The following is a 57,671-nucleotide window of genomic DNA, read 5'->3' as shown; positions in this document are numbered from 1 at the left end:
ATGCGTACCTTATCTTTTGCCTCTGCCCCGTTATCGAAGCTGCCGGGTATTACTTTTTACCACGAACTAAAGGCAGGTTCGCTTCGTTCCATGCAATCAAGCCGTTCTTTAGTAGGCTTACTTTTTCAAAGCCTGCTTTTACTAATAGGTTCGCGCTTTCTTGAGCGTTTTGCCCTGTCTTGCATACCACAATGATTGGGTCTGATTTGTGGTTTTCAAGGCTACCAAAGTTACCCGCTTTGATATCTGACGGTAAAATGTGAAGTGAGTCGGTGATATGACCTTTTTTGAACTCGTCCTTTGTGCGGATATCCACTACAACGCCGTTTTCACGGTTCATAAGATGAGTCAGTTGGTTTACGTTGATTTCTTTGTATGCGGCCGTCGCTGACTTCACGATGTTCATGATAAAGGCGACAAGAAGACCTACCCAAACCAAAGATAGAATCATGTTCTGTTGGAAAAATTCAATGTACTCTTGCATGTCTTGAGCTCTTACGCTGTTGGCGGAAAAATAAAGCAGGAGTATAGCGGGGTTAAGCCTCTTAGGCGAGAGGGTTAAAATTTTCTAACGAATAATTGAGATCTCTATAAACCCTTTATGTTATTGCCATCCGTGCATTGGACTATGGTAGCTTGATTGTTTTTGCCTATTGGATTTATCGACTTAAGTGACTTTTGTTTTACCGAAAAAAGCGAACAATAGGTACTAACCAATCTTGTTCGATAATGCGTTAAATAAACGCTGTTTCAGGTGCAAAAACAAGAATCAGAAGCGTAAGAAAACCGAACCTAGACTGGGGTGTACAAAGCGTATTAGGAATGACTATGCTTGTGGAACACGTTTGTCGGCACTGACTCGTTGTTCGCTTAACTTGTAAGATAGCAACAATAAATCGCAAACATTATTTGATCTTAACCTACAGTTTTGGTTAAAAAGTGTAGTAAAATTACGCTAGTTTTGTTTCAAGGTTAGATAGGGCAGCGAGGCCCTACGCCAAAAGTTACTTAAATTTGATGAGGTCATCACTATGTCAGCTAAGAAGCCACTGGCTCTAGTTATCCTTGACGGTTACGGTTACCGTGAAGACACAGCAAGTAACGCAATTGCGAATGCGAAAACACCAGTAATGGATGCTCTGATTGCGAATAACCCACACACTCTAATCTCTGCTTCAGGCATGGATGTTGGCCTTCCTGATGGTCAAATGGGTAACTCAGAAGTTGGTCACACTAACATTGGCGCAGGTCGCGTTGTATACCAAGATCTAACTCGTATCACTAAATCGATCGCTGACGGTGAGTTCGCTGAAACGCCAGCGCTTGTTGAAGCAGTTGATGCTGCTGTTAAAGCAGAGAAAGCGGTACACATCATGGGTCTGATGTCTCCAGGTGGCGTACACTCTCATGAAGACCATATCTACGCAGCGGTTGAAATGGCAGCGGCTCGTGGCGCTGAGAAAATCTACCTACACTGTTTCCTAGACGGTCGTGACACGCCACCACGTAGTGCAGAAAACTCGCTACAACGTTTCCAAGATCTATTCGCGAAACTAGGTAAAGGTCGTGTTGCTTCTCTAGTAGGTCGCTACTACGCTATGGACCGTGACAACAACTGGGATCGCGTTCAAGTTGCTTACGATCTTCTGACTCAAGCGAAAGCTGAGTTCACAGCAGAAACCGCCGTTGCTGGTCTAGAAGCCGCTTACGCTCGTGAAGAGAACGATGAATTCGTGAAAGCGACAGCCATCAAAGCGGAAGGCGAAGAAGACGCAATCATGCAAGACGGTGATGCGGTTATCTTCATGAACTACCGTGCTGACCGAGCTCGTCAAATCACTCGCGCATTCGTGCCTGACTTTGATGGTTTTGAGCGTGCGGTATTCCCGGCAGTTAACTTCGTTATGTTGACTCAATACGCGGCAGATATCCCTCTAGCAATCGCATTCCCACCAGCGTCTCTAGAAAACACGTACGGTGAGTGGCTGTCTAAGCAAGGTCAAACTCAGCTACGTATCTCTGAAACAGAGAAATACGCGCACGTAACGTTTTTCTTCAACGGCGGTGTTGAAAACGAATTTGAAGGCGAAGAGCGTCAGCTTGTTGCTTCTCCAAAAGTAGCCACTTACGACCTTCAGCCAGAAATGAGCTCCCCTGAGCTTACAGAGAAACTGGTTGCGGCGATCAAGTCTGGTAAGTTCGACACTATCATCTGTAACTACCCGAACGCAGATATGGTTGGTCACACTGGCGTTTACGAAGCAGCTGAGAAAGCAATCGAAGCGCTAGATGAAAGTGTTGGCAAAGTAGTTGAAGCAATCAAAGAAGTTGGCGGTCAGCTACTGATCACTGCGGACCACGGTAACGCAGAAATGATGGTTGACCCAGAGACGGGTGGTACTCACACAGCGCACACTAACCTACCGGTTCCTCTTATTTACGTAGGTGACAAAGCGGTTGAGTTCAAAGAAGGCGGCAAACTGTCTGACCTTGCACCAACCATGCTTTCTCTAGCGGGTCTAGAAATCCCAGCAGAAATGACGGGTGAAGTGCTAGTTAAATAATTAACTGACAACTCAGAATGACAAAAGCCCGAGTTTAAACTCGGGCTTTTTTGTATCTGGCAACAAGGGCTGGTCTGTAAGGTTATTGAACCAAAATGCCTGCACCAATCACGGCTAGGGCTGCGCCCAACCATGCAAATCGGTTTGGTCGGCGTTTAGTGTAAATCCAGAGCAGCGGTAGCAACATAATTGGCGTGGTTGAAGATAGCAGTGCAACCATACCTACATTTCCTTCTTGCAGTGCGTATAAGATCAGCGTCATGCCGACGGCCATCGCCAAGAAACCGTTAAGCGCAGTAATACCAAATACTCGCCAAGTAATGTGTTGTGTCGAGCGAGCGACTTTGCCCCCTAGAACTAACAACATGCTGTGGGCGAAAAATGCACTGATCATTCGAATAGCAGAAGCCGCAACGGGGTCAATACTGGTTTGCATTACTGGCTTGGCGATGATGCCGCCCAATGCTTGGCACATTGCTGCGGTTAAGCCAAGTCCAATACCCACCCAGATGTTACCTTTAATGTCTTCCAAGACGTTATTCACTTGACCTCTTCGGCCAAAGAATATCGCCATCACCACGCCGCTAAATACCAATGATGCGCCCAGTAGTTCTATTGTGGTCATGACTTCGCTAAATAAGAAGTAGCCCAAAATGGCCGAGAATACCGCATGGCAGGAAAACAGTAGTCCGGCTTGTCTTGGTCCCATACGATTCAAGCACGCAAACAGAGCGGTATCACCGATGAAAATTCCAATCAGACCCGACGCCATCATTGGCGTTACATGTTCCCAAGAAACCGTTAACCAGCCGCCAGTTATCCAGGCCATTGTTGATAAGATCACGGCCGTACAGCCCATGCGCCAGCGGCTGTAAGAAAATGCGCCTAGGTGTTGTGCAGGAATGACAGAAATAAGGCTAGAAACTGCCCACAGAAAAGCGGCACATAAAGCAAGCCATTCGTAACCCATGATGTGTCGACGTCCTTGTAGAGTAGAGGAGTCTTAATATGCACGAAATTTAATGGATGTAAAAGCTGCTCTGTGAGGGCAATAGCTGGCGAACAGCTCCATGACAACAAGCTCTGTCACGGAGCTTATCGATTAAAACAGCACCAGAACTGCGCCATACACGATAAATAGACCAATCAAACCAAGAATCAGCCCCACTTTCGCCATGTCTTTGCTCTCGATTAGGCCTGTTGAATAAGCCAAAGAGTTTGGTGGCGTGGAAACCGGTAAGATCATGCCAAGTGATGCGGAGAATGCGACGACAACTAGTAAACCTTGTAGGCCACCAACCGCAATAAGGCTTGGCATGGATGTACCAATAGCGGCAGCAATAGGCATTAATAAGTTTGCCGTTGCGGTATTAGACATAAAGTTCGCCATTAACCAACATACGACCGATAGGGCAAAGACAACGGCAAATGGTGATAGTAAGCTGTAATCAATGGCGTGTGCCAATGCTTCGGCTAAACCCGTTTTGTCTAAGGCAATACCAATTGCGATACCACCGGCAACCAGCCATAGCACGTCCCAGTTAATCAGCTTGAGTTCTTCTTTGCCCATAATGCCCGTTAAGGTGAACACCGCAAGCGGGATAATCGCAACAACATACGTGTTCATGCCGTGCACTTTTGTCGTCATCCAAAGCACAATGGTTAGTGCAAAAGTGATGTAGACGACGATCGCGCGCCAGCTATTTTTGAACGTACCATCCAGCTTTAGTTTCATTTCTGGTTCGCTGGACGGAAACAGCTTCTGCAACAAAAACCAAGCAACAGTGAGTTGTATCAGCACAAATGGTAGGCCCATTGTCATCCAGGATAAGAAGTCTATGGCGTTTTCTCCGGTGAGGTATTGGAGCGCTATTGCGTTAGGTGGCGTACCTATCGGAGTTGCAATGCCGCCAGTATTCGCGGCAATTGGAATGCACAGCACCAGCGCTTTAATCCCTAGATCCCCTTTAGGTGCAGAAGCGACGATTGGACCGAGCAGCGCCAACATCATGACCGTCGTGGCAGTGTTGGACATGAACATTGAAAAAACGGCGGTAATGAGCATCAAACCCAGCATGATGAACTTAGGTTGTGTGCCGAATGGTTTTAGTAGCACTCGGGCGAGATTGTTGTCGAGTTCGTATTTGGAAGCCGCGATGGCGAGGGCAAACCCACCCATAAAAAGAATAATGATCGGTGAAGAGAAGGCAGAGAAAATATCTGTGTAAGCAATTAACTCTCCCAAATCATGCCCCGCTGGTGGATTGCGAAATAGATGCAAACCTTTATCCGATATCATGATCAGTTCAAGAGCGATAATAAGAATGGACGTAGCAAAAACGGGTACCGGCTCAAGAACCCAAAGTAGGGCAGCAAGAAGAAAAATAGCCAACAGGCGATGCTGAATTAAAGTGAGATCATCAATAGGAATAGCATCAATCGGCATCATCAAAACACCGAGCGGAACTAAAAAGCACACCAGCAATTTCGCCAGCGTGTTTACACTCATCTTTGGCATTGGCTGCCCCTCTAAATATTCATCCTAAGCGCAGGATAATTGATTGTGGAATGAAGGTCTTAGAGGCAGGTATGAGTTTGAGAAATAGAGGCTAAATTTTGAACGGAATTTTGCTTTTTATCAATAAAAAGAGCCCTTGAGAAAGGGCTCTTTTAACGGGGTTTTGCTTATTTTTTCAAGGCGTAAGGTGTGCCCATTACGGTTGGCTTACCGTTTTCCATGCTTGCGTCAAACTCAATCGCGTCTTTGGCAAACAGGTTAATAACAGTAGAACCCAGTTTGAAGCGGCCCATCTCTTCGCCTTTTTTCAAGATCACGGCCTTGTCACCCTCAGCTGGGTAATCCCATTTGTAGACAGTATTGCCACGAGGCGGAGTGATCGTGCCAGCCCACACTTGCTCAATGCTGCCAACAATTGTCGCACCAACAAGCACTTGTGCCATTGGACCAAACTCAGTGTCAAAGATACACACCACACGCTCGTTACGTGCGAATAGATTTGGAACGTTTTCTGCCGTAAGTGGGTTTACCGAGAACAGGTCACCAGGCACGTAAATCATTTGGCGCAGTGTGCCGTCACACGGCATGTGTACACGATGGTAATCGCGCGGAGACAGGTACAGCGTGGCAAAAGATCCATCTTTAAATTCGTTTGCTAAATTCGCGTCACCGCCCAGCAGTTCTTGCGCTGAGAAGTGATGACCTTTTGCTTGGATAAGTTGACCATCTTCAATAGGGCCAAATTGGCTAACACAAGCGTCGGCTGGGTGAGTGATGACGTTTTCGCCTTCAGAAATTGGGCGTGCGCCCTCTTTTAGCTCACGAACGAAAAACTCGTTGAACGTTTTAAAATGCTTAGGATCTGAGTGCTTCGCCTCATCCATGTTCACATTGTATTGTTTGATAAACCAACGAATAACTGCTGTTGTTAGACCGCCAGCTTTTGCTGAAGCCAGTTTACCCATTAGGCGAGTGAGGCCGTGTTGTGGGATCCAGTACTGCAGTCCAACTTTAAACTTGTCCATCTTTAATTCCGATACTTCTGTTAGATTCGCGCTTTAGGGCGCGTGATGTTACTGAAATTTAATTTGCTTGTCAGTATTAGGTGAAGACTTTTTACACAGTTACAGTCTTAACTTAATTACAGATCGGCTTTCTTATTGCGTGAATACTGACGGTTTGCTTTGTTTTCAACCATGCTTTCCAAAATGCGATGGTAGTTTTCAAAGCGAGTTTCGTTGATTTCCCCTTTCTCAACAGCTTCACGTAGAAGGCAGCCAGGGTCGTCATTGTGCTTACAATCTCTGAACTTACAACCGCCTAAGTATGGTCGGAATTCAACGAATGCTTTCGTTACTTCTTCTGCTTCCAAATGCCAAAGCCCAAATTCACGCACTCCAGGCGAGTCGATCAAGTCGCCACCCGTCGGAATATGATACAAGCGCGCTGCTGTCGTGGTGTGTTGGCCTAAACCTGAGTTCTCGGAAACTTCGCCTTCTTCCACTTCGCTCTCTAGTTCCGGCATTAACGCGTTGACTAAGCTAGATTTCCCTACGCCTGATTGACCAACAAAGATATTAATTCGGTCACGCAGCAGGGTTTCTAGTTCAGCAATGCCTTCTCCAGACTTCTTGCTGACCAGAAGCACTTTATAGCCAATGCGTTCATATTCTTTGAGCCATTCTTCATACATTGCACGATCATCGGCTTCTAGAAGATCGACTTTGTTTAAGACCAGCAATGGTGCGATATTCAGTGTTTCTGATGCTACGAGGTAACGGTCAATAATATTCAGTGATAGCTCGGGCAGTACCGAGGAGACAATGACCATTTGATCAATATTGGCAGCTACGGGCTTTAGGCCATCGTAGTAATCTGGACGAGTGAGCACTGAAGAACGAGGTTCTACCGCTTCAACAACGCCAGAAATGCCAGCCATAGACTCCAAGCCTTCGCGCCATAAAACTCGATCGCCAGATACTAAAGATTCGATACCACGGCGAAGGTTACAGCGTTGAATCTCGCCTGTTTCAAGGTCTTCAATATCCGCGTGCTGGCCAAAACGAGTGATCACTAGACCTTGTTTGCTTGCGCCTAGCATGTTTTCATCCCACTGGATGGACTCTTCTTGCTTTTTTAAACGCTTTTGTTGGTTGCTGCGTACGCGTCGCACTTGACCTTTGGTTAACTTTTTCTTCTTTGCCACAATTCTGTACTTTATGTGAATTTACTCAAATGGTTGAGCCGTGATCTTGGCTCTGAGTGAGTATCGTGTTTCCCGTATTTTGAGGTATAGTACCTCTTTTATCGATAAACAAATAGGCGGCGTAACCATGTCCTTTAGCGATCAAAACCTAATTTGGGTTGATTTAGAGATGACAGGGCTTGATCCTGAAACGCACAAAATCATTGAAATTGCTTCTATTGTCACGGATAGCGAGCTAAATATTTTGGCTGAAGGTCCAGTATTAGCGATTCATCAGCCGGAAGAAGAGCTAGCGAAAATGGACGATTGGTGCACCAATACGCATACGGCAAGCGGCTTGGTGGAACGCGTTCGCAACAGTAAAATCTCAGAACAAGATGCGGTCGCACAAACCATTGAATTCTTAGAAAAATGGGTGCCGAAAGGGGCGTCGCCAATATGTGGTAACAGCATTGGGCAGGATCGTCGCTTCTTGTACAAACACATGCCGGAATTAGAAGAGTTCTTTCATTACCGATATGTTGACGTCAGCACTCTTAAAGAATTGGCGCGTCGTTGGCAACCTGAAGTATTAAATGGGTTCACAAAACAGGGAACACATTTGGCCTTGGACGACATTCGCGAGTCGATTGCAGAACTTAAGTACTATCGTGGTACTATTTTCAAGATTTAACTGTTAAGGTTGCGATCCAAATTGTTGTAATTTATATCGCTTTTGATTGCTTTTTCATCGTTCAGTAAAAAAATAAAGTTTTTTTGAAGGAAGGACTTGCATCACAAAAAAATGCTCTTATAATTCGCAGCCCTAAACAGCGGAAACGTTGTTGATGCGACACTAGCTCAGTTGGTAGAGCGCAACCTTGCCAAGGTTGAGGTCACGAGTTCGAACCTCGTGTGTCGCTCCAGTTTCATAGTTCTCACGGTACTTAACGGTGACACAATACGGACGCGGGGTGGAGCAGCTTGGTAGCTCGTCGGGCTCATAACCCGAAGGTCGTCGGTTCAAATCCGGCCCCCGCAACCAAATTCTATTAATAGCGACTGCTGTTAATATGCGACACTAGCTCAGTTGGTAGAGCGCAACCTTGCCAAGGTTGAGGTCACGAGTTCGAACCTCGTGTGTCGCTCCAATATATAGCCCTCATCGTGCTTAACGGTGACGAAATGCGACACTAGCTCAGTTGGTAGAGCGCAACCTTGCCAAGGTTGAGGTCACGAGTTCGAACCTCGTGTGTCGCTCCAATATATAGCCTTCATCGTGCTTAACGGTGACAAAAGCGACACTAGCTCAGTTGGTAGAGCGCAACCTTGCCAAGGTTGAGGTCACGAGTTCGAACCTCGTGTGTCGCTCCAGTTTCTTTTTTATAAATGAAAGCAAAGCCTTCATCATCAACAAAGATGAAGCACTCGGACGCGGGGTGGAGCAGCTTGGTAGCTCGTCGGGCTCATAACCCGAAGGTCGTCGGTTCAAATCCGGCCCCCGCAACCAAATACAAGACGATAGATTGAATGCTTATTTATTAGCACAATCCTAAGTCGTCGCCGGATGCGCCGCTTGATTCAATTCCTGCTTCTCGCAACCAATCACATCGCTCTTTTCATAATGCTGCGAAGCATGAATCCCCAAAAACTAAATTTTATCCGCATCATATGATGTCGGACGATTTCGTTTGTGTTTAAAACACGATATGAATCGGCTGGCGTACAAGCATGATGAGGTTCTGCATGTTTTATCTACTTTAATTAACAGAGTTATCCACATACGTCGTTCTGTGGATAAGTTAGTTGATAAAGTGTTTTTAGCTTGACTTTTTGCGATGGAGAAGAAAGATCTTTTCGCTGAAGGAAAGTCGAAATAATAACGAAATATTGATTAAGTCTTTGTTAAACAAGAGAAAAATAAGTTTTTTGACGGATCGGATACGTTAAAATACGATCATTAACTGGTATTTTTTTGATCCTAGTCATTTCTCCAAGCTGTGTTTAACTTTTTTCTGCTAGCTTGTTTTTCTTGAATCTCAAATTTTTTTCCACATTACAAAATTGAGAACAAGGTCATGAATTGAACATGTAAAAGTGCTTTCAATCTCTTGCATATAGACTACGCACTATGCGTCTCTTGGTAGCCCCTTCTCGACGATTCTTATTAAGCGCTGCTTTTTCGTCTCTGTAGATGCTTTATTCTCAATGGGGAGTTGATTCAGTTGCTCGGCCAAAGCCCATTTGATGTGTTCATCAAGTAATTTATTTTCACCTTGTCGACTTTCTAACGCATCAATGACTCGTTGACTGTATTCTGCATTACCAAGTGCGACAGCAATATTACGCAGCCACTGTATATGACCAATGCGACGAATAGCGGAGCCTTCCATATTTTTTAGAAAAGTCGCTTCATCCCAGTTAAACATGTCAACGAGATCCGGGTTTTTGAAACTATCACGACGATGGAAATCACTCTGCTCCGTTATGTCGGCGTAGCGATTCCATGGGCAAACCAATTGGCAGTCATCACAGCCATAAATGCGGTTACCCATTGGCTTGCGAAACTCTTCAGGGATCACGCCATCGAACTCGATGGTGAGGTAAGAGATACAGCGTCTGGCATCGACAACTTTGTCTTCAACGATGGCTTGTGTTGGGCATGAGGTAATGCATGCTTTGCATTTACCGCACTGATCAACGCTTGGCTCGTCAGCGGGAAGTGGCAAGTCGATAAGTAATTCGCCTAAAAAGAACCACGAGCCACAGTCTTGATCTAAAATCAGGGAATGTTTCCCTGTCCAGCCTAAGCCTGCTTTTTGGGCGAGTGGTCGCTCCAATATTGGTGCGGAGTCGACGAAAGGTCGGTAACCATACTGACCAACTTCTTGTTCAATAAGTTTGCCAAGTTTATTCAGTTGTTTTCTGACGAGCTTGTGATAATCACGCCCTAATGCATAGCGACTAATATAGGCATGATTTTTATTCGCTAGGTTCGAAGCGAATTGTGCTTCTGGTGGTAGGTAGTCCATCCGAACGCTGATCACACGAACGGTTCCCGGGAGTAGCTCATTGGGTCTAGCTCGCATCATACCGTGACGAGCCATCCAGTCCATTGAGCCGTGATAACCTGCATCGAGCCATTTTTGCAGTGCGGCTTCATGCTCACTCAGATCAACGTCGCAGATCCCAACTTTTTGGAAGCCGAGCTCTTTTCCCCAAATTTTGATTTGTTGTGCGAGTTGTTCGTAGTTCATGCTAACCACCGGAATAAAAGGGGGGCGGATCTTAACGGATCTCTGGCTTTGGTGCTACCCAGTTAGGGACGTTTTTGATGCTGTGAATACTGCTTATTGAAGTCATTTGCATATATTCTAAATCTAGGTCGATACTAAGGTGATTAAGATACCGTTCCTTGGATACTTTTTTCGCACATATGACATTTGAAAGCTTGTCTCTCAAAACCAACACGGTTTACTATTCCTGTTCTTTTGATTTTTATATAGTCAACGATCATTAGTTAGAGAAGCATCAATGAGCACGAAACAATTCAATTTAAAAGATGAGCACGAAACGGTTGCACTAGGTACCGCTCTGGCTCAGCTTTGTTCGCAACAAACCACAATTTATCTGCATGGTGATTTGGGTGCAGGTAAAACAACCTTTAGTCGTGGTTTTGTCCGTGCTCTTGGCCATCAAGGTAACGTGAAAAGCCCAACTTATACTCTAGTCGAACCGTATCAGTTGGATCAGTGGCAAGTGTACCATTTCGATCTTTATCGTCTTGCGGATCCTGAAGAGCTTGAGTTCATGGGGATTCGAGATTACTTCACAGATGATGCAATTTGCTTGGTTGAATGGCCTGAAAAAGGGCATGGTTTGTTGCCACAACCGGATCTTGATGTGAACATTCGCTACCAAGGTGAGCAGCGTGTAGCCGAACTAACAGCTAATAATGATTATGGTGTGCAGTTACTCAGTCGATTGGAGCTATGTTGAGTTTTTCAAATTTTAGAGTAGTGGCGACGTTTGTCGCCACTTTTCTCCTTCTCATCCCCAATTTAGCATTTGCTAACGTCGTTAAGAGTTTTCGAGTTTGGCCTTCTCCTGATGAAACGCGTGTTGTCATCGATTTAGGCTCGGAAGCTGACTATTCCTATTTCTCTTTATCCGGACCGGATCGTCTTGTCGTGGATTTAAAAAGCACGACCATGCAGGCCAAACTGCCTGTTACTGTTACGGACAGCCCGGTTTTAAAGCTAGTTCGAAAAAGCTCTCCGCCAGAGAAGGGCACCTATCGTTTGGTGTTTGAACTGAAAAAGAGCGTTCAAGCGGAATTGTTTAAATTAAGCCCAACACCTGGCGGGCAATATGGTCACCGTTTGGTGATTGACCTGCCGCACGGTAAGAAAGCATCGACTTCAGCTTCTAAACCGAGCAAGCCAGCGGCGACCAGTAAAGACATGAGTTCAGTTCAACGAGCTCAAGAAGTCTTGATCGTTATCGACCCTGGTCACGGTGGTGAAGATCCTGGCTCTATTGGCCCTTCACGCCGTAAGTACGAGAAAGACGCGGTATTGAGTATCTCAAGAAAAATTGCTGCTCAGCTCGATGCTACGCCTGGGATTAAAACGCGTATGACACGTACCGGAGATTACTTTGTGAATCTAAACCGTCGTGTAGCCATTGCCCGTGAAAATGATGCGCACTTACTAATTTCCATTCACGCTGATGCGTTTACCTCACCGAAGCCTCGCGGAGGTTCGGTTTTCGTGTTGAATACTCATCGTGCAAATACTGAAATTGCTCGTTGGGTTGAGAACCATGAGAAACAATCTGAAATATTAGGTGGTTCGGGTAATGCGTTCTTCACTAAGACCAAAGATCGTAACGTGAACCAAACTTTGTTGGACTTGCAGTTTAGTCATTCACAAAAAGAAGGGTATAAGCTGGCAACAGAAATCCTTGGTGAGATGGGGCGTGTTGCGCACCTGCATAACACCAAACCGATTAATACTAGCCTTGCTGTTTTACGCTCTCCGCAGATTCCGTCTGTATTAGTGGAAACGGGCTTTATTTCTAACCCAACAGAAGAGCGGTTGCTGTTTCAACGAGCGCACCAAGATAAGTTAGCTCAGGCGATCACCAAGGCGGTCGTTAAGTACTTAAAAGATAATCCACCAGAGGGTACGGTATTCTCGCCTTCAGCGAAGCCAATAGTGCATACCGTAAAACGTGGCGAGTCGTTATCGGTGATTGCGAATAAATATGGGCTTAGCTCTAAAGCGCTGATGTCGGCAAACAACTTGAAGTCGACTGGGTTGGCAATTGGTCAGAAGCTCAAAATCCCTTCTGCTGGCACGATTAAAGTGCCAAGTAAACCGATTACTGTTGAGACAGAAACCATTATTCACAAGGTTAAGTCAGGTGAGTTCTTAGGTAAGATCGCGAGTCACTATAAAGTGAAGGTTTCAGATATCCGCCGTGAGAACAACCTGAAGTCAGATACCTTGTGGGTAGGACAAAAGTTGAAGATAACAGTCGCTGTCAAAGATAAGCCTATCCGTAAGCACAAAGTTTCTCGAGGTGAATACCTTGGTAAAATAGCGTCCAAATACGGCGTCAGCGTTTCGAGCATTCGTAAAGCGAACAACTTACGCTCTGATCAACTGGCGGTTGGGCAAATTCTTATCATTCCAAACAAGTAGGTGAGCTTCTAACTCATTATGACGATTAAAATTTTGCCAGCTAGACTTGCAAACCAAATCGCAGCAGGGGAAGTGGTCGAGAGACCCGCCTCTGTGATTAAAGAACTGGTTGAAAATAGTCTTGATTCTGGCGCAACTCGAATCGATATCGATATCGAGAAAGGAGGCGCAAAGCTGATTCGTGTTCGTGATAACGGAAAAGGTATCGCGAAAGATGAACTCGGCTTAGCGCTCAGTCGTCATGCTACATCTAAGATACATACCTTGGATGATCTCGAAGCCATCATGAGTCTAGGTTTTCGTGGTGAAGCGTTAGCCAGTATTAGCTCAGTCTCGCGTTTGACGCTCACATCGCGTCCTGCGGCACAAGAAGAAGCCTGGAGTGCCTACTCCGAAGGGCGTGATATGCAGGTGAAGCTTAAGCCAGCAGCGCACCCGATTGGTACGACTGTTGAGGTGTTGGACTTATTTTTTAATACTCCAGCGCGTCGCAAATTTCTGCGTACGGAGAAAACCGAATTTGCTCATATTGATGAGTTATTGAAACGCATTGCGTTAAGTCGCTTTGATGTCACCATCAATGTGCGTCATAACGGCAAGATCATTCGTCAATATCGTGCGGCGAAAAATCAGCTTCAAACCGAAAAACGTATTGCAGCTGTCTGCGGTAACGCGTTTGTTCGACACATGCTCAGAATCGAGCTTGAGCATCAAGGGTTAAAGCTACATGGTTGGATCACCACACCAGAAGGAGCAAGGCAGCAAAGCGATTTACAGTATTGCTATGTGAATGGCCGAATGATGCGTGACAAATTAATCAATCACGCGATTCGTCAAAGCTATGAAATGAGCTTAAAGCCAGATCAGTTCGCTGCCTATGTGCTCTTTATTGAGTTAGACCCGCACCAGGTAGATGTGAATGTCCACCCTGCTAAGCATGAAGTGCGTTTCCACCAAGCTCGCTTAGTGCATGATTTCATCTATCAAGCTTTGGCGGATGCACTTGCACAAAGCGCCGTGATTGATAAACCACAGGTTAATGAATCGGCATTTCATCGTGTGGAACCGAATGAGCCCGAAGAGGTTGAGCATTCGCCTGCGCCTGAAAAAGTACAAGAGCCAGCATCTTCACCAGTACCAGAGCGGGTTTATCAAGCGATAGAGAGTACACCGGCTTATCCTGGACGCAATGATTATGAAGTGAAGCCTCGTAATAGCGGTCCTAGTGAAACCTCCGTGCGAGAGGCGCGCGTAGTGGAGTCATTCAAACGTAATGATTGGGTGGAATCCAAATCCGCACCAAAGCCGAATCACAGTAAAGAGCGCCATGTTGAGCCAGCACCAAGCAAGCAAGAAGTGCGCGCTTATCACGAGTTGTTGAAAACGCCAGAGTTTGAGTCTCAATCCGTAACGCCGATAGTGCCCCAAAAGGCAACTTCGCATGCATCACTTCCATCGATTAATGCATTAGGCAAAGCGCTAGTGATGGTCGATGAGCAATTTGTTTTGATGAGCAGTGACAGTGGGGCGGCGTTAGTCTCGTTACCTAGAGCGGAATTTTATCGTGTAAAAGGGCAGCTCACTCCAAGCGATGGCGCGCTTAAAGCACAGCCTTTACTCGTTCCTCTATCTATTAAGTTAGAGGCCGAGTTAGTGAAGCTGGCTCAAGATTATCAACAAGATTTGGCGTTACTTGGCATTCAATTGAAAGCGAGAAATGAGCAAGCCTTAATGGTGATGGGCGTTCCCGCGCCGCTACGTCAACAAAACTTACAAAATCTAGTACCAGATCTGTTATCTTACGCGCAATCTTGTGTGAAGGAAGGTATAGCAACGGCTCAGATGCTGTCTGAGTTGATAGATTGGCTCGCATTGCAGGTCACGACAGTGAAGAGTCACTATACTTTTTCTGAAGCAATTCAAATTATTGCGGAACTTGAACAGCTAAGAGATGGTCAATTGCCATTAGAAGATACAAAATTTGTATCCGCTGTTGATTTCTCTGCCACGATAGCCAAATTAAAACCATGACAGATAAACTACCTTTGGCGCTATTTTTAATGGGGCCAACTGCATCAGGCAAAACTGAGTTGGCGATTCGTCTTCGTCAAAAGTTCCCGGTTGAGATCATCAGTGTTGATTCTGCTTTGATCTATAAAGGGATGGATATCGGTACGGCGAAACCGGATGAAAAAGAGTTAAGTTTAGCGCCTCATCGCTTGATTGATATTTTGGATCCGAGCGAATCTTACTCTGTAGCCGACTTTCGTCGTGATGCATTGAAAGCGATGGATGATATTGTTGCAGAAGGAAAAATTCCACTCTTAGTGGGTGGGACAATGCTGTATTATAAGGCGCTACTTGAAGGTTTATCCCCACTTCCTGCTGCAAATCCTGAAATTCGTCAGCAAATTGAACAAGAAGCATTGACTAAAGGTTGGTCAGTGTTGCACGATGAACTCAAAGAGGTTGATCCTGTATCAGCAGCGAGAATCCATCCCAATGATCCCCAACGTTTATCTCGGGCATTGGAAGTTTTTCGTATTTCAGGTAAAACTTTGACTGAATTGACTCAAACGAAAGGTGAAAGCCTGCCATACCGAGTCAAGCAGTTTGCAATAGCTCCCAAGGATAGGGCAGAACTTCACCGTCGAATTGAACTTCGTTTCGAAAAGATGATGGAAGCGGGCTTTGAAGAAGAAATGAAAGCGCTACATTCGCGAAAAGATCTTCACCCCGATCTTCCTTCCATACGATGCGTCGGTTACCGACAGATGTGGGAGTATTTAGATGGGGAGTGTACACGTGACGAAGCAGTATTTCGTGGCGTATGCGCGACTCGTCAATTGGCCAAGCGTCAAATCACCTGGTTACGCAGCTGGGATGACTTAACTTGGTTGGATAGCGAGAACATTGAACAGGCATTAGAAACGATGTCGGAAGCAATAGCATCTGATTGACATAGCTGTGTATAATGTGATCGTTTTTGCGTGAACGCACTCTCAAAGGATCTGTTGTTGGCGGTTTTTATACTATGCTGCTAATTACTTAGAGTGCATTTTTGATTCGTTTAGCTCAGATGCAAAAGCAGTATCTTTTGCATTGCACCACTAGCTAAATAATTACAACTACAAATTAAATAAGGAAAATAAAATGGCTAAGGGGCAATCTCTACAAGACCCATTTCTAAACGCGCTACGTCGTGAGCGTATCCCGGTATCTATCTACCTTGTGAATGGTATTAAACTACAAGGTCAGATCGAATCGTTCGATCAATTTGTGATCCTGCTGAAGAATACTGTTAACCAAATGGTGTACAAGCACGCGATCTCAACAGTTGTGCCGGCTCGTCCAGTGAGCCATCACAGCAGTGAACGTCCACAAGGTGAGCGTCCACAAGAGAAATCAGAAGATTAATTCTTCATCGAGTATTTTTAAAATAAGGAGTTGATTGCTTGTTTGACCGTTATGAATCCGGTGAGCGAGCCGTACTTGTTCATATCAACTTCACGCAAGAAGGTGAATGGGAAGATCTGGCTGAGTTCGAAATGCTGGTTTCTTCTGCTGGGGTAGAGGCGCTACAAGTGGTAACTGGTAGTCGTCAATCCCCACACCCGAAATACTATGTCGGAGAGGGTAAGGCCCAAGAGATTGCTACTGCGGTACAGTCGACAGGTGCTGAAATTGTGATTTTTAATCACGCCCTCTCTCCTGCCCAAGAACGTAACCTCGAAGCACTGTGCCAATGTCGAGTTCTCGACCGCACTGGTCTTATTCTCGATATCTTTGCTCAACGAGCTCGAACACACGAAGGTAAGCTACAGGTAGAGCTGGCTCAACTTCGTCATATCTCTACTCGTTTGATTCGTGGTTGGACGCACCTTGAAAGGCAGAAAGGGGGTATCGGTTTACGTGGCCCGGGTGAAACCCAGCTGGAAACCGACCGTCGCTTATTGCGTGACAGAATCAAAGCCATCCTGCGACGCTTAGACAAAGTAGCGAAGCAGCGTGAACAAGGGCGCCGCGCCCGAAATCGAGCTGAAATCCCAACGGTTTCACTCGTGGGTTACACCAACGCGGGTAAGTCGACACTCTTCAACCGTATTACAGAAGCTGGCGTGTATGCCGCTGATCAACTATTTGCTACTTTGGACCCGACTTTACGTAAGATAGAGTTAGCAGATGTTGGGCCTGCCATTTTGGCAGACACGGTTGGTTTTATTCGACATTTGCCTCACGACTTGGTTGCGGCCTTCAAGGCAACCTTGCAGGAAACGCAAGAAGCTGACATTTTGTTACATGTTGTTGATGCCAGTGATGAGCGTTTTCGTGAGAATATTCAAGCTGTTCATGAAGTACTAGAAGAGATCGACGCACATGAAGTGCCGACTCTGGTTGTCATGAACAAAATCGACAATCTAGATTCGCAGAAACCACGTATAGAACGAGACGAGGAAGGCGTACCTCGCGCAGTTTGGGTTTCAGCAATGGATGGGTTGGGCATTGATGTCCTGTTTGAGGCACTGACGGAACGTCTGGCGTCACAAATGGTCGAGCATCAGTTGCGAATTCCTCCACAGTATCAAGGACGATTCCGTAGTACCTTCTTCCAAATGAAGTGTATTCAACGTGAGGAATATGACCAGGATGGTAACTTGTTGATCGATATTCGAATGCAGCAAGTAGATTGGTCTAGACTTGAAAAAAGAGAAGGGGCAGTTTTGACTGGCTTTATAGTCACTTAAAGGACTGCTACAGTATAACGTCATATCAAATGATGGAGCTTTCTAATGGCGTGGAATGAGCCTGGAAATAACAACGGCAACAATGGCCGCGATAATGACCCTTGGGGTAATAATAATCGTGGTGGCCAGCGTCCTGGTGGCCGAGATCAAGGTCCGCCAGATTTAGATGAAGTGTTCAATAAACTGAGTCAAAAACTGGGTGGCAAGTTTGGTAAAAAAGGCGGCGGTGGTTCTCCAATCGGCGGCGGTGGTGGTAGTGCAATTGGCTTTGGCGTGATTGCTCTTATTGCTGTTGCAGTTTGGTTCTTCGCTGGTTTTTACACCATCGGTGAAGCAGAGCGTGGTGTTGTGCTGCGTTTAGGTAAATACGATCGTATCGTAGACCCAGGCCTTAACTGGCGCCCTCGCTTTATTGATGAATACGAAGCGGTAAACGTACAAGCGATTCGTTCACTACGTGCATCTGGTCTAATGCTGACTAAAGACGAAAACGTCGTAACAGTCGCGATGGATGTTCAGTACCGAGTGACTGACCCATACAAATACTTGTACCGTGTAACCAATGCAGACGACAGCTTGCGTCAAGCAACGGATTCTGCACTACGTGCAGTAATTGGTGACTCATTGATGGATAGCATTCTAACTAGTGGTCGTCAGCAAATTCGTCAAACTACGCAAGAAACACTGAACCAAATCATTGATAGCTATGATATGGGGCTGGTACTTGTTGACGTAAACTTCCAGTCTGCGCGTCCACCAGAGCAAGTGAAAGATGCGTTTGATGATGCAATCGCAGCTCGTGAGGATGAAGAGCGTTTCATCCGTGAAGCTGAAGCATACAAGAACGAAATTTTGCCGAAGGCAACGGGTCGTGCTGAACGTTTGAAGAAAGAAGCACAAGGTTACAATGAGCGTGTCACTAACGAGGCTCTTGGTCAGGTAGCACAGTTCGAAAAACTACTACCAGAATACCAAGCGGCACCAGGTGTAACGCGTGACCGTCTGTACATTGACGCAATGGAAGAAGTGTACTCAAGCACTTCGAAAGTGTTGATTGACTCGGAATCAAGCGGCAATCTTCTGTACCTTCCAATCGATAAGTTGGCGGGCCAAGAAGGTCAGGCAGACACAAAACGTAAATCGAAGTCATCTTCAACCTACGATCAAATTCAACTGGAGTCTGAGCGTACACAAGAAGACACTTCGAACACGCAGTCTCGTTCAACAGGTTCACGTCAAGGGAGATACTAAGAATGCGTAAGTTAATGATCCCTGTATTGGTAATCGCACTGGCATTAATGTTGATGTCTCTGTTTGTGATTCCTGAAGGTGAACGCGGTATCGTGGTTCGATTTGGTCGTGTTCTTAAAGACAACAACGACATCACTCGAATTTACGAGCCTGGTTTGCATTTCAAGATGCCTCTGTTTGACCGTGTGAAACAACTTGATGCACGTATCCAAACGATGGATGGCCGTGCAGACCGTTTCGTAACGTCTGAGAAAAAAGACGTTATTATTGATACCTACGTGAAGTGGCGTATTGAAGACTTTGGTCGTTACTACCTAGCGACAGGCGGTGGTAATTCGCTAACGGCGGAGGCACTACTTGAGCGTAAAGTAACGGATGTGCTTCGTTCTGAAATCGGTGCTCGTGAAATCAAACAGATTGTATCTGGTCCACGTAACGATGATGTACTACCAGAAGATGCAAGTGCAGATGTTGTCGCAACTGAAGCGGCACGTGAAGCGCTTGAGATTGATGGTGAACGTGACCTAATCATGTCTGAAGTATTGAAAGACACGCGTGAAAGCGCGATGAAAGACTTGGGTGTTCGTGTTGTTGATTTCCGCATGAAGAAAATCAACCTGCCTGATGAAATCAGTGAGTCTATCTACCGTCGTATGCGTGCAGAGCGTGAGTCTGTAGCTCGTAAGCACCGTTCTCAAGGTCGTGAGAAAGCAGAAGTTATTCGTGCTCAAGCTGAGCTAGAAGTGGCAACGATTCTAGCTGAAGCTGATAAGACTGCTCGTGTAACACGAGGTGAAGCGGATGCAGAAGCAGCGAAGATTTATGCTGAAGCATACAACAAAGACCCTGAATTCTTTAGCTTCCTACGTTCGCTACGTGCGTATGAGAAGTCCTTCAGCTCTAAGAGCGATATCCTGGTACTTGATCCGAAGAGTGAGTTCTTCCAATACATGAACCAGTCGAAGGGCAGCATGGAGAAATAATCTCAGCGTCAAATGAAACAAAAGGCTCCTTAGGGAGCCTTTTTTGTATCTGATGCTAAGTGCTAGCTCATCATTATGGCGATTACGGCTCCAGCAACTACTAGGCAGCCACCGATACGTCGTAGCTGATTGTTGGGCTGTTCACTTAATTGAGCCACCATATTCCGCCAACCGTTTGGAGCAATGAGTGGTCCAATGCCTTCCACGATCAAGACGAGCCCAATCGCCAACCATATGGATTCAGACATACCGCTTTCCAGTCGAATAAAGAAAACTAAATACTATCAGTGATATGCTGATTTCAAAATGAGCAAAGCAGCAAGATGACATTCTGGTAGCAACTCTGTGAACAAAAAATGACTGCAAGAAGCGTGATTCGGTGCTAGAATCCATTTTTAACTAGCAATCAGACTTGGAAAGATGGGAAATAACGTAGTCGTTCTAGGCACCCAATGGGGTGACGAAGGTAAAGGTAAAATCGTAGACCTTTTAACTGAAGATGCAAAATACGTGGTACGCTACCAAGGCGGTCACAACGCAGGTCATACTCTCGTAATTGACGGTGAAAAAACCGTTCTTCACTTAATTCCATCAGGTATCCTTCGCGATAACGTAAAATGTGTTATCGGTAACGGTGTTGTACTATCACCTGAAGCTCTACTTAAAGAAATGAAACCTCTTGAAGAGCGCGGTATTCCAGTACGCGAGCGTCTTTTCATTTCTGAAGCATGTCCGCTAATTCTTCCTTACCACATTGCAATGGATCAAGCTCGCGAAATCGCTCGCGGTAAAAAAGCTATCGGTACAACAGGTCGTGGTATCGGTCCAGCATACGAAGATAAAGTTGCTCGTCGCGGTCTACGCGTTGGCGACCTATTCGATATGGAATCGTTCGCTGAGAAGCTAAAAGAAGTCATGGAGTTCCATAACTTCCAACTAGTTAACTTCTACAAAGCTGAACCAGTAAGCTACGAAGCTGTGCTTGAAGAAGCAAAAGGCTACGCAGAGCTACTTACTTCAATGGTTATCGATGTAACTGACGAACTAGACGCAGCACGTAAGCGCGGTGATAAGATCATGTTCGAAGGTGCACAAGGTACGCTACTTGATATCGACCACGGTACTTACCCGTACGTAACGTCTTCTAACACGACAGCTGGTGGTGTTGCTGCAGGTTCTGGTTTTGGTCCTCGTCATATCGGTTACATCTTGGGTATCGCGAAAGCGTACTGTACTCGCGTTGGTGCAGGTCCATTCCCGACAGAACTATACGATGGTCTAGATAAGCAAGATCCAATTGGTAAGCATTTAGGTGAAGTTGGCCACGAGTTCGGTGCGACAACTGGTCGTCTACGTCGTACTGGTTGGTTCGATGCTGTTGCTATGCGTCGTGCAATCCAAATCAACTCTGTATCTGGTTTCTGTCTAACTAAACTAGACGTACTAGATGGTCTAGAAGAGCTAAAAATCTGTACTGGTTACAAGATGGAAGATGGCTCTGTGATAGAAGTTTCTCCGATGGCTGCTGAAGCATTCGAAAAAGCGACGCCAATCTACGAAACTATGCCTGGTTGGTCTGAGAACACATTCGGTGCTAAAGCGCTAGAAGATCTACCACAAGCGGCTCTTAACTACATCAAGCGTATTGAAGAGCTAACCGGTGTGCCTGTAGATATCATTTCAACAGGTCCTGACCGTAACGAAACTATCATCAAGGTTCATCCATTCGAAGCTTAATTGATAGTCGTTAAAGATTGCAAAAGCCGACCTTCTGGTCGGCTTTTTTGTATCTGAACAAAAAACGGCAGTGATTCTCATATGGCAATTTTTTGCCGCTGAGTCTAAGTCAGAGGCAAAAATTGTCTAAAGCTTAGCTGGTTTTTGCCGATAAGGTTATCAAGCAGAGGAGATCCTTCATCGATCTTTGGTTTCTTAGATACCTTAAAGAGTACGTTTATGAAGTTACGAACAGTGGCTGCTTCACTGTTATTGACCTTGGTAGCTACCACAGCGAAAGCCAATGTTGCTGATGTGGGGGCGCCAGTTCCTATCTACACCGAAGCAGAGCTGATAAAGCTTATTGAGCAAAATAAGCACTTACAACGTGTGCGCGCTGATAACTGCCAGCTGGTGGAGGATATCGTTGCTCGTGCGACTCGAATTAACTTGCCCGCTTATGAATTTCTTTACGGCGACATGTTGGCGTGGGGTGTGTGTGTCGAGCAAGATGTCGAACTGGGCCTTTACTACATCGAAAATGCAGCACATCAGGGATTACCTGCCGCGCTAGAGCAGATTGGCCGATACTATTCGCGTGGCACTTTAGTGCAGCAAGATAAAGAACGAGCAATTCCTTACTTGCGAGAAGCCGCCTCAATGGGAAACCTAAATGCGCGTATTCATTTAGCCGAATTGCTCCTGCGTGATTACGGCAGCCCACTTGATTACGAAGATGCGTATCGTTGGTTATATAACTCTGTCACAGCAGATAAGCGGCAGCATAAGCGTATCACTGTATTGAGAAATGGCCTTGAGCAGCGCATGCCACAAAACGTTATTGCTCGAGCTAAACGGCGAGATACCTTTTGGTAACGTCCTATTAAGGCAAACAACTTCATACAACAAGGCCCACATAATGTGGGCTTTGTTGTTTTCCCGAAGAGTAATCTTGAGCGATTAAACGACTTTGTGTGGACCGAAGCATTCGTAATGGAATTGCTCTTGTGGTACGCCAAGTTCTAATAGTTGTTTCGCTACGTGCTGCATGAACCCGACAGGGCCACAGAAGTACACCTGCACGTTATCTTGCTTTAATGCGGCTTCAATTTCATACAGATTGACAAAACCCTTGAAGTGGAAGTCTTCACCTAGTTTGTCTTCTGCCGTTGGGTGGTTATACCAAACGAGCGCGTTCATGTTTTCTTTCGCCGCGACTAGTTGGTTCACGTGTTGCTTGAAAGCATGCTGTTGACCATTTTCTGTTGCATGAACCCAAGTTACAGGTGCTTGATGTGCTGAGAGACTTTCTAGCATGGACAGCGTTGGCGTCAGTCCTACACCTGCAGAAATTAGAACAACGGGTGTTTGTGGTTCGGCATCCATAAAGAAATCACCGGCAGGGGCGGCAAGCTGCACTTTTTCGCCAATGTTCAGGCTATCGTGCAGGAAGTTCGATACTTTTCCGCCTTCTTCGCGTTTTACCGAGATACGGTAAGTGTTCTCTTGAACCGCAGAGGATAGGCTGTATTGGCGAATTTCTTGGTTTTCTAACTGGTCACTGTTGATATAGATGCCAAGATATTGTCCCGGTTTATACGGTGCCACTTTTTGGCCATCGGTTGGCTTGAACACAAAGCTGCAAATGTGTTCGCTCTCTATTTGTTTATCAACTAACTCAAATTCGCGTAGACCGCGCCAGCCGCCTTCCAAAGCTTCATTTTGTTGGTAAATTTGTTCTTCGCGCTGAATAAATACATTCGCAAGTACGCCGTAAGCCTCAGCCCAAGCATCCAACACTTCCTGACCTGGATTAAAAAGCTCATCGATTGTCGCAAGTAAATGTTTACCAACGATTTGGTACTGATCTTCTGTGATCAAAAAGCTCGTGTGTTTATGCGCAATTTTTTCTACTGCGCCAAGTAGGGCTGGCAAATTTTCAATATTGGCAGCATAGGCGCAGATGGCGTTGAATAGCGCTTCACGCTGATCGCCGTTGCGCTGGTTACTCATATTAAAAATATCTTTCAACTCTGGGTTATGAGTAAACATACGTTCGTAAAAGTGTGCGGTCAGTTTTGGTCCCGTTTCGGCGATAAGTGGTGCGGTCGCTTTGACGATCTCGATGGTTTGATTGCTGAGCATATGGGCTTCCTACTTTAAGTTGTATTTATAATGCATGTTTAAAGTTGTATCTCAAATGTATCTTTCGATCAAGAAAAGATTTACACTTTTATCGATAGCTCAAGTTTGGCGTTTTAGTGTCACCAGCGAGTTATTGAGTCGCACTTTGGGAGAGAATATGCAGTTAACGAGCTTTACTGATTATGCGTTGAGAACCTTAATTTTCTTGGCTTCGTTGCCGGAAGATGAGTTAACTAATATCACTGAAGTGACGGATTTATTTGGTGTGTCACGTAACCATATGGTTAAAGTTATCAACCGTTTAGGGCAACTAGGTTATGTCCACACCGTGCGTGGAAAAAACGGTGGTATTCGGCTGATGAAACCTGCTTCTGAAATCACAGTAGGTGGTGTCGTGCGAGATTTAGAGCCGTTAGATTTGGTCAATTGCGGCGTAGATTTTTGCCATATTACCCCTGCCTGTCGCCTCAAAGATAAATTGGCAAAAGCAAAAAGTGCCTTTTTGGCGGAGCTGGATGATTGCACGATCGAATCCTTGCTGAGCGACAATTCTGAGTTGTTGATCTTACTAGCTCGTCCTTAACTCATTTGCACGTCTAGAGTCGATCTCGATCATTCTTTTTTCAAAGCAATTCTGTAGCTTATCGAGAGACTCAGATATACTAGCCATATACCTTCCTTGCTAGATAGGCGTGCCTATGTCAGACAATATTCCAAACGATCCTTTTGCAGATCGTGAATCCAAAAATTACGAAAATCCAATTCCAAGCCGAGAGTTTATCATCGAGTTTCTAGAGCAAGCGGGCGTTCCAATGAATCGCAACGACTTGTATGAGGCACTAAAGCTTGAGGGCGAAGAGCAATACGAAGGGTTGCGTCGTCGGCTACGTGCGATGGAGCGAGATGGTCAACTGGTGTTTACCCGCCGTCAGTGCTACGCATTGCCTGAAAAACTTGAAATGGTGAAAGGTTACGTGATTGGTCATCGTGATGGCCACGGTTGGGTGCGTCCAGAAGGCAGCGTCGGCAAGGATGATGATATTCTGTTACCGCACCATCAAATGAAGAACATCATCCACGGTGACTTTGTTTTAGTGCAACCTACAGACAACAGCAAGCGCGGTCGTCGTGAAGGGCGCTTGGTTCGAGTGTTAGAGGAGCGTAATGATCAAATCGTCGGTCGTTTCTTCCTCGAATATGGTTATTCCTATGTTGTCCCTGATGACTCGCGTATCAGCCAAGATATTCTGATCCCAAATGAGCACAAAGCGGGTGCACGCATGGGTAACGTGGTCGTGATTGAAATTACTGATCGTGGCTCACGCTCACGTGGCATGATGGGTAAAGTGGTTGAAGTACTTGGTGAAAATATGGCACCAGGTATGGAAACGCAAATTGCGATTCGTACACACCAAATTCCTCACGAGTGGCCAGAGGCCGTCGATAAACAAATCGAAAACTTAGGCGAAGAAGTACCAGAAGAAGCCAAAGTTGGTCGTGTGGATCTACGTGAGTTACCACTTGTGACCATTGACGGCGAAGACGCACGAGACTTTGATGATGCTGTTTACTGTGAGAAGAACAAAGAAGGTGGTTGGCGTTTATGGGTAGCGATTGCTGACGTCAGTTACTACGTTCGCCCTGACTCTGCGCTGGATAAAGAAGCCATCAACCGTGGTAACTCGGTGTACTTCCCATCGCAAGTAGTGCCAATGCTACCGGAAGTGCTATCAAATGGTTTGTGTTCACTTAACCCACAAGTTGATCGCTTGTGTATGGTGTGCGAAATGACCATCTCAGAGACGGGTAAACTATCGGGCTACAAGCACTACGAGGCGGTGATGAACTCGCACGCTCGTCTCACATATAGCAAAGTGAGCGCGATTCTAGAAGGGGATGAGGAACTACGTGAGCGTTACCAGCCGCTTGTTTTTCATCTAGAAGAGCTGCATAAGATGTACAAAGTGCTGAAAGAAGCACGAGATCAACGCGGTGCAATCGAATTTGAAACCGTTGAAACCAAGTTTATCTTCAATGCGGAACGTAAAATCGAAAGCATTGAGCCAGTGATTCGTAATGACGCGCACAAGATCATCGAAGAATGTATGATTTTAGCCAACATTGCTTCGGCATCTCTGGTAGAAAAAGCGAAAGAGCCTGCGCTCTATCGTATCCACGAATCTCCAGGTGAATTACGCCTGCAAGGTTTCCGTGACTTCTTAAGTGAACTTGGTCTTGAGCTAAAAGGTGGTCTAGAGCCTTCTCCAACGGACTATGCTGATCTCGCACGTCAAATCTCTGGGCGTCAAGATCAAGAGTTGATTCAAACCATGCTGCTGCGCTCAATGAAGCAAGCGGTATACAACGCAGATAACGCGGGGCACTTTGGATTGGCACTGAAACGCTATGCGCACTTTACGTCGCCAATTCGTCGTTACCCTGACCTGTTACTTCACCGTGCAATCAAGTATCTGATTGCGAAAGAAGAAGGTCGTAATCAAGATCGCTGGACACCAACGGGTGGCTACCATTACTCGTTCGATGATATGGACTTTTACGGTAAACAATGTTCGATGACAGAGCGCCGTGCGGACGATGCCACACGTGATGTTGCGGATTGGCTGAAGTGTGAATATATGCAAGACCACGTCGGTGACGAACTAGAAGGTGTTATTGCTAATGTCACTAGCTTTGGCTTCTTTGTACGTTTAACGGATTTGCACATCGATGGTTTGGTGCATATTTCTACCCTTGCGAACGACTACTATCAATTTGACCCTATTGGTCAACGACTTATTGGTGAAAGTTTCGGTAACATCTATCGCTTAGGTGATGCAGTAAAAGTAAAAGTACTGGCTGTTAACCTCGATGATAAGCAAATTGACTTTGAATTGGTCGAAACAAGTCGTAAGCTACGTGGTGAAGGTAAGACTGCGAAGAAACGCGCAGCGGAAGCAAAACGCAAAGCGAAAGATAAAAAACGCGCTGCGACTCGCTCTTCACCGAAAGAAGGTGGCGCGCCTCGCGCAGTTCCTGCGATAGAGCCAACTAAGCGTCCAGAAGAAACGGGCGCAGTGAGTAAGCGCAATGGCCCCAAACGTGATGACGCCGAAGGCAAAAAGAAGCCTAAAGTGAAAAAAGCACGTAAAAAAAAGCCACACAGTAAGCCGAAGAAAACCAAGCGCACTAAAAAAGAAGCGTAGTAGGCTGAAGCGCCAGCTCAGTTCAAACTCAGCTGGCGCAGGCAATACGACCCGAACAACAGGTTAAACAATGAGTAACGAATTTATCTACGGCATTCACGCAGTGAAAGCGGTATTGGAGCGCGAACCAGAGCGTTTTATCGAGGCATACGTTTTAAAAGGTCGTCAAGATGATCGCCTAATGCCAATCCTAAATGATCTTCAGGTTTGTGGTGTCTCTATTCAACAAATGACGCGTAAAACTCTGGATGATAAAGCGCGTGGTACAAATCACCAAGGCATCATTGCTCGCGTAAAACCAGCAAAACAACTGAACGAGAACGACATTGATGACATCTTAGCGCAGCATGAATCACCGCTACTGTTAGTGTTAGATGGTGTGACGGACCCGCACAACCTTGGTGCGTGTTTGCGTAACGCAGATGCGGCAGGCGCTGCGGCGATCATCGTACCGAAAGATCGTTCTGCACCAATGAATGCCACGGTAAGTAAAGTAGCATGTGGCGCTGCAGAGGTTGTGCCTTTGATTCGTGTAACCAACCTTGCACGTACAATGCGTACGCTACAGGAAAAAGGGATTTGGTTTGTGGGTACGGCTGGTGAAGCTACGCACGACATTTATCAAGCTAAGCTTACTGGTCCTCTTGCTATCGTGATGGGTGCTGAAGGTGATGGTATGCGTCGTCTTACTCGCGAAACCTGCGATGATTTAATTAAGATCCCTATGGCGGGCAGTGTATCAAGCTTGAACGTATCAGTGGCTTCTGGTATCTGTTTGTTTGAAGCGGTTCGTCAGCGTTTGGCTGCCCAAAAATAAGGCGAGCACACTAAGCGTCGCTGAGTGTGACACTGAGTGACATCAAGATTAAGCACACAGGATGGGGAACCATCCTGTGTTATTTTAGCTAGGGAATTTATGACCCAACAAGATATTAAATTGATTGCTTTTGATCTGGATGGAACACTGCTTGATAGCGTGCCAGATCTTGCCGTAGCGGCCGATCAAGCAGTTCAGGCGTTAGGCTATCCTTCTGTATCAGAAGAGCAGGTGCGTGATTACGTTGGTAATGGTGCAGATATATTGATTGGACGTGCATTAAGCCAAAGCATGACCATCAGCAGTGATTTGAGTGATGAGCTGCGTGCTAAAGCGCGTGAGCTGTTTGATGAATACTACAAGCAAAGCGGCCATAAGCTAAGTCACCTTTACCCAACAGTAAAAGAGACGCTTGAAGAGCTACACCAAGCTGGTTTTACGATGGCGATTGTGACGAACAAGCCCTCGAAATTCGTACCAGAAATTCTAGAGCAGCATGACATCGCCAAGTACTTCGTAGACGTATTAGGTGGTGACGCGTTTCCAGAGAAAAAACCAAACCCGGTGGCGCTGAACTGGCTAATGGAAAAGCACCAGGTAAAACCAGCAGAGATGCTGATGGTTGGGGATTCGAAAAACGATATCTTGGCGGCGAAAAATGCGGGTTGTGCTTCATTTGGTTTAACTTACGGTTATAACCACGGCGAGCCCATTTCAGCTTCGAACCCTGACGTAGTGGCGAACCGCCTCGCGGAATTACTGGAAGTCGTCGCTGTTTCTGCATAACGGCAACAAAAGATCTTCCAAAATACTTGTTAATGAGTACACTGAGTAAACCGTGCGCTAAAAGCCGCACGGTTTTTCATTTTAATTAGATTAAGAAGTCAAAGGAATCATTCTAATGAGCAAACCCATTGTATTGAGTGGTGTTCAACCGTCAGGTGAACTAAGTATCGGTAACTACTTGGGTGCTCTACGTCAATGGCAGCAGATGCAAGACGATTATGATTGCCAATACTGTGTAGTAGACCTTCATGCGATTACGGTTCGTCAGGATCCTAAAGCACTGCATGAAGCGACATTAGATGCACTGGCAATTTGTCTGGCAGTTGGTGTTGATCCGAAGAAGAGCACGCTATTTGTTCAGTCACACGTACCAGAGCATGCTCAACTTGGTTGGCTTCTTAACTGTTACACGCAAATGGGTGAGCTGAGCCGTATGACTCAGTTTAAAGACAAATCGGCACGTTACGCGAATGACGTAAACGTGGGGCTGTTTGATTACCCTGTGTTGATGGCAGCAGATATTTTGCTTTACGGCGCACACCAAGTGCCAGTTGGTAGCGACCAGAAACAGCATCTTGAGTTAGCACGTGATATCGCAACGCGTTTTAACAACATCTACTCACCAGAGAGTCCGATTTTTACCGTTCCTGAGCCGTACATTCCAACAGTCAATGCACGTGTGATGAGTCTTCAAGACGCGACGAAGAAAATGTCGAAGTCAGATGATAACCGTAAGAACGTGATTACTCTGCTTGAAGAGCCAAAGTCGATCATCAAGAAGATCAACAAGGCGCAAACAGACACCGAAACCCCACCAAGCATTCGCCATGATATCGAGAACAAAGCGGGTATCGCGAACCTAATGGGACTTTACTCTGCGGCGACAGGAATGAGCTTTGAAGATATCGAAGCCAAGTACAAAGGCGTAGAAATGTATGGTCCATTTAAGAAAGATGTTGGTGAGGCGGTTGTAGCAATGCTTGAGCCAATTCAAGCAGAATACCATCGTATTCGCGCTGATCGTGCTTACATGGATGAGGTAATGCAGCAAGGTGCAGAAAAAGCATCGGCTCGCGCCGCTGAAACGCTGAAGAAAGCATACAAAGCGGTAGGCTTTGTCGCTCGCCCATAGTTGCTAAGAATAGATTACAAAAAGCTCCACGTTAGTGGAGCTTTTTTTATGCTTTTTACTGGAATGGCGTGTCTTTCATGCAACGTTCCATATCGTAATATTCAACACGTCCTCGAGCACCTAAAAAGGAGGACTTCACCACCATGCCTCTATCAATGAAGTAACTGAGCTGCACGCATGATATATCGTAGCTAAGTTCTTTAATTCTCGCTGGGATCCAGTAGGTTCCTGGTGTTCTTAGACGCTGGGTAAAAGTAATAACACCCTCGTCACTGACTTCTAACTCTTCAATTCCATCCAGCTCATTTTTGGCTGATTCGATGATGTTTTGATTCGCGGTAGGTTGAAGTGGCTCACTGGCGGTCAATTGACATCCCGTTATCAAGCCAAGTAAGAAGAGAGCTAGCGCACTGCGTTGAATTTTTTTCATTTATCGTTCCTGGGTTTACAGCTAATGAGATCTTAATGTCTCGCGCAGGTGTTATATATTTTGTGTATGAATTTGGCTAGTGAATAAGGAGAAGTTATTGAGCAAATGATGAAAATTTTGAAGTATGAGGGTCATGCGTAAGAAAAAGTCGAGCGAATAATAGGTGACTTAAGTTTAGACATGGCTATAAAAATGAAAATCAAAGCTTTCTAAATTAGTGATTAATTATATTTTCATTTATAACAAAGTGAGCTTGGTTAATAAGCCACTTCACGAGCGATGTATTTTCTACTCCTTAACATGAAGTGAAAAAATAAACTGAGTAATTAATCTAAATTTTGATTTATTTATCAATAGTGTTCTGTATTTATTACAAAAAATGTTTGAATGGGATGTTCTGGCATATTTTCTTACATTCACATGTGATTCATTTCACGGCTTTAATTGCTCATTCTTATTTATTTCATAAATAAACCTGATAGTAGACGCAAATGGTAGGCTCTGATCAGAGCTAAGTTTGCATTTACATAAATATCAGGTATGACAATGGACACGTTAATCAAACCCTCAATACTCGCACTAACCATCGCCAGTGCACTTAGCGCAAACGCGAACGCAGAGATTATTATTTCCCAGTATGTGGAAGGCGGCGCTTATAATAAAGCGGTCGAGATCGCCAATACAGGTGATACTGCGGTGACACTCACAGGCTATGAATTAGCAAAATCTTCGAATGGTGGCGGCTCGTGGGGCAGCACTCTTGATCTTAGTGACGTAACGTTACAAGCGAAGCAAGTGTATGTGCTTGCTCATGGCGATGCGAGCGAAGCAATAAAGGCGGTTGCGGATGACACTGATAAAAATGTAGCGAACTTTAACGGCGACGATCCGTTGGCACTTCTTAAAGATGGGGAAGTGCACGATATATTAGGTGTGATGGGGGACGTGGATTTCGCTAAAGACACCACGTTAGTTCGTAACAGTGATGCGCTTACACCTTCAACTACCTACCAATCCACTCAGTGGACAGCCTTACCTAAAGATAATATTGATGGTTTAGGGGAATTAAATACAACTGAGCCACCTGCGCCATTTGCTTGTGAAGTAGATGGACAAGAACCAGCCTTTACCACCATCCAAGAGATTCAAGGTGAAGGTGCTTCTTCTCCATTTATTGATGGTTACCCTTACATCACGACCGAAGATCACTTCGTAACTGGTGTGGTCAGTGCGGTAACAACAGGCTTAACTAAAGGCTTCTACCTGCAAGCACTTGAGAATGATGGCAACGACAAGACATCTGAAGGTTTGTTTATTCACACCGATGTTGCAGATACAGAGCTGAAAGCTGGTGATGTTGTTTGTGTGAAAGGGAAAGTACAAGAGTACTACAGCAACACTCAGCTTTCTTCTGATGCAAACAGTTATGTAAAAACAGGCACATCAAACGCCTCTTTGGTTACTCCGTTAACGATTAAGGAAGGGGAAACACTACGTGATGCACTAGAGCGTCATGAAGGTATGCAAGTTGAGCTCAGCTCGGCTAGCGAACTTTTCGTTACTCGTAACTTTTCTTACGATTATGACTCTCGACGCAACAACATGATGCTATCTCATGAAGCACCGTTGTTTAAGCCGACTCAATTGCATGCAGCAGAGAGTGACGCTGCGGTTGCCCTTGCCAAAGAGAATGCGGCCAACCGTATTTACTTGGAATCGGATAGCAAAGCGCCAAATGGTCAAATCCCATATTTCCCAACGTTTGCAAAAGATCTTGACCAAAATGGCTCTTCAGAGCAGCACATTCGCCTAGGCTCTCGTGTCGAAGGCCTGCAAGGTGTCGTGGCTTACAGCTACAACGAGTACCGCCTAATTGCGACCAATGAAGTTGATAGCAGCAACTTTGTCACGTCAGGTGATGACTTTGACGTTGCGCGTAAAGCGGCGCCAGCCATAGCCGATTCTGATTTACGAGTGGCGAGCTTTAACGTTCTTAACTACTTCACTTCGGTTGCTGACAGCGGGCATGACAACCCAACCGGGCAAAATCGTGGCGCAACAAACCTTGATGAGTTCTTGATCCAGCAAGCGAAAATCGTTTCAGCGATGAATAAGATGGACGCGGACATCATTGGCTTGATGGAAGTGGAAAACAACGGCTTTGGTGATGGTAGTGCTATCCAAAACTTGGTTGATGCTTTAAACGCTGAGATTGATGACGTGGAAGATCATTACACGTATGTCGAAATCGAAGAGCAAGATAAATACCAAGAGGAATACTTTGGCAGTGATGCGATAATGGTGGCGATCTTATATCGTGCTAACGCAGTAACACCAAAAGAAGCAGCAAAAGTCATTGTGACGCCAGAGCAACATATTGCAGAGAACACCATTACTCGTAAAGAGGGCACTGAAAGTAACCCTGCATACGACAAATATCAACGCCATAGCTTATTACAGACCTTCACAGTGAAAGAGACTGGCGAAGATCTTTCAGTGGTCGTGAACCACTTTAAATCGAAAGGTTCTGAATGTATTGAAGAGTGGATTGCTGGTGTAGAAGACTCTGAACCCGCGGATCTGCAAGGTAACTGCAACAACTTCCGTGTTTCTGCTGCGAAAGTCGTTGGTGAAGCGCTGAAAGATATTGATGGCGATGTGCTCGTCATGGGCGATTTGAACGCTTACGGCAAAGAAGATCCGTTACTTACCCTCACTGATTACTCACAAGAGAAATACGGCCGTGATATCTACACTGCCGCTTACACAACCATTGGTGGCGGTGAGCTTCAAGTAGAGAAAACCAAGATTGAAAAAGGTTACGGTCTGCACAATTTAAACACCTTGCTGCATGGCGCTGATACGTTCTCGTACACCTATTCAGGTGAGTTGGGGAACTTGGACCATGCATTGGCAAGCAGCAGTTTAGCGCAAAAAGTGGTGGCGATTGAAGATTGGCATATCAACTCTCTAGAAAGTAACTTGTTTGAATACAGCAGCAAATACACGGGTGACATGCCGAAGTACAAAGATGCGTTCTCAGCGTCTGATCATGATCCAGTGATTATTGCTATTGATTTGCCAGATGATGATATCGATTTACCGAAAGCGGGTGAAAACTTAGCGATTGATGTACGTCTACCACCAACTGCGGTTGCGGGCGATATTGTGACAGTGAACTTAACAGCATCCACACAAGCGGCCGCGACAAGCAGTGATGCAAAAGTTTACTCGGCTAGCCAAACCTTGACTCAAACTGACATTGACGCACGCAGCGTGAATATTGAGTTTGAACAAGCGCCAGAACAAGGTAATTACCAGTTAGAAGAGAAAGTGACAGACTCGACAGGCAACGTCGTTAAGTTTAGCTCTGTTCGTGATGTCTCAATGACGCAAACTGAAACGGGTGCAGAAGGTTCGAAGGACTCAGATGGTGGTTCGTTTGGTTTTGGCGCGCTACTCGCGATGCTTGGACTTGGCTTAGTACGTCGCCGCAACTAAGCCTTTATCTCCTAAAATACAGCTGTAAAGACCAAAGGCCAGCCGATGCTGGCCTTTTTATTGCACAAAGACTTGCCTTTCTAGTTTGGTGTTGCAAAATACCGCCCTTAATTGTCGCAAACCAGACAATCATCTCTTAAGTCTTGCCTAAACGGATTGGAGCAGCTGACACTCTATGTTGTTGATCATCGATAACTACGATTCTTTCACTTACAACCTCTACCAATACTTTTGCGAGCTTGGCGCTAGTGTAAAAGTCGTGCGTAACGATGAAATCGACATTCAAGGGATTGAAGCGTTGAACCCAACTCACTTGGTGATCTCACCTGGACCGTGTACGCCAAACGAGGCAGGTATCTCTCTACAAGCTATAGAATACTTCGCTGGTAAGCTTCCAATATTGGGTGTTTGCCTTGGTCATCAAGCGATAGCGCAAGCGTTTGGTGGGGAAGTCGTGCGCGCTCGACAAGTGATGCATGGGAAAACGTCACCTATTCGTCACAATGGTCGCAGTGTGTTTAAAAACCTGAATAACCCACTCACGGTAACCCGTTATCACTCTCTCGTGGTGAAAAACGGTACGTTACCCGATGTGTTTGAACTGACCGCATGGACTGAGCTGCCGGATGGAAGTATGGACGAAATCATGGGTTACCAACATAAAACCCTGCCAATTGATGCAGTGCAGTTTCACCCAGAATCGATCAAAACAGAGCAAGGTCACGAGTTGCTCGCGAACTTTTTAGCACGTAAAGCGATCTGATCGCGATCACTTTTCTTAACAAATCATTCATCTTTTTGCTGAGGTGAGTGGATTGCAAAACTATGCGGTTCATTCTGGCCTCTTTGTCTATTCATGTCTTTTTAAACCTTCTATCTCCTGTATTACATAACATTTATAAAAAATCGCTTCTCTATTTTACTTTCTTGATGCATAAATAGTCATAAGCAGTGATTAATGGAAGTTGCTTTCGAGAACGAAAAGAATAAATCACTATTGAAATGGTTAATTAAATGTAAATACAATGCCGCAATAGCTTAAATGCAAAACATTATTTGCTGGCAAAGAGAGCCGGTTAAATTCGCTTATCTGCTACGCATGCGGTATCAAGAAGGAATGTGCAATGACAACGGAAATTAAAGTAGAGCGCGGTTTATTCGATGAGGTAATGGTACCTTGCTATAACCCGATGGAAATGATCCCTGTTAAAGGTGAAGGTTCACGTGTTTGGGATCAGGAAGGTAATGAATACATCGACTTTGCTGGTGGTATTGCAGTGAGCTGTCTTGGCCATTGTCATCCAGTAATGGTAAACGCATTAACAGAGCAAGCTAACAAGCTGTGGCACTTAAGTAACGTGATGACGAACGAACCAGCACTTCGTCTGGCGAAAAAGCTAACAGAAGTGAGCTTTGCTGAGCGCGTATTCTTTGCTAACTCTGGCGCAGAAGCGAACGAAGCGGCACTTAAGCTGGCACGTCGTTACGCTGCTGACGTACATGGTGCTGAGAAATCAGAAATCATCGCATTCAAACAAGGTTTCCACGGTCGTACGTTCTTTACCGTAACGGTTGGTGGTCAAGCGGCTTACTCTGACGGTTTTGGTCCTAAGCCTGGTGACGTTACCCACTTACCTTACAATGATATCGAAGCACTACAGGCACACATGTCTGATCGCACATGTGCGGTGATGATGGAGCCACTACAAGGTGAAGGCGGTATCGTGCCACCAACGCCTGAGTTTGCTCAAGCAGTACGTGAGCTGTGTGACAAACACAACGCGCTACTGATCTTCGATGAAGTGCAAACCGGTAATGGTCGTACAGGTAACTTCTACGCTTACCAAGGTTTAGGTATTACACCTGATATTCTAAGCACCGCGAAATCACTCGGTGGCGGTTTCCCAATCGGTGCAATGCTGACTACTGCAAAATTAGCAGAGCACATGAAAGTCGGTACGCACGGTTCAACATACGGCGGTAACCCACTCGCGTGTGCTGTAGCAGAAGCAGTTGTGAACGAAGTTACTAAGCCTGAAGTGTTGGCTGGTGTGCTAGAACGCGAAGCGATGTTCCGCGAAGGTCTAGAGAAGATCAATGCTAAGTACAACATCTTCTCAGAAGTGCGCGGTCAAGGCCTATTGCTTGGCGCTGCACTGAATGAAGAATGGCAAGGCCGCGCACGTGATGTTCTCGTCGCTGCAGGCAAACAAGGTCTAATGGTATTGGTTGCGGGTGCCAATGTCGTACGTTTCACACCATCACTCGTTATCACACAACAAGAAATTGAAGAAGGCTTGGCGAAACTGGATAAAGCGATCGCGACTTTAGTTTAAGCGCGATATCAGTTTCAACGTCAACGCAGACACCCCCGTCAAGGATCTCTGATGGGGGAATTGTTCCTACAATATAGTTAGGATCTTCTTGCATCTGGAGGGAGTATTGATGCTAGTAGTTCGCCCTATCGCGATGTCGGATTATGACGCGCTGCACACTTGTGCGGTGGAGTCTGGTCACGGATTTACATCTCTACCGGTTAACGAAGAACTGTTAACCAATCGAATCAAACACTCAGAGTACAGCTTTGGTAAGCCAGATGTGGCAGAACCAGGTGATGAAGGCTACCTGATGGTCGGCTTTGACTCTGAAACGGGTGAGGTTGCGGGTACCACCGGAATCGAAGCATCTATCGGCTGGGATGTCCCATTTTACTCGTATCACATTAGTAAAGTGGTGCACTCGTCACCAAAGCTTGGCGTCAATAATGTCGTCAAACTGCTTACTTTTGGTAATAACTACACGGGTAACAGCGAAATTTGTACCTTGTTCTTGCGTGAGAAATTCCGCCAAGGTCTGAATGGTCGTCTAATGTCGAAGTGTCGTTTCCTCATGATGGCTGAGCACCCAGAGCGTTTCTCTGAAACGATCTTTGCGGAGATGCGTGGTGTTTCAGACGACGCAGGCAACTCGCCGTTCTGGCAATGGTTACAAGAGCATTTCTTCTCCATCGATTTCACGCTTGCAGATTACCTGACAGGTATCGGCAAGAAAGGCTTTATTGCTGACTTAATGCCGAAGCTGCCTATCTACATCAACCTGTTGAGTCCAGAAGCGCAAGCGGTCATTGGCCAAGTGCATGACAATACTCGCCCAGCATTAAAGCTGCTTGAGCGTGAAGGCTTCACTAACCGTGGCTACGTGGATATTTTCGATGCGGGTCCAACCGTTGAATGTGACTTACGCAATATTGAATCGGTACGTCACTCGTTCCGTGCGCAAGTGAAAATTGCACAACATAGCAGTACGCAAGACTTCTTGATGTGCAACTCATCGTTCGAAAACTTCCGCGCAGCAGTCACCAAAGCGGCGTATGACGCTGAAACACAAAGCGTCATGATCGCACCAGACGTTGCGGATGCACTTTTGGTTGAGGAAGGGGATTTTGTTCGCCTTCTTCCGCAGTAACAGACGACAGAATTTAAGGATAGAAACAATGACACATTGGATTGCAGGTGAATGGGTACAAGGTCAGGGTGAAGCATTTACGTCTCTGTCACCTTACAACCAAGAAGTGATCTGGCAAGGCAACGGTGCAACGGCAGAGCAGGTGAATCAAGCGGTATCTGCAGCGCGTGAAGCGTTTATTGACTGGAAAAAACGTCCATTTGCAGAGCGTGAGGCGATCGTGTTGGCTTTTGCTGAGAAAGTAAAAGAGAATAGCGAAAAAATCGCCGAAGTCATTGCCAAAGAAACTGGTAAGCCAATTTGGGAAACGCGCACTGAAGCAGCGGCAATGGCAGGTAAAATTGCAATCTCTATTCGTGCTTACCATGACCGCACCGGTGAGGCGAGCCGTGAAGCGGCGGGCAATCAAATTGTGTTGCGTCATCGCCCACTGGGCGTGATGGCGGTATTTGGGCCATATAACTTCCCTGGTCACCTACCAAATGGTCACATTGTGCCTGCGTTACTAGCGGGTAACACCGTTGTGTTCAAGCCATCCGAGCAAACGCCTTGGACTGGCGAGCTAGCTATGAAACTTTGGGAAGAAGCAGGTCTGCCGAAAGGCGTGATCAACCTTGTCCAAGGTGCGAAAGAAACCGGTATTGCGCTTGCTGATGCGAAAGGCATTGATGGTGTACTGTTCACGGGCAGCGCGAACACGGGGCATGTATTGCACCGTCAATTTGCGGGTCAACCAGGCAAGATGTTAGCACTAGAAATGGGTGGTAATAACCCGATGGTGATCTCTGATAAATACGGTGATTTGGATGCCACGGTGTACACCATCATCCAGTCAGCGTTTATCAGTGCTGGTCAACGTTGTACGTGTGCTCGTCGTTTGTACGTGCCATTGGGTGAGAAAGGTGATGCGCTCATCACGAAACTGGTTGAAGCGACGAAGAATATTCGCGTAGACCAACCATTTGCAGAGCCTGCGCCATTTATGGGGCCGCAAATCTCCGTTGCCGCAGCCAAGTTCATTCTCGATGCACAAGCGAACCTTCAATCACTTGGTGGTGAAAGCTTGATTGAAGCTAAAGCAGGAGAGGCGGCGTTTGTTTCTCCGGGCATTATTGATGTAACGAACATTGCTGAGCTACCAGATGAAGAGTACTTCGGTCCACTTCTGCAAGTGGTGCGTTACGAAGGGCTAGAAAAAGCCGTAGAACTGGCGAACGACACGCGCTTTGGTCTCTCTGCTGGTTTAGTTTCAACTGATGACCAAGAATGGGAATACTTCGTTGACCATATTCGTGCAGGGATCGTGAACCGTAACCGCCAGCTCACTGGTGCAAGTGGTGATGCGCCATTTGGTGGTCCTGGTGCGTCAGGTAACCTACGTCCAAGCGCTTATTACGCAGCAGACTACTGTGCGTACCCGATGGCATCAATGGAAGGTCAAGAGACTATCTTGCCTGCAACATTAAGCCCAGGTGTGGCGCTATAAGTTTTAATAACAGAGTCGCAACCATGTATTGCGGCTCACCTTGCCGGCGAATCATTTAGGTATGGGTTGTAGTGATCGTTGGCAGAACACGGAAAGTGAGCAAAGACTCGGAAAAGCGTGTTGACTGACTGGCATTTACCGTCACAGGTTGATGGCTGCTCGTTCATTATTCTGGACAACTTTTCGTTGTGAACGAGCAGTCAACTTCCGCGTACCTTTTAACTCTACATCTCGTAACAAGGAGTCATTATGACGCCCGATGTGTTATTTGAATCGCTATGGCAAGATTACATTCAACGTCTTTGCCCTTCTGCTGCGAAAGTACATCAGCTGCTTCAAGAAGATGAGCCTCTGATTAATGATCATATAGCTTTACGTACCTTCAATATTGCGCCTCTTGGTATCGAAACCTTAGCTAAACCATTTGTAGCCATTGGCTATCAGGCATGTGGTGACTACGTTTTCGAAAGTAAAAAGCTGGTTGCTAAACACTATGAGCACCCTGATCCGAAGCAACCTAAAGTCTTTATTAGTGAGCTAAAAGTTGAGGAGTGTTCACCTGAGCTGCAAGAGATTGTGAAAAAGCTGGTGGCACAAGTCGATGCAGGCAAGCTGAACGATAGCGCATTCTTACATGGTGGACGCTTGTGGGATTTAAGCTTTGCTGACTACCAAACGTTGGCTAAAGAAAGTGAGTATGCATCTTGGTTGGCTGCGCATGGTTACGGCGCAAACCACTTCACGGTGAGCGTTAACCAGCTCAATGAATACGAAGAAGTGAAGCAAGTAAACGATCACTTACGTACGGCCGGATTTACCATTAATGAAAACGGCGGGGAAGTGAAGGGCACTCCTGAGGTGCTGCTAGAACAATCATCGACCATGGCGGATAAAGTGGCGGTTCGCTTTAGCGAAGGCACTGAAATTATCCCTGGTGGCTTTTACGAGTTTGCTAAGCGCTACCCGATGGAAAACGGTGAGCTGTACCCAGGTTTTGTGGCGGCTTCAGCGGACAAAATCTTTGAAAGTACGAATGGCTAACTTTTAGGGTTAACCTTTCGGCTAACCAACTTGCTCATTAGTCTTTTGTTGCTCTGAGCTTAATGTGGTTACAAGACAAATAAAAAGCCACCAATGGCGACATTGGTGGCTTTTATAATTTTGTTCGCGTCACTCTGGTTTGAGATTAACGAGTACCGTAAACCACGATAGTTTTACCGTGCGCAGAGATTAAGTTCTGCTCTTCTAACATTTTCAAGATACGACCTACTGTCTCACGAGAACAGCCAACGATTTGACCGATTTCTTGACGAGTGATCTTGATTTGCATGCCGTCTGGGTGAGTCATTGCGTCTGGTTGTTTTGCAAGGTTCAGAAGCGTCTGAGCGATACGACCAGTTACGTCTAGGAACGCCAGGTCACCCACTTTTTGGCTAGTTACTTGAAGACGACGAGCCATCTGCGCAGAAAGGCGCATTAGGATGTCTGGGTTTACTTGGATAAGCTGACGGAATTTCTTGAAAGAAATTTCAGCAACTTCACAAGGAGATTTAGCACGAACCCAAGCTGTGCGCTCTTGGTCTTCCTCGAATAGACCAAGTTCACCAATAAAGTCTCCTTGGTTTAGGTAAGAAAGGATCATCTCCTTACCTTCTTCGTCTTTGATAAGAACCGCAACAGAACCTTTAACGATGTAGTACAAAGTTTCTGCCTTTTCGCCCGCGTGAATTAGCGTGCTCTTTGAAGGGTACTTATGAATATGACAGTGTGAAAGAAACCACTCTAATGTTGGGTCGGTTTGAGGTTTACCTAGAACCATAATATCTCACTTCCTCTGCAGGGTACGCTTGCGCTATCCATATTTTAGCTAAGCCTGAATTAGGCCTACTAGAATAAGAGCACTTTTTATATGCTGCAAGCTCTCTTGTGTTTCGGTAAGAAATAGTATCCTTTTTCGAAAACGATTTCTTGATTTTAATCGTGCCATGATTGAGATTTTGTAAGCAAAACTGTGCACATGATCACGGTATGAAAAGTAAACATCTTCGCAGGCAGGTTTTTAGCCAATTTTCCCTGTTTCGATGAGCTGTTGTAGGATAGGCCGAACTATGAGCTCCATTGCAAAGCTCATCTTACCGCCTGGCACGACAATCGTGTTGTGGCGTGACATGAATGAGCCATCAATCATAGCCAGGAGATATGGGAAGTCGACTTTCTTTATCCCACGCAAGCGAATCACGACAAAGCTCTCATCCAGGCTTGGGATACCTTTCGCGTTAAGTGGGTTGGAGGTATCGACCGTTGGGACGCGCTGAAAGTTAATATGAGTGCGAGAAAATTGTGGCGTGATGTAGTTAAGATAATCGTCCATCGAGCGCACGATAGAATCCATTACTGCTTCTCGTGAATGACCGCGGTCACGAGTATCACGCACAAACTTTTGGATCCACTCTAAGTTTACGATTGGTACCATACCAATCAAGAAATCCACATGTTGCGCGACATTAACATCGCCATCCACAACACCGCCGTGCAAGCCTTCATAGAAGAGAACGTCACTGTTCTCCGGTAAGTCCTGCCATGGTGTGAAGGTACCAGGCATTTGATTATAAGGTACGGCCTCGTCAAAGGTGTGTAGGTAGCGACGTACGCTGCCTGCGCCATCGTGACCATATTTACGGAAAAACTCTTCCAATCCTGGAAAGTCATTAGCTTGAGGGCCAAAGTAGCTAATGTGTCGACCTTGCTCGCGCGCTTTACGGATTTCTATATCCATTTCAGGGCGAGTAAAGCGATGGAAGCTGTCGCCTTCAACCCATGCGGGTTTAACGTTCATCATATTGAACATCTTACGGAAGGCTTCAGATGTAGTGGTCGTGCCGGCACCGGATGAACCAGTAACCGCAATAATTGGGTGTTTAGCTGACATGACAAACCTTGTCGAAAATTACTTACCTGTAATGTGCAGTAGGCTGCTACTGCACGGTCGATAACCCACTATAGCACGTAACAATGCCTTGTCATTGAGTGGGGTACGGTAAAATGTGAAGGGTCTAAAATTTTGTTTTTACCTGAATATCGACGGTTTCGTGCAGTTCAGAGAACACGATAACCGCTTCGCCTTTTTCTAATTGAGTTTTTACTTGATCCACTTTGTCTTGCAAAGAAACCTCGACGGTTCCGTAATCCGTGCCTTCACGTAAGACGAATTCACGAATTAAGTTTTCCAATGTTTCTGGCGCAATGTCTTGCCATGGAATGATCATAAATACCTCGAACTTTTATGATGAGCGGCTAGTTTACTGCTTTCGCTGCTTGGATACAGCAGAAAGGTAATCTGCGGCAATACTTTCGTAATACGCTGGCAGCGCTTCTTCCAACCAAAATTTCGGCTTGAGCGCTGAACCTGTAAGGAAACCAACATGCCCACCGTGCTCAAAGAGACGGTAATCAATATTATCTGGCAGAACAAATTTCGGGATCACATCGTCGGTCATGAATGGATCGTCTTTGGCGTGAATGATCAGTGTCGGTAGCGTGATCTGTTGTAATTTACTTAAGCCAGAACATTGATCGTAATAATCTTGTGCGTCTTTAAAACCGTGCAGTGGTGCCGTGATCAAATCATCGAATTCATACAATCGTGTGACACGTTTTATTGAGTTGTAGGACAAAGCGAGCTCGCCATGCAACAAGTGATGTTTTTGCAACGCGTTGCGTTTGAGCGAAGAGAGCAGGTAACGGCGATACACTTTCGAAAAGCCTTGTTCAATACGGTTCGCACACGCTGCTAGGTCTAAAGGCGCTGAGATAATGGTCGCCGCATTCAAAATGGGGTGGTCTTTGTATTGGGCTAAATAATTCGCCAACATGTTACCGCCAAGAGAAATACCGACCGCAACTTTGGGGTTATCAGGAAAGCGTTGCTCAAGGTGCTCTAAGAAGTGGCGGGCGTCAGTCACTTCACCAGAATGATAGGCGCGAGCTTTCTTGTTTGGCTTACCGCTACAACCGCGGAAATGCATCATCACCGACAGCCATCCGGATTGAGCAAATGCATTCATTAGGCCATTGGCGTAAGGGCTATAGAAGCAGCCTTCTAGTCCATGAAATAAAACAAAAATCGGCTTTTTTTGCGCAGGTTCTTGGGTTGGGTCCTCGCTCCATGCGAGATCGAGAAAATCGCCATCGGATGTATCGAGGGTTTGCCAAATCGGCGTAAACAACGCTTTTTTGCGAATAAAACGCGGTAAAAGCGTTTGAAGATGCGGGTTTTTGATCCCGGCTGCTGCGAAAAATTGTGTCATACCTAACTGCTCTTATGCGGCTCTTCGGTGTCAGTTGAAGAACTTATTAATATAATCCTTTATAAAGATTATAGGTATTCTACAGATTTATGGGCGTTTTGGTGGGTGAATGTTTGGCACCGGAATAGCAAAGGCCTTTTGCAAATGCTCACCACCAAGTTGACGACAGTATCTCAGCGTGAGTGGGGCGCCATCATTTTTGACCAGCGTGAGCGAGTTAATGCAGTTCACCAAATCCGCTTGTTGCTGCTTTTCTAGTTGCAGCTCAAACTGCAAGGTTTCACGATATAAAGCGTCATTGACTTGAGACTTTAGATGGCGACGTAAGTCGCGAAAAGAGTGCAGTAAGGTTTCGCTTCGGCCCAGACAGCTCTGCACCAGAGGCCAGTCTTTTTCTTGGAAAATGAGTTGCTGCTCATCGAGCCATCTGAGCAGCAGGAGTAGGTTCACGTTGCCGTGATAATTGTTCTGTAATGATAAACACGCTTCTTTCACTTCTCGCACACCATAAAATTGCAGACTGAACTGCCAAAGGTGTTCTAGGGTGAGTGTGTATTCAGCGTGTTGATTACTCATTGATTAAACTCTAGCTCCATCTGCTCCAGTTCTTCCTGAGCAGACATCCATTCCATTTCAATTTCTTCGAGCTCTGCCTTACTAGAAGCTTGAAGAGCCAGCACTTGGTTAAGTTTAGCTTTATTTTCGGCTTCATACAGTGAGTTATCTGCCAATTGTTCTTCAGCTTCGGCCAGTGCTGCACCTAACTTATCCATTTTATTTTCTAATTGTGTCAGCGTTTTGCGAATTGGCGCCGTCTGCTTACGAAATTCTGCATCGCGACGTTTCTGCTCTTTTTTCGCTGCCGCGCTGTTGGCGCTATCTTTGGCTGGCTGTGCAGCTTGTGCTTCTTTGCGTTCCGCTCTTTGTTGCTCGGTTAACCACTTGTAGTAGTCGTTTAAGTCACCATCGAACGGCGCAACTTGACGATCGTGCACCAAGTACAAGTCATCGGTTGTAGCACGCAATAGGTAACGGTCGTGCGAAACAATCACCATTGCACCTTCGAACGTTTGCAGTGCCATCGTCAATGCCTGACGCATGTCCAAATCCAAGTGGTTGGTTGGTTCATCAAGTAGCAACAGGTTTGGCTTTTGCCACACAATTAAGGCCAGCACTAAACGGGCTTTTTCACCACCCGAAAACGGTGCGACTTTCTCCAGTGCTTTGTCGCCTTGGAAGCCAAAGCTGCCTAGGTAATCACGTAGCTGTTGTTCGGTTTGATCCGGCGCGATCTGCATCATGTGTTGCAGAGGCGTTTCTTCTGGGTGCAGCGTTTCTAATTGATGCTGGGCAAAGTAACCTATTTTTACACCTTGTGAGTAAGTCAGATCGCCACCTTGCGCGTTAAGCTCACCAGAGAGCAATTTGATCAAGGTCGATTTACCCGCGCCATTACGGCCGAGTAGACCAATGCGACTGCCAGGAACCAAGTTCAAGCGGATCTTCTCTAAGATCAGGTTGTCACCGTAGCCTGCCGATACTTCATCCATCATCATGATTGGGTTTGGCAGCGCCGCGGGCTCACGGAATTGGAAGCTAAATGGGTTATCGAATTGAGCGGGTAACACTTTTTCCATGCGCTCCAAAGCTTTAATACGGCTTTGAGCCTGGCGTGCTTTCGAGGCTTTATAACGGAAACGGTCGATGTAGCTTTGCATGTGCGACATCTGTTTCTGTTGCTTCTCGAACATCGCTTGCTGCAGCACCATTTTTTGCGCTCGTTGGTTTTCGAACGACGAATAGTTACCCGTGTATTCGTTCAATTGTTGGTTTTCGATGTGAATAATACGGCCAACAATTGGGTCAAGGAAGTCACGGTCGTGCGAGATCAGGATCAGTGTGCCTGGGTAGTTTTGTAGCCAACGTTCAAGCCACATCACCGCGTCTAAGTCCAAGTGGTTGGTTGGCTCATCGAGTAGCAATAAGTCAGAACGGCACAATAGCGCCTGGGCTAGGTTAAGGCGCATACGCCAACCACCTGAGAATTGAGTCAAACTCCAACTCATTTGCTCTTGGCTGAAACCTAAACCGTCGAGCAATTCTGCCGCGCGAGCGCGAATGCTATAACCGCCGATGGTTTCAATTTTACCGTGGATCTCGGCAACCAAGGTGCCGTTGTCTTGTGCTTCCGCTTCAGCCAACTGCTTTTCGAGCGCTCGGTACTCGCGATCACCATCAATGACGTATTCCAGTGCAGTGCGCTCTAGCGCAGGCGTTTCCTGTGCGACCCAGGCCAACTCCCAATGTTGAGGTTGGCTAAATGAGCCTGCATCAATCGACAGTTCATCTTTCAGCAATGCAAATAGCGTTGATTTACCGCAGCCGTTTTTACCCACAAGGCCGACTTTATCGCCAGGATGGATAGTCGCTGAAGCTTGATCTAAAAGAGGTTTACCGCCACGCAGTAACTGAATATCAGAGAAGGTAATCATAAAGTTTTCATTCACTTTGCGCAGTGCGCGTTGCTTGGTTACATAGCGAAGTGGTTTCAATCGTTTTTAAAGCCACTTGGGTATATATCTAGCGGTGAATAGTAGGGGTATTGGCCGGAAAAGTCGATTGATTCGCTTTAATTGCATTATGCTGTACAAAAAAGTATAACAATTTGATAACGGATAAAAATAACCACAAGGACGACCATTTGGCTGTTGCACCGTCTATTCTCCCAAGAGTTCTGGTCATTTATGCTCATCCAGAGCCACATAACTCGATTGCTAATCAAGTGATGATTAAAAAAGCTCAGTCGCTTGAACACGTCACTGTGCACGATCTTTACGGTGTTTACCCTGACTTCTTTATTGATGTGAATTACGAACATGAGTTGTTGCTCACGCATGATGTGATCGTGTTTCATCACCCGCTTTATATGTATTCATGCCCAGCCCTGTTAAAAGAGTGGTTGGACCGAGTGCTGGGCAAAGGTTTTGCTTTTGGCGGAGGTTCGGCGCTAGAGGGAAAATACTGGCGTAGTGTGATTACAACGGGGGGGAAAGAAGAGGCCTTTAGCGCGAAGGGGTACAACAAATATCCATTAGAGCAAATCTTACAACCGTTTGAACTGACGGCTGCCTTGTGTCAAATGCACTGGATTGAACCTTTGGTGTTGTATTGGTCGCGTAATGTCTCGGATATTGAGCGGTATGAGCACGCAGAATTGTATCGTCGGTGGTTGAACAACCCACTTGAAAACTGGGAAGCAACAGACCAAGGAGGTCAGTATGGCGATAACCAGTGAGTTTCTTCAAAGTAGCGTGGTCTTTCTCTCGGCTGCGGTTATCGCGGTGCCGATTGCTCAGCGTCTCGGACTTGGCTCGGTTTTAGGTTATTTACTTGCCGGTGTGTTGATTGGCCCTTGGGGTCTTGGCTTAATCAGTGATGTTGATGCTATTTTGCACTTTGCTGAACTTGGGGTCGTGTTGTTACTGTTCTTGATCGGCCTTGAGCTAAATCCTAAAAAACTGTGGCAAATGCGAGGACCGATTCTAGGTTTAGGCGGCGCGCAGGTGGTGGTTACGACCGCCGTGCTAGGCAGTGTCGTCAGTATGTTCGGCGTAAGCATGCAAGTGAGTTTGGTGATTGGGATGGGGTTGGCGCTGTCCTCAACGGCAATTGCTCTAAAAGTGATTGAAGAGCAAGGGCTCAATGGCACCGAAACGGGTCAGTCTGGTTTTGCAGTATTGCTCTTTCAAGATATTGCCGTGATCCCAATGTTGGCAATGTTGCCCTTGCTTGCTGGCGGGCAGAGTGGCGGTAGTTGGTTGGATGTCTTCACGGTATTAGGCAGTGTGGTGGCCCTGTTGATTGGTGGCCATTTCTTATTGCGTCCACTATTTCGTTTTGTTGTGATGAGCGGCGTTCGTGAGCTCTTTACCGTCGCCGCACTATTGGTCGTGCTTGGGATTTCTGTCGTGATGCAAAAGCTCGGGCTTTCTATGGCTCTAGGGACTTTCTTAGCCGGCGTTCTGCTGGCTGAGAGTGAATATCGACATGAATTGGAAATCGCTATCGAGCCGTTTAAAGGTTTGTTGTTGGGGTTGTTCTTCATCGCGGTTGGCATGGCGGTAAATTTGGGGTTATTGGCATTACACCCTTTAGAGATTCTAGGCGCGGTGGTGGCTTTGGTGGTGGTTAAGGGCTTGGTTTTGTATGCATTGGCGAGAGCTGCCCGTGTCGGAGCCAAAGCGAGAAGCCGTATGGCCGCGATTTTAAGCCAAGGTGGTGAGTTTGCCTTTGTCATATTTACCGCAGCGAGCCAAGAGGGCATTTTATCCAAAGAGCAAGTGGCGTTTTTGTTGGTGGTGGTCAGTTTATCCATGGTGACGACACCACTTTTGTTGATGGGACAAAAAAAATGGTTTGCTCATACCCTGAATCAAGAAGAAGAGGGCATGACCACGAAAGTAGTGGATCGTCGGCCACGTGTGATCATTGCAGGCTTTGGACGTTTCGGTCAGATCGTCGGACGTTTAATGTATGCCAATAAAATCAAAGTGACGGTATTAGAAAGTGATGCCAGCCAAATCCACCTACTGCGCAAGTATGGTTACAAAGTGTTTTATGGCGATGCTACCCAAATTGATCTTTTGCGGGCTGCTGGCGCAGATAAAGCAGAAGCATTGATCATTTGTACCGATTCACCTGATGAGGTGATGGCCATCGTTGATATCTGCCGCGTGCACTTTCCGAAACTTAAGTTGCTAGCCCGAGCAAGAAGCCGTGTCGAGGCGTATCAGTTAATGAGCCACGGTGTCGAGAATTACTCTCGTGAAACATTTTTAGGGGCATTGGATCTCGGTCGCCAAGCGCTCGTAGAACTTGGTATGCACCCTTATCAAGCAAAGCGGGCAGAAGCACATTTTCGTAAGTTAGATAATGCTATGCTTAAGGACTTATTGCCTCAGCACAATGAAGATAAGAAATTGGCTCAGAGAGCGAAAGAGGCACGCAAAGAGCTAGAAGAAATTTTTGGTCGTGAGATGGAGAGCGACCATCAGTCACCTAATCATTGGAAGTAGTACTTGAGCCAAGACTCAAGCTAAGGAAATAGCGTGAAAATCAAGAAACGTTTTATTGCCGGCGCTAGCTGCCCAAATTGCAGCCAGCAAGATACCCTGCGCTGGTGGATTGAAAATAATATCGAGTTAGTTGAGTGTGTCGAGTGTGAGTTTACTGAGCAGCGTAAACCGCAATCTGTAGAGAAAAATAAACACTCAGATCAGGAAATGATCGGAATTTTTAAGCCGGAATAATTGAACTTCGATAATTGATCCCCATAATACACCCAGATATCTCAGTACTTAACCCCATTCAGGTTAAGTCAATTAATCTCCCTGGAGTTAGTATGAAAATTGAAAAGAACGTTGTTGCAAGCCTTGCATACAAAGTAATGTTGGAAGACGGTGTAGTTGTTGATCAATCAACAGCAGAAGCGCCTCTAGATTACCTTCACGGTCACAACAACCTAATCACTGGTCTTGAAAAAGAGCTTGAAGGTAAAGTGGCTGGCGACAAGTTCTCAGTAACGGTAGCTCCTGAAGAAGCTTACGGCGAGCACAACGATGCGCTAGTACAACGCGTTCCTGCGGACGTATTCCAAGGCGTTGACCAAATCGAAGTGGGCATGCGCTTCCTAGCTGACACTGACCAAGGTCCAATCCCTGTAGAAGTAACAGAAGTTGACGGCAACGAAGTGGTTGTTGACGGTAACCATATGCTAGCTGGTCAAACACTAACTTTCGAAGTAGAAGTTATGTCTACACGTGAAGCAACAGCAGAAGAGATCGAACACGGTCATATCCATCAAGCTGGTGGCTGTGGTCATGACCATGATCACGACGATGAAGGCTGCTGTGGCGGCGGTAGCTGTGGTTCTCACTAATCACAAGCTCCTTCACTAGATAGTCTTATCTAGTAAAACTTTGCAAAGCGCAAGTTGATGTTTCAACTTGCGCTTTTTGTTTATCTAAGGTGTAGTGCATAGAAGAAAAGAACAACTCATGGAAAAAGCGATGACAAAACCTTTCTCGATTGCGATTCATGGTGGCGCAGGCACCATTTTACGTGAACAGATGAGCAATGAACTTCAGCAATCGATCTTGGCTGATTTGGAAGCGTCGGTAAAAGCTGGCTATCAAATTCTAGAGAAAGGCGGCGACGCTTTGGATGCGGTTGTTGCTGCAGTAAAAGTATTGGAAGACTCGCCTAACTTTAATGCGGGTAAAGGCTCGGTGCTGACCAACAACGAGATGGTAGAAATGGACGCCTCTGTGATGGATGGTCGAAACCAAGCCGCAGGTGCGGTCGCTGGCGTTCTTCATATCAAGAATCCAATTGAGCTCGCTCGTGACGTGATGCGAAACAGCAATCACGTGTTGTTGGTGGGTGAGGGCGCAGAGAAGTTTGCTTTTGAACAAGGCCATGAGTATACCGAGCAAGATTACTTCTTTACTGATCGCCGTTATGAGCAACTGCTTTCGATGCGTGAGAAAGGACAGTTTGCTTTGTCGGAGTCTCGTTATCCAGATGACCGTAAGCACGGTACGGTTGGTGCGGTGGCATTGGACCAACAAGGCAACTTAGCCGCTGCCACCAGTACGGGTGGCGTGACGAATAAGCAATACAATCGAGTCGGAGATTCGGCTTTGATAGGCTGCGGCACGGTGGCCGAAAATGGCGTCGTCGCGGTCTCGACTACGGGTGTCGGTGAGTTTTTTATCCGTAAACGTGTCGCAGAAGACGTCGCCGCGCGGATGCGTTACTTACAAGAAGATATTCATACTGCTTGTGAGCATATTATTCAGGGGGAACTGAAAGAGATGGGCGGCGAAGGCGGTTTAATCGCAATTGACGCGCAAGGTGAGCTGCACTTTGCGATGAACAGCTCTGGCATGTACCGAGCTGGCATCAACACTCAAGGCGAGTTGAGCGTCAAAATCTACGCTGACGAATAGCTTCCTCTTGAGTGCCTCTTAAGTAATCAATACAACAAGGCCCAGAACACGTTCTGGGCTTTATGCTATTTGAGCCTGCATTTTAATAATGCGGTGGTGGGGTTTCTTCTGACGGATCGGCTAAATTCGACGAGTCCATATTTTTTACTTTACCTACCACATATTTCATCTGATCGAGCATCTTGGTAATTTGCAGTTGCTGCTGCGATAAGGCACCGTTCAGATCTTCAATAGTCTGTTCTTGGAACGCAAGCTGACATTCTAAGTCATTAATGCGTGCTTCCAATTGTTGAATGATTTTTTCTGTCATGATCCGTTCTCTAACTGCCAAGCTTGGGCAATACCTGCTGAAGTAGCAGTAATTACGCGTTGTTTTGAATCAAAGGCTGCATCATACACGACCGCACGGGGAGGGCGAGTGTCTTTTTTGGGCTCCACTTCAAATCCACTCATTCGTTGTCCGGTTTGAGTATCCCATATTGAAACGCGGCCAGAAGGCGTTCCTGTCACTAACTGAGTTCCGTCATCAGAAAATCGCGCAGTAGAGAAGATCAATTGGCGCGACCAACTGCTCAACTGTGTGACTTCTTGTCCAGTTTTTAAATCCCAAATTACCGCTTGGTTTCCGCCATCGGATGTCATTGCTAACTTGCCATCTCGTTGCAGGGCAACACGAACAACCCGTTGTTCATGTTCGAAGGTCCGCAGCACTTGTCCGGTTTCGGTGTCCCACAAATACGCTTTGTAGTCATTACCACCAGTCAGTGCGAATCGGCCATTAGGAGAAATGGCGACGGAATTGACTTTTTCACGATGCGCAAGGAACTCCAAGCGACGTCCGGTGACTAAGTTGACGTAAATTGCTTTACCGTTGGATAACCCGAGCAGAACTTGCTCACCGTTACTGGTGATATCAACGTCGCGAATGAGCGCATCAGAAATAGACCAAAGGCCTTCGGATTGCGTCCAACCTAAGTCCCAAACTGCGAAGTTCATTTGGCTTGCTGTGACTGCATAGCGACCATTGTCTGAGATACGAATATGGGATACCACGTTGGCATCGGCATCGAGCTCACCCAGGTTGGCTAGTTGTTCATTTTGCTCTAGGTCCCACAACATCAAATGGTGTTGCTGAGAATAGAGCAAAGCAAATCGTCCATCTCTGCTAAGTGCGAAGCTCGTCGCACCCTGAGGTTCTATCGGCCAACGCTGCACTTCACGCTCGGCGAAAAAGCAACCATTTAACGTGGTGATGACAATTAAATATAGGAATAAATGAGAAATTCTTTGCATCACATCTAATAATCCGGTTTGTGTCTTAAGACATATAGCTAGTATATTGGTATAACGATTGTCTTCACTAGTCTCATAGAAGATTTGTGCACAACAACCAATGGCAAAGCCATTATTGGGAGAATTTAATGAAATCAGTTTTAAAAGTGTCGCTACTTGCTGCAACAGTTATGCTAGCGGTAGGTTGTCAGAAAGAAGAAACTAAAACAGAAGCCGCACCTCAAGCAGAACAAGTTCAAGCAGAAACCGGTAAAGCGGTTCACTTTAAAACCGACGACGATAAAGCGGCATACGCAATCGGTGTTTCATTTGCTAACTACCTAAGCACAAGCATCGACAAGCCAAGCGAAATCGGCATTAATCTTAACAAAGACTTGGTGCTAAAAGGTATCGAAGACGTCTTCAAAGGCAATGCTGAATTGAATGAAGAAGAAACACGTGCAGCACTAGAATCTCTAGATAAGCGTGTTGCTGAAAAGATGCAAGCACAAGCGGCTGAGAAAGCAGCTGAAGCAAAAAAAGCTGGCGATGATTTCCGTGCTGAGTTCGAGAAGCAAGAAGGCGTAGTGAAGACAGATACAGGTCTTCTATACCAAGTTATTACTCCTGCTGAAGGTGAGAAGCCAAAAGACACTGATACGGTTCAAGTACACTACAAAGGTACGCTAATCGATGGTACGCAATTTGATAGCTCTTACGATCGTGGTGAACCTGCAACATTCCCACTTAACCGTGTAATCCCAGGTTGGACAGAAGGCGTTCAGCTAATGCCTGTGGGTTCTAAATTCAAATTCGTTATCCCGCCAGAGCTAGCATACGGTGATCAAGACACACCAAGCATCCCTGCTAACTCAACGCTAGTATTTGAAGTTGAGCTGCTAAAAGTTGAGAACGACAACGCAGAGCAATAACAATAAGCCGCGATAAGTTATTGAAAAAGGTCCGTTTAACGGGCCTTTTTTGTTCTAGGTCACTAGTTGGTGAGTTTGCTAGGTTGATTTTCAAATTTTCTGATAAACTTACACCAATTTGTTGATTTTTCGCTCGAAGGCTTATGACAACTACAGAAACAATAAACGCGGAGATGTTGCTCGAAATGGAATCCGTTAACGTGATGCCGTTTACCGAGCACGACAAAATCATTTTAAGATCTTATGAGGCGGTCGTTGATGGTATCGCCAGCCTGATAGGTCCCTTTTGTGAAATCGTTCTTCACTCGCTAGAAGACTTAAATACCTCTGCAATTAAAATCGCTAACGGTGAAAACACGGGTCGCCAAGTCGGCTCACCGATCACTGATTTAGCGCTTAAAATGCTAAAAGACATCGAAGGCTCGGAGCGCAACTTCTCACGTTCGTACTTTACCCGTGCAAAAGGTGGCGTGTTGATGAAGTCGATCACTGTTGCCATTCGTAATGGTGAAAATCGCGTGATTGGTTTGTTGTGTATCAACGTCAACTTGGACGCGCCCTTCTCGCAAGTCCTTCAATCTTTCATGCCAACGCAAGAAGCAAAAGAAGCGGCTTCCTCGGTTAACTTTGCTAGTGACGTAGAAGAGCTGGTGGACCAAACTGTTGAACGCACCATCGAAGAGATCAATGCGGATAAATCCGTATCGAACAACACCAAGAATCGCCAAATCGTGATGGAATTGTACGACAAAGGCATCTTCGATATTAAAGATGCCATCAACCGCGTTGCAGATCGTCTTAACATTTCAAAACACACCGTCTACTTATACATTCGTCAACGTAAAACCGAGGACGATGAAAAGTGAGTAAACTGACTTACACGTTGGTGGTGAACGGTCCTGTTTACGGTAGCCAGTCAGCGCGCAGTGCTTATCAGTTCGCCAAGGCGGTGATTGAGCAAGGCCATCAGTTAGTGAGCGTTTTCTTTTATCAAGAGGGCGTGACCAATGGTACTGCTTTGAGTGTGCCTGCCAACGACGAATTTGATCTCAATAAGGCATGGCAATCTTTGGCAAAAGAGCATGGTGTTCGTCTAGAAACTTGTGTTGCTGCAGCTTTGCGTCGCGGTATCGTAAGTGAAGAAGAAGCGAATCAACATGGTTTGGTCCAGAGCAATCTAGCGGAAGGTTTTGAGCAAGCCGGCTTAGGTAGCTTAGCCGAAGCGATGTTAACCCAAGACAGAGTGGTACAGTTTTGAGTCAGCTAACTTATCTATTTCGTAGCGCACCGCATGGCAGTGCGGCTGGTCGTGAAGGTGTGGATGCACTGTTAGCCGCGTCGGCTTACTGTGAAGATATCAGCGTCATTTTCATGGGAGATGGGGTTTACCAGCTTCTACTAGGACAAGAACCGAGTAAGATCTTGAGCAAAGATTATGCGCCGATGCTGAAGCTTTTCGATTTATACGATATCGAACAAGTCTTTGTGTGCTCAGAGTCATTAGCTCAGCGAGGTTTGGCTCAAGCGGATTTAGTCATTGAAGCTCAAGCGTTAAGCTCAGAGCAGCTCAAAGATAAGTTGCAACACGCTGGCAAGCTACTGTCGTTCTGAGGAAGTTATGCTACATATTATAAAAACGGTCTCCGCTCTAGAAGACGCCATGCCCTTATGTAGTGCACAGGATGACATCTTACTTATAGAAGATGCCGTGTACGCTGCTAACTCGCAGCATAAAGCGTTTTCCCACCTAAAAAACCGCAGTGTATTTGTGCTAGAGAGCGATATTCACGCTCGCGGTATTGCGAATCGTATCAGTCCATCACTGACGATCGTGAATTACTCAGGCTTCGTTGAGCTCACAGTTAAACAGGATAAATCGCTTACTTGGGATTGAACGTGATTTACTGTCGCTAAAGCTTTACGGATGAATTGTCCTAATTGAACAAAAAAGATCCGTATATTTCTTGACACACCTCTCACTGCTGCATAGAATTTTGCGTCCCTAACTGCAATGGTAGTTGGGGATAGATTTTTCACAAAGCTTACTTTCAAGTAAATCAGGAGCTAGTTAATGGCAACTATTAACCAGTTGGTACGTAAGCCTCGTGCAAAGCAAGTTGTTAAAAGCAACGTGCCTGCACTAGAAGCGTGCCCACAAAAACGTGGTGTATGTACTCGTGTTTACACTACTACACCTAAAAAACCTAACTCAGCACTTCGTAAAGTTTGTCGTGTACGTCTGACAAACGGCTTCGAAGTTACATCGTACATCGGCGGTGAAGGTCACAACCTTCAAGAGCACAGTGTTGTACTAATCCGTGGCGGTCGTGTAAAAGACCTTCCGGGTGTACGTTACCACACTGTTCGCGGTGCACTTGACTGTGCTGGCGTTAACGACCGTAAACAAGGTCGTTCTAAGTACGGTGTGAAGCGTCCTAAGTCTTAATGGATTCCGTTAAGTAAGGCCAAACACTAAATTATTTTTAATTTTTTGAAAAAACTGAAAAGTTTTGGATAAAACCTGAAGAAGACAACGGAGATAAATCCATGCCACGTCGTCGCGTCATTGGTCAGCGTAAGATCCTTCCAGATCCAAAATTCAAATCTGAATTGCTGGCAAAATTCGTTAACATCCTAATGGTTGACGGTAAAAAATCTACTGCAGAGAAAATCGTTTACACTGCACTAGATGCTATGGCTGAAAAGTCTGGTAAAGACCACTTAGCTATTTTTGAAGAAGCTCTTGAAAACGTACGCCCTGCGGTAGAGGTTAAATCTCGCCGTGTTGGTGGTTCAACTTACCAAGTACCTGTAGAAGTACGTCCGGTTCGCCGTAACGCACTTGCTATGCGTTGGTTGGTTGAAGCTGCGCGCAAGCGTGGTGAAAAATCTATGGCTCAACGCCTAGCAGCTGAAATGCTAGACGCGTCTGAGAACAAAGGTACTGCGGTTAAGAAACGTGAAGACGTTCACCGCATGGCTGACGCAAACAAAGCGTTCGCTCATTACCGCTGGTAATACCTTCTGTGCTGCGAGGTTCTCTCGCAGCACTTTTCTATACTCTAAGGTACACCTTAGTAAGAGGATACAATCGTGGCTCGTAAAACTCCTATTGAGCGCTACCGTAATATCGGTATCTGTGCTCACGTAGATGCAGGAAAAACAACCACAACTGAGCGTATTCTGTTCTACACTGGCCTTTCTCACAAAATCGGCGAAGTTCACGATGGTGCAGCAACCATGGACTGGATGGAGCAGGAGCAGGAACGTGGTATCACTATCACATCCGCTGCGACTACTACATTCTGGCGTGGTATGGAAGCACAGTTCCCTGAGCATCGCGTAAACATCATTGATACCCCTGGACACGTTGACTTTACTATCGAAGTAGAGCGTTCTCTTCGTGTACTTGATGGTGCTGTGGTTGTGTTCTGTGGCTCATCTGGTGTTGAACCTCAGTCTGAAACTGTATGGCGTCAAGCAGACAAATACCACGTTCCACGTTTGGTATTTGTAAACAAGATGGACCGTGCGGGAGCAGACTTCCTACGCGTTGTGGACCAAATTAAAAATCGTCTTGGTGCGAACCCTGTTCCAATCCAACTGAACGTTGGTGCAGAAGATGAGTTCAGAGGTGTCATCGACCTTATCAAGATGAAGATGATCAACTGGAATGAAGCCGATCAAGGCACTTCGTTTACTTACGAAGACATCCCAGCTGACATGATCGAACTTGCTGAAGAGTGGCGCAACCACATGGTTGAATCCGCTGCTGAAGCTAGCGAAGAGCTGATGGACAAGTACCTTGAAGAAGGTGAATTGACTGAAGCTGAGCTCAAACAAGCTCTACGTACTCGTACACTAAACAACGAAATCGTACTGGCCACTTGTGGTAGTGCGTTTAAGAACAAAGGTGTTCAAGCGGTACTAGATGCTGTGATCGAGTTCTTGCCATCGCCAGTTGACGTACCTGCAATTAAAGGTGTTGACGAAAGAGAAAATGAAGTTGAGCGTCACGCTGACGACAACGAACCATTCTCTGCGCTAGCATTTAAGATCGCGACTGACCCATTCGTGGGTACGCTAACGTTCATGCGTGTTTACTCTGGTGTAGTAAACTCCGGCGACGCTGTTTACAACTCTGTAAAAGAGAAGAAAGAGCGTTTCGGTCGTATCGTTCAGATGCATGCGAATAAGCGTGAAGAAGTGAAAGAAGTTCGCGCTGGTGATATCGCTGCTGCTATCGGTCTGAAAGACGTAACAACAGGTGACACACTGTGTGATCAGAACCACAAAGTGATTCTAGAGCGCATGGAGTTCCCTGAACCAGTTATTCAGATTGCTGTAGAACCTCGTTCTAAGGCAGACCAAGAGAAAATGGCTATCGCGTTAGGTAAACTGGCTGCGGAAGATCCATCATTCCGCGTGGAAACGGACGACGAATCAGGTCAGACTCTGATCTCAGGTATGGGTGAACTTCACCTAGACATTATCGTTGATCGTATGAAGCGTGAATTCAGCGTTGATTGTAACGTTGGTAAACCTCAGGTTGCTTACCGTGAAACCATTCGTGGTAAAGCGGAAGTTGAAGGTAAGTTTGTTCGTCAATCAGGTGGTCGTGGTCAATACGGTCATGTGTGGGTCAAACTTGAGCCTTCTGAACCTGGCGAAGGTTTCGTATTCGTAGACGAAATCGTGGGTGGTGTGATTCCTAAGGAATACATCAGTTCGGTATCGAAAGGTATCGAGGAACAAATGAATAGTGGTGTTCTAGCGGGTTACCCTGTACTAGATATTAAAGCTACACTATTTGATGGTTCTTACCACGATGTAGACTCAAGCGAGATGGCGTTTAAGATCGCTGGCTCGATGGCATTCAAGAAAGGTGCACTAGAAGCACAACCTGTGATTCTAGAACCAATGATGAATGTCGAAGTAACCACTCCGGAAGACTGGATGGGTGACGTTGTTGGTGACCTAAACCGTCGTCGCGGTATCATTGAAGGCATGGACGAAGGTGTGGCTGGTCTTAAGATCATCCGTGCTCAAGTACCACTATCTGAAATGTTCGGTTACGCAACTGATCTACGTTCTGCAACTCAAGGCCGTGCGTCTTACTCTATGGAGTTTCACGAGTACGCTGAAGTGCCGAAAAACTTCGCAGATAAAATTATTGCAGAGCGTGGTTACTAATTGACGATTGAACTACAAAAAGTTTACGACTTTTTGCGAGATCAGGGCGTCCAAATATTGCGCTAACGGGCGTTGGCGCATAAAATAACAATTTCTGGCGCGTCGTCGATCAATAATGATCACGACGAATCATAACTAGGAAGGAACACGATCGTGTCTAAAGAAAAATTTGAACGTACGAAACCGCACGTTAATGTTGGTACTATCGGCCACGTTGACCACGGTAAAACAACTCTAACTGCAGCTATCTGTACTACTCTTGCTAAAGTTTACGGCGGTGTAGCTAAAGACTTCGCATCTATCGATAACGCTCCAGAAGAGC

The 57,671-nt window shown here is 46.0% G+C and carries 54 protein-coding genes and 6 tRNA genes; 43 read left to right on the top strand and 17 right to left on the bottom strand.

All coding sequences use genetic code 11. The features are described 5' to 3' along the window. Positions 1–49: 49 nt before the first annotated feature. Positions 50–484 carry a rhodanese-like domain-containing protein gene (locus F7Y48_RS19805; protein WP_005395399.1) on the bottom strand — a complete coding sequence of 145 codons (435 nt, stop codon included), beginning with the start codon at positions 482–484 and terminating at the stop codon, positions 50–52. Between the two features lie 547 nt (positions 485–1,031). Here F7Y48_RS19805 and gpmM point away from each other — a divergent pair. Further along, the gene (gpmM, locus tag F7Y48_RS19800) at positions 1,032–2,564 is read left to right on the top strand and encodes a 2,3-bisphosphoglycerate-independent phosphoglycerate mutase (protein ID WP_005395398.1); all 1,533 of its coding nucleotides are present in this window, start codon (positions 1,032–1,034) and stop codon (positions 2,562–2,564) included. An 82-nt stretch (positions 2,565–2,646) separates the two neighbouring features. On the opposite strand, the gene F7Y48_RS19795 is transcribed toward gpmM, so the two are convergent. From F7Y48_RS19795 to rsgA, 4 genes are all read right to left on the bottom strand, one after another. Continuing rightward, complete coding sequence (locus F7Y48_RS19795) at positions 2,647–3,534, bottom strand: DMT family transporter (protein ID WP_316685314.1); 888 nt, start codon at positions 3,532–3,534, stop codon at positions 2,647–2,649. 132 nt (positions 3,535–3,666) lie between these two features. Next, on the bottom strand, positions 3,667–5,082 hold the full coding sequence (locus F7Y48_RS19790; RefSeq protein ID WP_316685313.1) for an SLC13 family permease: 1,416 nt from the start codon (positions 5,080–5,082) through the stop codon (positions 3,667–3,669). A 167-nt stretch (positions 5,083–5,249) separates the two neighbouring features. Then, entirely contained in the window at positions 5,250–6,107 is an 858-nt protein-coding gene (gene asd / locus F7Y48_RS19785; RefSeq protein WP_005395389.1) for an archaetidylserine decarboxylase, read from the bottom strand. 116 nt (positions 6,108–6,223) lie between these two features. Continuing rightward, positions 6,224–7,288 (bottom strand): small ribosomal subunit biogenesis GTPase RsgA, encoded by a 1,065-nt coding sequence (gene rsgA, locus F7Y48_RS19780; protein ID WP_005395388.1) that lies wholly within the window; start codon positions 7,286–7,288, stop codon positions 6,224–6,226. A gap of 127 nt (positions 7,289–7,415) precedes the next feature. Between rsgA and orn the strand changes: the two genes are divergently transcribed. The 7 genes from orn to F7Y48_RS19745 all read left to right on the top strand — a co-directional run bounded on the left by orn (position 7,416) and on the right by F7Y48_RS19745 (position 8,777). After that, complete coding sequence (gene orn, locus F7Y48_RS19775; RefSeq protein WP_005395387.1) at positions 7,416–7,961, top strand: oligoribonuclease; 546 nt, start codon at positions 7,416–7,418, stop codon at positions 7,959–7,961. 156 nt (positions 7,962–8,117) lie between these two features. Beyond that, a tRNA-Gly gene (locus tag F7Y48_RS19770) sits at positions 8,118–8,193 on the top strand. Positions 8,194–8,235: 42 nt separating this feature from the next. Beyond that, positions 8,236–8,312, top strand: a tRNA-Met gene (locus tag F7Y48_RS19765). A gap of 30 nt (positions 8,313–8,342) precedes the next feature. Then, positions 8,343–8,418, top strand: a tRNA-Gly gene (locus tag F7Y48_RS19760). A gap of 36 nt (positions 8,419–8,454) precedes the next feature. Then, a tRNA-Gly gene (locus F7Y48_RS19755) sits at positions 8,455–8,530 on the top strand. Positions 8,531–8,565: 35 nt separating this feature from the next. Further along, positions 8,566–8,641, top strand: a tRNA-Gly gene (locus F7Y48_RS19750). Positions 8,642–8,700: 59 nt separating this feature from the next. Next, positions 8,701–8,777 (top strand) — tRNA-Met (locus tag F7Y48_RS19745). A gap of 619 nt (positions 8,778–9,396) precedes the next feature. Here the strand turns inward: F7Y48_RS19745 and queG are convergent. Next, positions 9,397–10,524 carry a tRNA epoxyqueuosine(34) reductase QueG gene (queG, locus tag F7Y48_RS19740; protein ID WP_258508324.1) on the bottom strand — a complete coding sequence of 376 codons (1,128 nt, stop codon included), beginning with the start codon at positions 10,522–10,524 and terminating at the stop codon, positions 9,397–9,399. 277 nt (positions 10,525–10,801) lie between these two features. On the opposite strand from queG, the gene tsaE reads away from it, so the two are divergent. The 8 genes from tsaE (at position 10,802) to hflC (ending at position 19,954) form a co-directional block, all read left to right on the top strand. Next, positions 10,802–11,266 carry a tRNA (adenosine(37)-N6)-threonylcarbamoyltransferase complex ATPase subunit type 1 TsaE gene (gene tsaE / locus F7Y48_RS19735; protein WP_005381372.1) on the top strand — a complete coding sequence of 155 codons (465 nt, stop codon included), beginning with the start codon at positions 10,802–10,804 and terminating at the stop codon, positions 11,264–11,266. After that, entirely contained in the window at positions 11,260–12,975 is a 1,716-nt protein-coding gene (locus F7Y48_RS19730; protein ID WP_316685310.1) for an N-acetylmuramoyl-L-alanine amidase, read from the top strand. Before tsaE ends, F7Y48_RS19730 begins: the two co-directional genes overlap by 7 nt. Before the next feature lie 18 nt (positions 12,976–12,993). After that, a complete protein-coding gene (gene mutL / locus F7Y48_RS19725; protein WP_258508326.1) occupies positions 12,994–15,006 on the top strand; it encodes a DNA mismatch repair endonuclease MutL in 2,013 nt (670 codons plus the stop codon). Then, on the top strand, positions 15,003–15,935 hold the full coding sequence (miaA, locus tag F7Y48_RS19720; protein ID WP_005395375.1) for a tRNA (adenosine(37)-N6)-dimethylallyltransferase MiaA: 933 nt from the start codon (positions 15,003–15,005) through the stop codon (positions 15,933–15,935). Before mutL ends, miaA begins: the two co-directional genes overlap by 4 nt. Before the next feature lie 193 nt (positions 15,936–16,128). Next, positions 16,129–16,392, top strand: coding sequence for an RNA chaperone Hfq (hfq, locus tag F7Y48_RS19715; RefSeq protein WP_258508327.1), 264 nt, complete (start codon positions 16,129–16,131; stop codon positions 16,390–16,392). Between the two features lie 38 nt (positions 16,393–16,430). After that, positions 16,431–17,720 carry a ribosome rescue GTPase HflX gene (gene hflX, locus F7Y48_RS19710; RefSeq protein ID WP_005381380.1) on the top strand — a complete coding sequence of 430 codons (1,290 nt, stop codon included), beginning with the start codon at positions 16,431–16,433 and terminating at the stop codon, positions 17,718–17,720. Positions 17,721–17,765: 45 nt separating this feature from the next. Then, a complete protein-coding gene (gene hflK, locus F7Y48_RS19705) occupies positions 17,766–18,971 on the top strand; it encodes an FtsH protease activity modulator HflK (RefSeq protein ID WP_005395374.1) in 1,206 nt (401 codons plus the stop codon). A gap of 2 nt (positions 18,972–18,973) precedes the next feature. Continuing rightward, complete coding sequence (gene hflC, locus F7Y48_RS19700) at positions 18,974–19,954, top strand: protease modulator HflC (protein WP_005381382.1); 981 nt, start codon at positions 18,974–18,976, stop codon at positions 19,952–19,954. A 62-nt stretch (positions 19,955–20,016) separates the two neighbouring features. Here hflC and F7Y48_RS19695 read toward each other — a convergent pair whose 3' ends face one another. Further along, the gene (locus F7Y48_RS19695) at positions 20,017–20,202 is read right to left on the bottom strand and encodes a DUF2065 domain-containing protein (protein ID WP_005381383.1); all 186 of its coding nucleotides are present in this window, start codon (positions 20,200–20,202) and stop codon (positions 20,017–20,019) included. A gap of 172 nt (positions 20,203–20,374) precedes the next feature. On the opposite strand from F7Y48_RS19695, the gene F7Y48_RS19690 reads away from it, so the two are divergent. Both F7Y48_RS19690 and motX read left to right on the top strand, forming a co-directional pair. Further along, on the top strand, positions 20,375–21,691 hold the full coding sequence (locus F7Y48_RS19690) for an adenylosuccinate synthase (protein WP_316685308.1): 1,317 nt from the start codon (positions 20,375–20,377) through the stop codon (positions 21,689–21,691). Positions 21,692–21,910: 219 nt separating this feature from the next. After that, positions 21,911–22,546 carry a flagellar protein MotX gene (gene motX / locus F7Y48_RS19685; protein WP_005387944.1) on the top strand — a complete coding sequence of 212 codons (636 nt, stop codon included), beginning with the start codon at positions 21,911–21,913 and terminating at the stop codon, positions 22,544–22,546. An 84-nt stretch (positions 22,547–22,630) separates the two neighbouring features. On the opposite strand, the gene hmpA is transcribed toward motX, so the two are convergent. Further along, a complete protein-coding gene (hmpA, locus tag F7Y48_RS19680; protein ID WP_074190097.1) occupies positions 22,631–23,815 on the bottom strand; it encodes an NO-inducible flavohemoprotein in 1,185 nt (394 codons plus the stop codon). A 157-nt stretch (positions 23,816–23,972) separates the two neighbouring features. On the opposite strand from hmpA, the gene nsrR reads away from it, so the two are divergent. The 5 genes from nsrR (at position 23,973) to trpS (ending at position 29,753) form a co-directional block, all read left to right on the top strand. Then, positions 23,973–24,398: a nitric oxide-sensing transcriptional repressor NsrR gene (nsrR, locus tag F7Y48_RS19675; RefSeq protein WP_005387939.1), complete on the top strand. Its 426-nt coding sequence runs from the start codon at positions 23,973–23,975 to the stop codon at positions 24,396–24,398. Between the two features lie 115 nt (positions 24,399–24,513). Next, positions 24,514–27,018, top strand: a complete 2,505-nt coding sequence (gene rnr / locus F7Y48_RS19670) for a ribonuclease R (protein WP_316685307.1) — start codon at positions 24,514–24,516, stop codon at positions 27,016–27,018. A 70-nt stretch (positions 27,019–27,088) separates the two neighbouring features. Next, a complete protein-coding gene (rlmB, locus tag F7Y48_RS19665) occupies positions 27,089–27,835 on the top strand; it encodes a 23S rRNA (guanosine(2251)-2'-O)-methyltransferase RlmB (protein ID WP_316685306.1) in 747 nt (248 codons plus the stop codon). Between the two features lie 99 nt (positions 27,836–27,934). Beyond that, on the top strand, positions 27,935–28,621 hold the full coding sequence (locus F7Y48_RS19660; protein ID WP_005395368.1) for a phosphoglycolate phosphatase: 687 nt from the start codon (positions 27,935–27,937) through the stop codon (positions 28,619–28,621). Positions 28,622–28,736: 115 nt separating this feature from the next. Further along, on the top strand, positions 28,737–29,753 hold the full coding sequence (trpS, locus tag F7Y48_RS19655) for a tryptophan--tRNA ligase (protein WP_005395367.1): 1,017 nt from the start codon (positions 28,737–28,739) through the stop codon (positions 29,751–29,753). A gap of 55 nt (positions 29,754–29,808) precedes the next feature. Here the strand turns inward: trpS and F7Y48_RS19650 are convergent, their stop codons facing one another. Then, positions 29,809–30,183 (bottom strand): hypothetical protein, encoded by a 375-nt coding sequence (locus F7Y48_RS19650; protein WP_258459452.1) that lies wholly within the window; start codon positions 30,181–30,183, stop codon positions 29,809–29,811. Between the two features lie 546 nt (positions 30,184–30,729). On the opposite strand from F7Y48_RS19650, the gene F7Y48_RS19645 reads away from it, so the two are divergent. From F7Y48_RS19645 to F7Y48_RS19620, 6 genes are all read left to right on the top strand, one after another. Next, positions 30,730–33,684 (top strand): ExeM/NucH family extracellular endonuclease, encoded by a 2,955-nt coding sequence (locus tag F7Y48_RS19645; protein ID WP_316685305.1) that lies wholly within the window; start codon positions 30,730–30,732, stop codon positions 33,682–33,684. Between the two features lie 175 nt (positions 33,685–33,859). Further along, positions 33,860–34,447, top strand: a complete 588-nt coding sequence (locus F7Y48_RS19640; protein WP_048626693.1) for an aminodeoxychorismate/anthranilate synthase component II — start codon at positions 33,860–33,862, stop codon at positions 34,445–34,447. Positions 34,448–34,808: 361 nt separating this feature from the next. Beyond that, positions 34,809–36,020 (top strand): aspartate aminotransferase family protein, encoded by a 1,212-nt coding sequence (locus tag F7Y48_RS19635; RefSeq protein ID WP_005397689.1) that lies wholly within the window; start codon positions 34,809–34,811, stop codon positions 36,018–36,020. A 109-nt stretch (positions 36,021–36,129) separates the two neighbouring features. Beyond that, positions 36,130–37,149 carry an arginine N-succinyltransferase gene (gene astA, locus F7Y48_RS19630; RefSeq protein ID WP_005397686.1) on the top strand — a complete coding sequence of 340 codons (1,020 nt, stop codon included), beginning with the start codon at positions 36,130–36,132 and terminating at the stop codon, positions 37,147–37,149. A gap of 28 nt (positions 37,150–37,177) precedes the next feature. Further along, entirely contained in the window at positions 37,178–38,635 is a 1,458-nt protein-coding gene (gene astD, locus F7Y48_RS19625) for a succinylglutamate-semialdehyde dehydrogenase (RefSeq protein WP_005397684.1), read from the top strand. A gap of 249 nt (positions 38,636–38,884) precedes the next feature. Continuing rightward, a complete protein-coding gene (locus tag F7Y48_RS19620) occupies positions 38,885–39,676 on the top strand; it encodes a DUF1338 domain-containing protein (RefSeq protein WP_005397681.1) in 792 nt (263 codons plus the stop codon). A gap of 145 nt (positions 39,677–39,821) precedes the next feature. Here the strand turns inward: F7Y48_RS19620 and crp are convergent, their stop codons facing one another. From crp to F7Y48_RS19590, 6 genes are all read right to left on the bottom strand, one after another. Further along, complete coding sequence (gene crp / locus F7Y48_RS19615; RefSeq protein WP_005381432.1) at positions 39,822–40,454, bottom strand: cAMP-activated global transcriptional regulator CRP; 633 nt, start codon at positions 40,452–40,454, stop codon at positions 39,822–39,824. A 240-nt stretch (positions 40,455–40,694) separates the two neighbouring features. Further along, positions 40,695–41,564 carry a phosphoribulokinase gene (locus F7Y48_RS19610; protein WP_005397679.1) on the bottom strand — a complete coding sequence of 290 codons (870 nt, stop codon included), beginning with the start codon at positions 41,562–41,564 and terminating at the stop codon, positions 40,695–40,697. Positions 41,565–41,688: 124 nt separating this feature from the next. After that, complete coding sequence (locus F7Y48_RS19605; protein ID WP_005397677.1) at positions 41,689–41,901, bottom strand: YheU family protein; 213 nt, start codon at positions 41,899–41,901, stop codon at positions 41,689–41,691. A gap of 33 nt (positions 41,902–41,934) precedes the next feature. Beyond that, positions 41,935–42,942, bottom strand: coding sequence for a hydrolase (locus F7Y48_RS19600; RefSeq protein WP_046874535.1), 1,008 nt, complete (start codon positions 42,940–42,942; stop codon positions 41,935–41,937). Positions 42,943–43,029: 87 nt separating this feature from the next. Further along, positions 43,030–43,518, bottom strand: coding sequence for a TIGR02444 family protein (locus tag F7Y48_RS19595; RefSeq protein WP_258508335.1), 489 nt, complete (start codon positions 43,516–43,518; stop codon positions 43,030–43,032). Continuing rightward, positions 43,515–45,434, bottom strand: a complete 1,920-nt coding sequence (locus tag F7Y48_RS19590; RefSeq protein WP_031780646.1) for an ABC transporter ATP-binding protein — start codon at positions 45,432–45,434, stop codon at positions 43,515–43,517. Before F7Y48_RS19590 ends, F7Y48_RS19595 begins: the two co-directional genes overlap by 4 nt. A 209-nt stretch (positions 45,435–45,643) precedes the next feature. On the opposite strand from F7Y48_RS19590, the gene kefG reads away from it, so the two are divergent. The 5 genes from kefG to F7Y48_RS19565 all read left to right on the top strand — a co-directional run bounded on the left by kefG (position 45,644) and on the right by F7Y48_RS19565 (position 49,952). Then, positions 45,644–46,237 carry a glutathione-regulated potassium-efflux system ancillary protein KefG gene (gene kefG, locus F7Y48_RS19585; protein WP_005397668.1) on the top strand — a complete coding sequence of 198 codons (594 nt, stop codon included), beginning with the start codon at positions 45,644–45,646 and terminating at the stop codon, positions 46,235–46,237. Further along, positions 46,221–48,017 (top strand): glutathione-regulated potassium-efflux system protein KefB, encoded by a 1,797-nt coding sequence (gene kefB / locus F7Y48_RS19580; protein WP_152815673.1) that lies wholly within the window; start codon positions 46,221–46,223, stop codon positions 48,015–48,017. The genes kefG and kefB overlap by 17 nt, the downstream gene beginning before the upstream one ends. Before the next feature lie 33 nt (positions 48,018–48,050). Continuing rightward, a complete protein-coding gene (locus F7Y48_RS19575) occupies positions 48,051–48,251 on the top strand; it encodes a YheV family putative zinc ribbon protein (protein ID WP_005381449.1) in 201 nt (66 codons plus the stop codon). A gap of 92 nt (positions 48,252–48,343) precedes the next feature. After that, complete coding sequence (slyD, locus tag F7Y48_RS19570) at positions 48,344–48,880, top strand: peptidylprolyl isomerase (RefSeq protein WP_047010415.1); 537 nt, start codon at positions 48,344–48,346, stop codon at positions 48,878–48,880. Between the two features lie 130 nt (positions 48,881–49,010). Next, complete coding sequence (locus F7Y48_RS19565) at positions 49,011–49,952, top strand: isoaspartyl peptidase/L-asparaginase family protein (protein WP_258508339.1); 942 nt, start codon at positions 49,011–49,013, stop codon at positions 49,950–49,952. 82 nt (positions 49,953–50,034) lie between these two features. On the opposite strand, the gene F7Y48_RS19560 is transcribed toward F7Y48_RS19565, so the two are convergent. Then, on the bottom strand, positions 50,035–50,262 hold the full coding sequence (locus tag F7Y48_RS19560) for a SlyX family protein (protein ID WP_005381455.1): 228 nt from the start codon (positions 50,260–50,262) through the stop codon (positions 50,035–50,037). Then, positions 50,259–51,245, bottom strand: coding sequence for a WD40 repeat domain-containing protein (locus F7Y48_RS19555; protein WP_085344619.1), 987 nt, complete (start codon positions 51,243–51,245; stop codon positions 50,259–50,261). The genes F7Y48_RS19560 and F7Y48_RS19555 overlap by 4 nt, the downstream gene beginning before the upstream one ends. Positions 51,246–51,373: 128 nt before the next feature. On the opposite strand from F7Y48_RS19555, the gene fkpA reads away from it, so the two are divergent. The 9 genes from fkpA to F7Y48_RS19510 form a co-directional block, all read left to right on the top strand. Continuing rightward, positions 51,374–52,156 carry an FKBP-type peptidyl-prolyl cis-trans isomerase gene (fkpA, locus tag F7Y48_RS19550; RefSeq protein WP_005397659.1) on the top strand — a complete coding sequence of 261 codons (783 nt, stop codon included), beginning with the start codon at positions 51,374–51,376 and terminating at the stop codon, positions 52,154–52,156. A gap of 143 nt (positions 52,157–52,299) precedes the next feature. Next, a complete protein-coding gene (locus F7Y48_RS19545) occupies positions 52,300–53,022 on the top strand; it encodes a transcriptional regulator (protein ID WP_031780643.1) in 723 nt (240 codons plus the stop codon). Then, positions 53,019–53,414: a sulfurtransferase complex subunit TusD gene (gene tusD, locus F7Y48_RS19540; RefSeq protein ID WP_046874531.1), complete on the top strand. Its 396-nt coding sequence runs from the start codon at positions 53,019–53,021 to the stop codon at positions 53,412–53,414. Before F7Y48_RS19545 ends, tusD begins: the two co-directional genes overlap by 4 nt. Continuing rightward, on the top strand, positions 53,411–53,767 hold the full coding sequence (tusC, locus tag F7Y48_RS19535) for a sulfurtransferase complex subunit TusC (protein ID WP_005397648.1): 357 nt from the start codon (positions 53,411–53,413) through the stop codon (positions 53,765–53,767). Before tusD ends, tusC begins: the two co-directional genes overlap by 4 nt. 7 nt (positions 53,768–53,774) lie before the next feature. Beyond that, a complete protein-coding gene (gene tusB / locus F7Y48_RS19530) occupies positions 53,775–54,050 on the top strand; it encodes a sulfurtransferase complex subunit TusB (protein ID WP_041852883.1) in 276 nt (91 codons plus the stop codon). Positions 54,051–54,227: 177 nt separating this feature from the next. Beyond that, on the top strand, positions 54,228–54,602 hold the full coding sequence (gene rpsL, locus F7Y48_RS19525; RefSeq protein ID WP_004399892.1) for a 30S ribosomal protein S12: 375 nt from the start codon (positions 54,228–54,230) through the stop codon (positions 54,600–54,602). A gap of 101 nt (positions 54,603–54,703) precedes the next feature. Then, positions 54,704–55,174, top strand: a complete 471-nt coding sequence (rpsG, locus tag F7Y48_RS19520; RefSeq protein WP_005382796.1) for a 30S ribosomal protein S7 — start codon at positions 54,704–54,706, stop codon at positions 55,172–55,174. A gap of 75 nt (positions 55,175–55,249) precedes the next feature. Next, complete coding sequence (fusA, locus tag F7Y48_RS19515; RefSeq protein WP_005397643.1) at positions 55,250–57,349, top strand: elongation factor G; 2,100 nt, start codon at positions 55,250–55,252, stop codon at positions 57,347–57,349. 153 nt (positions 57,350–57,502) lie between these two features. Further along, positions 57,503–57,671 (top strand): GTP-binding protein (locus F7Y48_RS19510; RefSeq protein WP_316685320.1); only part of this gene is annotated, 169 nt, incomplete at its 3' end.

Source organism: Vibrio sp. 2-1-2a (assembly GCF_032648565.1).
GTDB classification, from domain to species: domain Bacteria; phylum Pseudomonadota; class Gammaproteobacteria; order Enterobacterales; family Vibrionaceae; genus Vibrio; species Vibrio diabolicus.
The sequence above is the reverse complement of the archived record's forward strand: the minus strand, read 5'-3'. Positions and strand labels throughout refer to the sequence as shown.

Coding starts and splice junctions, on each gene's coding strand:
- F7Y48_RS19805 (WP_005395399.1), bottom strand. CDS start 484: ATGCAAGAGTACATTGAATTTTTCCAACAGAACATGATTCTATCTTTG.
- gpmM (WP_005395398.1), top strand. CDS start 1,032: ATGTCAGCTAAGAAGCCACTGGCTCTAGTTATCCTTGACGGTTACGGT.
- F7Y48_RS19795 (WP_316685314.1), bottom strand. CDS start 3,534: ATGGGTTACGAATGGCTTGCTTTATGTGCCGCTTTTCTGTGGGCAGTT.
- F7Y48_RS19790 (WP_316685313.1), bottom strand. CDS start 5,082: ATGCCAAAGATGAGTGTAAACACGCTGGCGAAATTGCTGGTGTGCTTT.
- asd (WP_005395389.1), bottom strand. CDS start 6,107: ATGGACAAGTTTAAAGTTGGACTGCAGTACTGGATCCCACAACACGGC.
- orn (WP_005395387.1), top strand. CDS start 7,416: ATGTCCTTTAGCGATCAAAACCTAATTTGGGTTGATTTAGAGATGACA.
- queG (WP_258508324.1), bottom strand. CDS start 10,524: ATGAACTACGAACAACTCGCACAACAAATCAAAATTTGGGGAAAAGAG.
- tsaE (WP_005381372.1), top strand. CDS start 10,802: ATGAGCACGAAACAATTCAATTTAAAAGATGAGCACGAAACGGTTGCA.
- F7Y48_RS19730 (WP_316685310.1), top strand. CDS start 11,260: ATGTTGAGTTTTTCAAATTTTAGAGTAGTGGCGACGTTTGTCGCCACT.
- mutL (WP_258508326.1), top strand. CDS start 12,994: ATGACGATTAAAATTTTGCCAGCTAGACTTGCAAACCAAATCGCAGCA.
- miaA (WP_005395375.1), top strand. CDS start 15,003: ATGACAGATAAACTACCTTTGGCGCTATTTTTAATGGGGCCAACTGCA.
- hfq (WP_258508327.1), top strand. CDS start 16,129: ATGGCTAAGGGGCAATCTCTACAAGACCCATTTCTAAACGCGCTACGT.
- hflK (WP_005395374.1), top strand. CDS start 17,766: ATGGCGTGGAATGAGCCTGGAAATAACAACGGCAACAATGGCCGCGAT.
- hflC (WP_005381382.1), top strand. CDS start 18,974: ATGCGTAAGTTAATGATCCCTGTATTGGTAATCGCACTGGCATTAATG.
- F7Y48_RS19695 (WP_005381383.1), bottom strand. CDS start 20,202: ATGTCTGAATCCATATGGTTGGCGATTGGGCTCGTCTTGATCGTGGAA.
- F7Y48_RS19690 (WP_316685308.1), top strand. CDS start 20,375: ATGGGAAATAACGTAGTCGTTCTAGGCACCCAATGGGGTGACGAAGGT.
- motX (WP_005387944.1), top strand. CDS start 21,911: ATGAAGTTACGAACAGTGGCTGCTTCACTGTTATTGACCTTGGTAGCT.
- hmpA (WP_074190097.1), bottom strand. CDS start 23,815: ATGCTCAGCAATCAAACCATCGAGATCGTCAAAGCGACCGCACCACTT.
- nsrR (WP_005387939.1), top strand. CDS start 23,973: ATGCAGTTAACGAGCTTTACTGATTATGCGTTGAGAACCTTAATTTTC.
- rnr (WP_316685307.1), top strand. CDS start 24,514: ATGTCAGACAATATTCCAAACGATCCTTTTGCAGATCGTGAATCCAAA.
- rlmB (WP_316685306.1), top strand. CDS start 27,089: ATGAGTAACGAATTTATCTACGGCATTCACGCAGTGAAAGCGGTATTG.
- F7Y48_RS19660 (WP_005395368.1), top strand. CDS start 27,935: ATGACCCAACAAGATATTAAATTGATTGCTTTTGATCTGGATGGAACA.
- trpS (WP_005395367.1), top strand. CDS start 28,737: ATGAGCAAACCCATTGTATTGAGTGGTGTTCAACCGTCAGGTGAACTA.
- F7Y48_RS19650 (WP_258459452.1), bottom strand. CDS start 30,183: ATGAAAAAAATTCAACGCAGTGCGCTAGCTCTCTTCTTACTTGGCTTG.
- F7Y48_RS19645 (WP_316685305.1), top strand. CDS start 30,730: ATGGACACGTTAATCAAACCCTCAATACTCGCACTAACCATCGCCAGT.
- F7Y48_RS19640 (WP_048626693.1), top strand. CDS start 33,860: ATGTTGTTGATCATCGATAACTACGATTCTTTCACTTACAACCTCTAC.
- F7Y48_RS19635 (WP_005397689.1), top strand. CDS start 34,809: ATGACAACGGAAATTAAAGTAGAGCGCGGTTTATTCGATGAGGTAATG.
- astA (WP_005397686.1), top strand. CDS start 36,130: ATGCTAGTAGTTCGCCCTATCGCGATGTCGGATTATGACGCGCTGCAC.
- astD (WP_005397684.1), top strand. CDS start 37,178: ATGACACATTGGATTGCAGGTGAATGGGTACAAGGTCAGGGTGAAGCA.
- F7Y48_RS19620 (WP_005397681.1), top strand. CDS start 38,885: ATGACGCCCGATGTGTTATTTGAATCGCTATGGCAAGATTACATTCAA.
- crp (WP_005381432.1), bottom strand. CDS start 40,454: ATGGTTCTAGGTAAACCTCAAACCGACCCAACATTAGAGTGGTTTCTT.
- F7Y48_RS19610 (WP_005397679.1), bottom strand. CDS start 41,564: ATGTCAGCTAAACACCCAATTATTGCGGTTACTGGTTCATCCGGTGCC.
- F7Y48_RS19605 (WP_005397677.1), bottom strand. CDS start 41,901: ATGATCATTCCATGGCAAGACATTGCGCCAGAAACATTGGAAAACTTA.
- F7Y48_RS19600 (WP_046874535.1), bottom strand. CDS start 42,942: ATGACACAATTTTTCGCAGCAGCCGGGATCAAAAACCCGCATCTTCAA.
- F7Y48_RS19595 (WP_258508335.1), bottom strand. CDS start 43,518: ATGAGTAATCAACACGCTGAATACACACTCACCCTAGAACACCTTTGG.
- F7Y48_RS19590 (WP_031780646.1), bottom strand. CDS start 45,434: ATGATTACCTTCTCTGATATTCAGTTACTGCGTGGCGGTAAACCTCTT.
- kefB (WP_152815673.1), top strand. CDS start 46,221: ATGGCGATAACCAGTGAGTTTCTTCAAAGTAGCGTGGTCTTTCTCTCG.
- slyD (WP_047010415.1), top strand. CDS start 48,344: ATGAAAATTGAAAAGAACGTTGTTGCAAGCCTTGCATACAAAGTAATG.
- F7Y48_RS19565 (WP_258508339.1), top strand. CDS start 49,011: ATGACAAAACCTTTCTCGATTGCGATTCATGGTGGCGCAGGCACCATT.
- F7Y48_RS19560 (WP_005381455.1), bottom strand. CDS start 50,262: ATGACAGAAAAAATCATTCAACAATTGGAAGCACGCATTAATGACTTA.
- F7Y48_RS19555 (WP_085344619.1), bottom strand. CDS start 51,245: ATGCAAAGAATTTCTCATTTATTCCTATATTTAATTGTCATCACCACG.
- fkpA (WP_005397659.1), top strand. CDS start 51,374: ATGAAATCAGTTTTAAAAGTGTCGCTACTTGCTGCAACAGTTATGCTA.
- F7Y48_RS19545 (WP_031780643.1), top strand. CDS start 52,300: ATGACAACTACAGAAACAATAAACGCGGAGATGTTGCTCGAAATGGAA.
- tusB (WP_041852883.1), top strand. CDS start 53,775: ATGCTACATATTATAAAAACGGTCTCCGCTCTAGAAGACGCCATGCCC.
- rpsL (WP_004399892.1), top strand. CDS start 54,228: ATGGCAACTATTAACCAGTTGGTACGTAAGCCTCGTGCAAAGCAAGTT.
- rpsG (WP_005382796.1), top strand. CDS start 54,704: ATGCCACGTCGTCGCGTCATTGGTCAGCGTAAGATCCTTCCAGATCCA.